Genomic DNA, 57,671 nt, shown 5'->3' with positions numbered 1-57,671 from the left:
CTTCCCCCTAGTGGTTTGGCAAACAGGAAGCGGCACACAAAGCAACATGAACGTCAATGAAGTCATCGCAGGCCGTGCAAATGAAATTGCAGGCCAAGGTATTGGTGGTAAGTCTCCCGTACACCCTAATGACCACGTTAATCGCGCCCAAAGCTCTAATGACTGCTTCCCAACTGCTATGCACATCGCTACCCTGCAAGCCATTGAGCATGATTTATTCCCTGCAGTAAAAATGCTTCGCGACGGCTTAGACAAGCAAGCTAAACGTTATGCAAACTTAGTAAAAACAGGTCGCACCCATATGATGGATGCTACACCTATCACCTTTGGCCAAGAACTCTCAGCCTTTGTTGCACAACTGGATTACGCAACCAAAGCCATTCGCGCCACTTTACCTGCCGTTGGCGAACTGGCTCAAGGGGGTACCGCGGTAGGAACAGGTCTTAATGCCAATGCTAACTTTGCGGAAAATATTGCTCACGAACTGGCATCAGCAACCAAGCTGCGCCTGACCTCTGCATCAAATAAATTTGCTGCTCTGGCCGGCCACGAGCCATTAGTAAGCCTCTCCGGCGCACTCAAAACACTCGCTGTGGCTCTAATGAAAATCGCCAACGACTTACGATTGCTAGGCTCAGGCCCGCGTGCTGGCTTAGCTGAAGTTCTATTGCCTGCAAATGAGCCTGGCAGTTCTATCATGCCTGGTAAAGTCAACCCCACTCAATGTGAAGCACTATCAATGCTAGCCTGCCAGGTAATGGGAAATGACGTGACCGTAAATATGGCAGCAAGCCATGGCCACTTGCAACTTAACGTATTTAAGCCTGTGATCATTCACAACATTCTAGAATCCATTGAACTGATGGCCGATGGATGCCGCAACTTCCAAACACACTGCGTAGAAGGTATGCAGGCTAATGAGCAACAGATGGCTGACCATTTAGAAAATGGTTTAATGCTAGTGACCGCTCTAAATCGCCACATCGGTTATGATAATGCCGCCAAAATTGCCAAAAAAGCCTACGAAGAAAACCTGACACTGCGTGCTGCTGCCATTGAGTTAGGCCTTGTAACTGATGAGCAGTTTAACGAATGGGTACGCCCTGAAGACATGCTACATCCAACTCCTAGCACGCCTAAAGCCCTCAACAAAAACTCCTTTACCCCACGCCGCAGTTGGTCTTAGCCTCTACCCCCGCCCTCGGGCGGGGGTAGTCCCACGGCAGGTAACAACCTAAAATGTGGACATGCTCCACACTATGTCCCAGTGCGCTGTGTTTAAAACATCAAACACCCCGCATATTCTTCTATATAGTAGCAAGTGTTATTTTTAGCAGACCATTCCCAAGTCTAGCTCGAGGCACTTCATTTAATTGTATGCTTATTCAAACAACTAACTTTATACAGTAGCCATCAACTTAAAGCATTAGCCTATAAACTCAGGAATCAAATTCATTTGCAGTAAAACCTGCACACTAAAAACAATTAATGCAAACAGCATCACGAAGTAGACTAACCACATTCCGCCTTGCACACGATAGCCATATGGTTCAGTAAACTTCTGTCGCGCAGCCTTGACCAACAGTGCAGGAACCAATACTGCCCAAATAGCAGCCATCAACCCCACATAACCCATCACTTTGACAAACCCTGTAGGAAAGAACAAACACGCTAACAGCGGCGGAAAATAAGTCACGCTTGCAGTTTTTAATCGACCCAGAGGTGTATCAGTAAAAGTAAAAAGGTCACGCAAATAGTCAAACAGCCCCAACGTCACCCCTAAAAAAGAGCTCGCAATAGCCATAAATGCAAAGGCATTAAGAAAACGAGCCACAGCATCTGTGGTTACATACTGACCTAATGCTGCCAATAAAGCAGTGACATCTCCCCCCTCTGCAATCACAGGGGCAAACTCACCCCTCGGCAAGTTACCCTGCACCGCAAGCTGCCAGAGCAAATACACACCTAGCGCCAGCAGCGATCCCCACAAAATACTGCGCGCAACCGGCTTAGATTCTTTATTGTAATAACTAACTAAGCTAGGAACGTTGCCATGAAACCCAAAGGAAGCCAGACATACAGGCAGAGCTGCCCAAACATAACGCCAATAATGTTGTGACTCATGCGTAGATCTGTCAAATAAAACTTCCAGTGTAACACTGTGCAATAAAGAGCCATTAGAAAGAAAAAAACTAATTAGCATACCGCTAATTAACACAGTCGAAAAATGCCCTACCAGTTTTGTTGAACTCCATATGGGTATAGCTAAAACCAATAAAAACACAACCGATGAGAACTCTCGAGAAATAGCCAATGGCCGCCCACTAACCCACTCCGTCACTGTGAGCAAACTACTCTGTGTCAGCCCACCGCCAACAAAGATATAAGCATAGGTGAGCGAATACAATACAAAAGCTACAGACAAGCCAGTTAATGCACTCCACCGAGGCCCAAGCAACCCCCGTACAACCGTATGAAAACTGGCGCCTTGAGGAAAGTGCAAAGTTGCTTCAAGCAGCATCAACCCAGATAAGTACATGCACCACCAAACATAAAACAAGGTCAGCACCGAGCCCACAAACCACACACCAGAAGTAGCCGTTGGGTTAGCTAGCATACCAGCACCAATAGCAGTACCAGCAATAATCATCATGCCGCCTAAACGGGTTGGATTCTGCTTCGTTAAAATTATGCTCATACAAGCTCTTGCTTAATATAAATAAAGAAAAACCGCTAAAACTGATAGTTCTAGCGGCTTAAGTCAGAACCTACTGCGAAGTAAACTGATGAAAAATACGCACATCGCCTACATAGGTTAAAGTCTTAGCTTTCTGTTCCAAGCGCTGTGCTTTCTCTTGTGCTTGTGCATCATTAACCAACAGCGGCCGCACAAGGTCGATATGCACCTTCCCGCTGAGATAATGCAAGGTCACTGAACTGCAATCCGCAGCATCGACATCACCATCCCATACTCGACGCAGATCGGCCAACACTTCGCGCCTAAAAGGTAAGTCAACACAGAGCACCTCGAGCGAGTCATCTTCAGGATCAATATGAATTAAAGCGTTACTGATATTTTTATCCGACTCAATTAGCTTAAGACGCACATACTCTGCAATCTTATGCCCTTCAGAAACACTTAAGCGCTCATCCACCTCGATATGTACATCAATCAAATAATTTCCACCCATACGACGGCTACGCAGCATGTGTTGGCTCTGTACCCCTTCAATATTTTCAATGATCCGCTCAATAGCTGCAGCCGTTTTCGGCTCCATACCTGTGTCAATCAATTCACGGATAGCATGCCACGTTTGATCCCAACCAATCTTACCAATCATAAAAGCCACACCTAAGGCGGCTAAAGCATCCAAATATGGCATGCCCATCAAGCTACCAGCAACGCCCACCAACACTACAATCGAAGAAATAGCGTCGGAACGATGATGCCACGCGTTGGCTTTAAGCAAATTGGACTTCACTTTATAAGCAACGCGCACGGTATATTGGTATAGCGCCTCATTGGCCAAAATTGAAATGACCGCAATCAGCAAAACGATAGGCGTAGGCTGCAATAAAGTGTCTGGGTTAATTAAGCGCTGTCCAGAATCATAGATAATACCAATAGCCGTCAGTATTAAAATGATCCCCAATCCAACAGTGAAAGCTGTTTCAATACGTGCATGCCCATAAGGGTGCTCTTTATCGGCCGGCTGATTACTGTACTTAGCAGCAAACCACACCATTAAATCGGTGCTTAAATCCGCCAAAGAATGCATCCCGTCGGCAATTAAAGCATGGGACTGACCAACCACCCCAAAAATTATTTTAACTATGGTCAACGCCAAGTTGACGATAGCACCAACTACACTCGTCTTGCGCATTGCTTGATCGCGAGCCTGTGCAAGCTGCTGAGCATCCATTAAACATTCTCCATACAAGCAAACCCTTTAACATCAGGTCTTTCATGTGATTTTGGCAATGAACCGGTTTTTGAGCAACGAGTTAATCAAAACATAAACTCTCAACTCATTACATTACGCACTTTACCACAGGCTAGCTACGGACTCGCCTCATCTCAATCATGCCTCTTTAGCGCCCATTTGTGCTATATTCGGCGCATCTTTATATAGGTATTTTCATGCAAGCCGTTAAACCCTTATACGACTACCCAAAATACTGGGCTGAGTGCTTTGGTCCAGCAACTTTCCTACCGACTTCTCGTGAAGAAATGGACCAGCTCGGCTGGGACTCGTGCGATGTCATCATTGTTACTGGTGACGCCTACGTCGACCACCCTTCATTTGGCATGGCTGTGATTGGCCGAGTATTAGAAGCCCAAGGATTTCGCGTCGGCATTATCAGCCAGCCGAATTGGCGTGACAAAGAAGATTTTATGCAGTTAGGTGAGCCTAACCTTTTCTTTGGCGTTGCTGCAGGCAATATGGACTCCATGATCAACCGCTATACAGCCGACCGTAAAATACGTTCCGATGATGCCTATACTGCAGGCGGTCAAGCAGGTAGCCGCCCCGATCGCGCCAGTTTAGTCTACAGCCAGCGTTGCAAAGAAGCCTTTAGTCATGTACCTGTAGTACTCGGCGGGATTGAAGCATCACTGCGCCGTATTGCACATTATGACTATTGGCAAGACAGTGTGCGTCGCTCCATATTAATGGACGCCACTGCAGATATTCTACTGTACGGTAATGCTGAGCGCGCTATTGTTGAAGTAGCCTTACGCCTGTCCCGCGGTGAGTCAGTTGACACTATAGATGATGTGCGCGGCACCGCCTTTATTCGGCGCAACACACCCGAAGGTTGGTTTGAGCTGGATTCCACCCGGATTGATCGTCCAGGCCGTATTGATCGCATCATTAACCCTTATGTCAACACGCAAGACACTGAAGCTTGTGCTATTGAACAACAAGCCAATGAACAAATAGCCGGCATCCAAACGCAAACAAGCGCACAAGTTATACAACTGATTGATCACCCTCACCTCACTCGTGAGCGCACTGTGATTCGCATCCCCTCGTTTGAGAAGGTGCGTAACGATCCTGTACTTTATGCGCACGCCAACCGCGTTCTGCACTTAGAAACCAATCCTGGTAACGCCCGAGCTTTAGTCCAGCGCCACGGCACTATGGATATCTGGCTGAATCCCCCACCGATCCCATTGACTACAGAAGAAATGGATTATGTGTTCGGCCTACCTTATGCACGTGTCCCTCACCCCAAGTATGGCAATGCCAAAATCCCAGCGTATGAAACTATCCGCTTCTCGGTCAATATCATGCGTGGTTGCTTTGGCGGCTGTACGTTCTGCTCAATTACCGAGCACGAGGGACGCATCATCCAAAATCGTTCCCACGAGTCAATTTTGCAAGAAATTGAACAAATGCGTGATAAAGTGCCAGGCTTTACTGGTGTGGTATCGGACCTCGGTGGTCCCACTGCAAACATGTATCGCTTAGCTTGTAAGAGTAAAGAAATCGAAGAAGTGTGTCGTAAACCTTCTTGTGTCTTCCCCGGTATTTGTCCTAACCTTAATACCGACCACTCATCTTTGATTGAACTGTACCGTAAAGCTCGCGATCTACCTGGAGTAAAAAAGGTACTCATTGCTTCGGGCTTACGTTATGACCTTGCCGTGGAATCACCCGAATATGTGCGCGAGCTTGTAACTCACCACGTGGGTGGTTACTTAAAGATCGCGCCAGAACATACCGAACAAGGCCCACTCGAACACATGATGAAGCCAGGCATTGGCAGTTATGAACGCTTTCGCAAGATGTTTGAGCAATACTCCAAGGAGGCAGGTAAAGAGCAGTACCTGATCCCCTATTTTATTGCTGCACACCCTGGAACTACTGACCAAGATATGCTGAACCTCTCGCTATGGCTGAAAAAGAACAACTTCCGCGCAGACCAAGTTCAGGCCTTCTACCCTTCACCTATGGCGACTGCAACAGCCATGTATCACTCAGGCAAAAACCCACTGCGTAAAGTCACCTATAAAAGCCCCGCTACTGAAATTGTAAAAAGCGAAGAGCAGCGCCGTCTGCATAAAGCATTCTTGCGCTACCATGACCCAAAATCTTGGCCACTGATTCGCGAAGCCCTGCTGCGCATGGGACGTGGTGATCTAATTGGCTATGGTAAAAACAAATTAGTTCCTGAACATCAGCCACAAACCGATAGTTATCGCGCAGCTCGCCGTAAAAACTCTACTCCAGCGAAGAGCAAAAAAATACAACCTATGTTGAGTCAGCATACCGGTATCCCTCCACGCGCCACTGCGGACAAACCTAGTTGGCACAAGCGTGAACAAGCAAAAGCAGCGGCGGAAGCCAAGCTGCGTGCTGAACGCCGACAAAAACCTGCAAACAAAGGCAGCAAAGGCCGCCCTCCGGCCAAGCCACGTTAGCCATCAATTGGCACAGGTTTTCTATACAGGTCTGCATAAATTGACATTCTCCCGCCCTAATGGGCGGGCTTGTCGCGCACTCTGATCACAACTAAAATACTAAAAACTCATCTAAACCCATTCCAGCATCGCTAAATTGACATCCTCCCCGACCTAAAGGACCGGAATTCCTACTGCTAGACGACCATGCCCGGCCGCGAGAATGTTACGTGCCGCGTTAATATTGCGATCGTGGGTAACACCACACCCACTGCACTTCCATTCTCTTTATTCCAAGCCCTGCGATACCTTTCGGCCTCGATTCGGAACCTATACTGCAAAGACTTTAGCAGTCTGTTAAGGGGCTGCTTACGCAGCCCTCGCTATCCATCCTCGCACTAAAAGTACGAAGTCTTACGCGATTTTGATAAAATTTTATGGACAACGTTGAAATATAGCTTGCCCTTAAAACCCCCTCTGGATACATTTAACTGGCTACGCTCGCTAAAATATCGAAAGCCCTTAAGCGGTCTGCATGCTCGTAAACATCACAGGTAAAAATCAACTCATCAGCTTGAGTACGCTGTAATAAACTTGATATCTTCTGTTGTACGGTATCAGGGCCGCCAATAACAGCCATACCTAAAAAGTCATGCACAGCTTGTTCTTCATAAGGCTGCCAGAGACCATCCATACTCTCAACCGGTGGGCGCATCAACATATTTTGGCCACGTATTAACGCTAAAATACGTTGGTAAGTCGTCGTTGCTAAAAATTCAGCCCGTGTATCACTTTCTGCGGCCACCAAAGGGATACCTAGCATGACATAAGGTTTATCTAATACTGCAGAAGGTTTAAAGTTGCGACGATAAACCTCAATAGCTTGCATCATCATGCGCGGAGCGAAATGTGAAGCGAAAGAATAAGGCAAACCTTTTTCTGCTGCTAGCTGAGCACTAAATAAGCTCGAACCCAACAACCATAAGGGTACTTGGCTATTAACGCCGGGCATGGCAATCACTTTCTGCCCCTCCCTTCGAGCTCCTAAATACCTCTCAAGCTCAGCTAGGTCTGATGGAAAATCTTCAGCGCTACCAATGCGTCCTTTGCGCAAAGCTCGCGCCGTCACAGAGTCAGTCCCGGGGGCACGCCCAAGCCCCAAATCTATTCGTCCGGGATACAGGGCTTCTAAGGTACCAAACTGCTCTGCAATCACTAAGGGTGCATGATTCGGCAGCATCACACCACCAGCACCCACACGTATCCGCTCTGTACCTGAAGCCAAATAACCAATTAACACGGCAGTAGCTGAGCTGACAATAGCATCCATATTGTGATGTTCAGCTACCCAAAAACGGGTAAAGCCTAACTGTTCTACGTGTTGCGCTAAAGCCAAGGAGCGCTTTAGTGCTGGTGCGGGCCCATTATCTACATCTTTACGTGAAGCCAAATCCAACACAGAAAAGGCCACCCCATACTGCGCACTCATACCTTCGCCTCACTTATCAAAACTAAAATCACAGTGATCTACCAGCATCACATAAAGACTGGGGGAGTGCTACTATGAGCACCTTATTTCACAATCCAATATTTACATCATGCAAAAAGCGTATCTAGCCGACCAATCTTTATCACGTGCCTTATTTAGCATGACCTGGCCAATGCTCTTTGGTGTCGTCGCCTTAATGAGTTTTCAACTTGTCGATAGTGTGTATATCAGCATGCTAGGTACTCAGCCTTTAGCCGCCCTTGGTTTCACGCTGCCATTGCAACAGCTCTTAATTGGAGTTCAGATTGGTATTGGTATCGCTGCAACAGCTCTCATTTCACGCGCCCTAGGTGCTAATAAAGCTGAAAACGCAAAGCTACTGGGCGGCTTAGTGGTGTTAGCGGGTTGCTGTCTCTCACTCATACTCTGCGTTTTAATTGGATTACTGCGCATCCCTATTCTAAACGCAATGGGTGCAAATGCTGAGTTACTACCTTTCACACAAAGCTATTGGTTACCTTGGTTAACCAGTGCTTGGCTAGCTGCTTTCTTATACTTTGCTAACAGCATTTCACGCGCCAACGGTGACACCCGTTTACCTGGATTAATGATGGTAGCTACTAGTATCATTAATATGCTGCTCGATCCCCTATTTATCTTTACCTTCAATTGGGGCTTACCTGGCGCAGCGTACGCAACAATCGTATCGTGCTCAATAGGAGCGGGAATTATGTACTCACGCATCCTCAGACGTCGCTGGCTGGCATTTAATCCAAGAAAATTACCTATCCTTCCAGCATTAAGCCAGATCGGACAAATCAGCGCCCCAGCAATGCTCAGTCAACTGATGCCTGGTACTGCGGCATTAATTGCTACACGCATTGTTGCAAGCTTTGGCGGAGCAGCTATTGCTGCTTGGACCTTGGGCAGTCGCTTAGAAATGTTCTCCCTTGTGATTGTCTTAGCTTTAACCATGGCTTTACCCCCCATGGTAGGCCGCTTATTTGGTGCGCAACAATTAAAGCAAGTACACAGTTTAGTGCGCATTGCCGTACGTTTTGTGATTGGATTACAGATTATCATTGCTTTATTCTGGATGGCTAGCCGCAGCCTGATTGCTCCAGCCCTAGCACCAGACAATACAGCTGAAACCTACTTAATAAGCTATATGCTTTGGGTGCCTATCAGTTATGCTGCTCTAGGCGTATGTATGCTGATGGTTTCTGTGTGTAACGCACTAGGAATGCCCATGCGTGCTGTCTGGATTTCAACATGCAGGTTATTCGTTTGCTACTTACCCGCATTATGGTTTGGTGCTTGGTTGGCTGATATGAATGGCTTATACATAGGAGTATTAGCCGGCAACTTAGCTGCCGGCTTAATTTCTTGGCAGTTCTACACCGTAGGCATGCAATATCTACGACGGCTCTCTACTCAATAAACGCATACAAAAAACATTATCGTGAAATTACCTTTCCAATCAAGAAGCTCGATTCGCTTATCGAAACAAAGTTCTATCTCGATGCAAAACTAATCAAATTGCAGCTAGACCACGTTGTAAATCCGCTTGTATATCTGCAACATCTTCTAAGCCTACGGCTACCCTGATTAAGCCATCATGAATCCCTGCTTGCTCTCGTTCTTCAGGCTTTAAGCGACCATGAGTCGTTGTCCCTGGATGAGTAATGGTTGTTTTGGTATCTCCAAGATTAGCAGTAATAGAAATCATTCGAGTTGCATCAATAAAGCGCCACGCCCCCTCTTGCCCACCCTCAACCTCAAAGCTTACCACTGCGCCAAAAGCACTTTGCTGCTGTTTAGCTAATTCATGTTGAGGGTGACTGACCAAACCAGCATAATAAACCTTCTTAACTTGCGGCTGCTCCTCAAGCCACTCAGCTAATTGCTGGGCACTTTCGCAGTGAGCATTCATACGCAGACGTAACGTTTCTAATCCTTTAAGGAATACCCATGCATTAAATGGACTCATCGTAGGACCTGCCGTACGCAAAAAACCCACAACCTCGCTCATCAATTCAGCGCTGCCCAATACAGCACCGCCTAGGCAACGCCCTTGACCATCAATGTATTTAGTAGCTGAATGAATCACAATATCTGCACCTAACATCAACGGCTTTTGTAAAACAGGGGTGCAAAAACAGTTATCCACCATTAACAACGCGCCAGCTGTATGGGCAATATCACTCAAAGCACGAATATCTGCTAGTTCTGCCAGCGGGTTCGATGGCGACTCAATAAAAAATAATTTAGTTTTTTCAGTACAAGCTGCTTTCCATGCCGCAAGATCATCAATCTGTACATAGGTGATTTTAATACCAAAACGCACACAATATTTATCAAACAAGCTGACAGTAGCACCAAAGATACTACGGGAAACCAGAATTTCATCGCCCATACTGCACAAGCTCATCACCGTCGCCAAAATCGCCGACATGCCTGAAGCAGTCGCTACACACTTCTCCGCCCCTTCCAGTGATGCTAAACGCTCTTCAAAGGTACGCACGGTAGGGTTAGTATAGCGCGAGTAAACATTACCTACACGCTCTCCAGCAAAACTAGCAGCCGCATCTGCCGCACTACGGAACACATAACTGGATGTGGTGTAAATCGCCTCACTGTGCTCAGACTCAAAACTACGATACTGACCTGCTCGCACAGCCAGAGTATCAAAACCTGCTTCGCTAAGTTCGCTATTGAGTCGACCTGCCTGCCAATCCGTCGTCATGACTTGCACACCTTATACACTTAAAAGAGTAGACAAGTGCAGCCCATAAAGCTGCACCCTAAGAACAGTAAAGGTGCCAGTGAGACACCTTGCTAGATGCGATTCAGCCTGCCGAGCTATTATGCAAATCAATCGTTGCATTGTTCGCTACTTGTTGCGCAGTCAGCGCCAAATCACTGCGTACCTTTTCAATATGTTGTAAGTACTTGTCATCAATATCACCTGTCACATACTTACCATCAAAGACAGCGCAATCAAATTTCTCAATCTGGATTTTACCACCACCTACACTATCAACTAAGTCTTGCAAGTCTTGGTACACCAGCCAATCTGCACCAATCAATGCTGCCACTTCTTCCGTGGTACGATTATGAGCTATCAACTCATGCACACTCGGCATATCAATGCCATAAACATTGGGATAACGTACAGCAGGTGCAGCTGAACAGAAGTACACATTCTTCGCACCAGCTTCACGAGCCATCTGGATAATTTGCTTGCAGGTGGTTCCACGGACGATAGAGTCATCCACTAGCATTACATTTTTACCACGGAACTCTAAATCAATAGCGTTCAACTTTTGACGGACAGATTTTTTCCGCGCGGCCTGTCCAGGCATAATAAAGGTACGCCCAATATAACGATTCTTAACAAAGCCTTCCCGATATTTAACACCTAAACGGTTGGCTAACTCTAAAGCTGAAGTGCGACTCGTGTCAGGAATAGGAATCACCACATCAATATCGTGGTCTGGACGCTCATTCAAGATTTTATCAGCCAGTTTTTCTCCCATGCGCAAGCGCGCCTTGTACACCGATACACCATCAATAATGGAATCTGGGCGAGCCAAGTAAACCTGTTCAAAAATGCACGGATTTAGCACTGGATCTTTTGCACATTGACGAGTATGCAACTGCCCATCTTCAGTAATATAAACTGCTTCACCTGGTGCCAGATCACGAATCAACTTAAAACCTAGTACGTCCAACGCCACGCTTTCCGAAGCGATCATATACTCAACACCCTCTTCAGTATGGCGTTGACCAAACACAATTGGGCGAATACCATGCGGATCACGAAACCCTAAAACACCGTACCCAGTAATCATGGAAACTACAGCATAACCACCACGGCAACGCTCATGGACTCGACTGACCGCAGCAAAAACATCTTCTTTAGTAGGTTGTAATTTGCCACGCCGACTCAGTTCATGTGCAAAAACATTCAACATGACTTCTGAATCTGAATTAGTATTCATGTGACGCAAATCTGACTCATAAATCTCTTTAGCCAGCTGCTCCACATTGGTCAAATTACCATTATGGGCTAACGTAATACCATATGGTGAATTGACATAAAAAGGTTGTGCCTCAGCACTGCTGGAACTTCCTGCTGTTGGATAGCGCACATGGCCAATTCCAACATTACCGATCAACTCCTTCATATGGCGCGTACGGAATACATCACGCACTAAACCATTATCTTTACGTAAGAACAAACGCCCATTCTTGGATGTCACCATCCCGGCGGCATCCTGGCCACGGTGTTGAAGTACGGTAAGCGCATCATAAAGCGCTTGATTTATGTTTGATTTGCCAACAATACCGACAATGCCACACATGTAACGCGACCCCTGTTATGTCATTCTAGTTTAAAGGCAGTTGCAGGATAGTAACTGCCTAGCTTGCTCATAAGTGACGTGCACTTTGAGCGGTCGAAATCCACTCACCAGACAAACCTAAAATCAGGTTTTTTGACCAGTCAGCGATCAAAAGAAAATGCGGAATTAAAGTAGACTGCTGCCACCAGCTGTCTTGCTGAACCGGCGCCAAACTTAACAGACCTACTAAAATCACAACGAGCAAAGTACCGCGTGCTGCACCAAATACCATACCTAACAAGCGGTCCGTTCCGGTCAGCCCTGTTGCTCGAACCATCTGCACTAACATAAAGTTAATTAAGGCACCAACCATCAAAATTGCTGCAAATAAAAGCGCACTCGCTGCCACAACTTGCAAGGACGGAGTGGCAATATAATCTGAGAAATGGTGAGCTAAGCCCCCCCCATAAACTCGAGCTACCACGCCAGCCACAACCCATGTTACTAATGACAAGGCTTCTTTAATAAAACCACGACTTAAGCTAATAAGCGCTGAGATGGCAATCATGCCAAGAATGAGGGCATCAACCCAATTAAAAGACACTGCTAATTAACCTGCTCTGTAAAACAAAGTATTTTAACAGAGCTATTCGAGAGTGATAAGCGCTTGTTACGTTTTTCGTACACCTGATACCTTTACGGTTCGTAACGTACAACAAAGCAATCTTGTTTTTCACGCGTTTTTAAGCTTTTACACAGTGCTCGTGCTTCAGCATCTTTCACCAACGGACCAATTAAAACACGATGCGTACCACCGCTACTGCGCACATAAGCGTTGTACTGCTTCTTACGAAACTTATCACGCAGCGCTTCAGCATTTGCTTTATTACCTACATTAGCAATCTGCACGGACCATGATACAGGCAGGTTGTTTTTATCAATACCCGGCGTTACCGCTTGCTGTGCCGGTTTAGTAATGACCGGCTTACGCTCAGCCTTCGGAGTAACAGGTTGAGGCGATACAACAGGCTCTGGTTGCGTCTGAACCATAACCGAACCTGAATTCGATGGAATACTCACGACTGGTGCACTTTCATGTACAACTCCTGCCTCCTCAACTAGCTCATAAGTTTCATCAACTATCGGTGTAGGCACTTCAACTTCATCTACAGGAAACTCTGGAGCAGCAGGCGCCTCAGGCATCGGCGGCGCTTGTACAATTACTTGCTGAATTGCCTCTTCTTTCTTAAACAACATCGGTACAAAGATCACCGCTAAAGCAATTAAAACCAAGGCACCAACTATACGTTGTTTGAGTTTACTTTCTGCAGCCGCCATAAATTGTGCTCCATTTTTTATTAATAAACCAAATGTTTTTACTGATACACTAAAACACAGGTTCGACTACATAACAATCCTTGCGTGCATTAATTCAAGCTAGCTTTGCTTTGTGTTTTTATCAAGCCATTTGAGCGCTTCAGCTACGGTAAAAAACGAACCAAAAATAACAACTTGATCCCCATCCAGTGCATCGGCGCACTGCGCCTCAATCGCTTGAGCTATAGTGTCATAAACACTCACAGTAGCCCCACGCTCTAGCAACATCTGCTGCAACTGACTCGCCTTACAACTGCGCGGACTTGGCAGGGTCGCCACTGCCCAACTACTGACCTGTCCCTGCATAGCATCTAAGACACCTGATAAATCTTTATCTTCTAGAACACCGAGCACAGCCAATCGACGCCCATTCCGCGGACTTGCTTCAATTCGCCCAGCAAGATAGCTAGCCGCATGCGGGTTATGTGCCACATCCAACAATAAAGACAGCGACCGCCCCTGCCAAGACAAACTCATTTCATGCAACCGTCCAGCAATACGCGTCTGTGTTAAGGCAGCTATAATACCCTCTGAGCACCAGTTCAAATCAAGCAGGGCATACACTTGCAAAGCCAGTGCTGCATTTTCAATCGGCAATGCTAAAAGCGGGATATCATGTAACTCAAGCCGCTCCCCCTGAGCACTCGCACCACGCCAATGCCAACTTTTCTCTGCAACAGCCAAATCAAAATCACGACCACGTAACAGTAAGGGCGTATTAATCAAGGATGCTTGAGTTAAGATGGGCTCTGGCGGATCAAGATCACCACAGACTGCAGGTAAGCCTGTGCGAAAAATACCTGCCTTCTCATAGGCTACAGAATCACGAGTATCACCGAGCCAATCCTTGTGATCCAACCCAATATTGGTCACCACAGCAATGTCCGCATCCACAATATTAACCGCATCTAAGCGGCCACCTAGACCTACTTCCAAAATCACCACGTCTAACTGAGCTTGAGCAAACAGCCAAAGCGCGGCCAATGTTCCCATTTCAAAGTAAGTTAAACTGGTGTCACCTCGAGCTTCCTCAACGGCAGCAAACGCATAGCACAACGACTGATCGGTAGCATTTTCACCATTGATATATACGCGCTCGTTATAATTTAATAAATGCGGCGAACTATAAACACCCACCCGCAAGCCTTCTTGGGCCACTAAATTGGCTATAAAAGCACAAGTCGATCCTTTACCATTCGTACCTGTTACTGTAACGACCTTATTTGCGATACGCGGTAACCTTAAGCGCTGTGCTACTGCTTTTACGCGCGCCAAACCCATATCAATTTCACTTGGGTGTAACTGCTCTAAATAACTGAGCCACTGCTCAAGATTCCGCGTTATCATTTTTATTTAAGCCTTTGCTTTTTCACCATCTTTAGCATCACCTGCCACAGTCTCGACAGGCTCTTCATCATGTTGCTTGCCATTATTAGCATCCACAACGCCCGAAACCTCTACTTTATCTTCCTCTGGCGCGACAGGCATATTCATTAACTGACGCAATATACTTGCCAAACGAGAACGCAACTCAACACGAGGAATAATTAAGTCGATCGCTCCGTGCTCAAGCAGAAACTCACTGCGCTGGAAGCCTTCAGGTAACTTTTCACGGACTGTCTGCTCAATCACACGAGGACCAGCAAAACCCACTAAAGCTTTTGGCTCACCTACAATCACATCACCTAGCATCGCCAAACTAGCAGATACACCACCATAAACAGGGTCAGTCAATACAGAAATAAACGGGATACCTTCTTCACGCAAGCGTGCAATCACCGCTGATGTTTTCGCCATTTGCATTAAAGAAATTAAAGCTTCTTGCATTCGCGCACCACCAGATGCCGAAAAGCAAATCATTGGACAACGCTGCTCAAGAGCAACATTAGCCGCTTGCACAAACTTTTCCCCAACAATGGCCCCCATAGAGCCACCCATAAAAGAAAACTCAAAGGCTGCAGCAACAACAGGCATCCCTTCTAAAGTACCACTCATAGCAACCAAAGCATCTTTTTCACCGGTTTGCTTTTGCGCAGCACTAAGACGATCTTTATAGCGTTTGCTATCACGAAATTTAATGCGGTCAACTGGCTCTAGTTCTGCTGCTATTTCACTGCGCTCGTCTTTATCTAAGAAAATATCTAAACGAGTACGCGCATTGATGCGCATGTGGTGATCACATTTCGGACAGACATTTAAGGTTTTTTCTAACTCTGGTTTATATAGAGCGGCTTCACAAGAAGGACATTTATGCCAAATACCTTCGGGCACCGATCCTCTTTTTGACCGTGAATCAGAGCGCATAATAGAAGGAATTAGTTTATCTACTAACCAGTTGTTCATCAGCTGACTACTCCGCCTAGGACAAGTAACAAGGTCACCTGCCTTATAGTATTTATTGAATGATTAGGTTACTGACGGTGCTTTATTTCATCCCGTCACATCGCTGTGCGTTTTCTAACTGCACAGCATATAAGAATTTACGTATTTTATCTGCGTCTTTTATACCACGACTGGACTCTACACCACCGCTTACATCCAAAGCCCAAGGCTGAACCTGCCGCATAGCTTGTACCGCATTATCCACATTTAAGCCTCCAGCGAGAATGAGCGGTTTGGCTAAGTCAGTAGGTATCTGCTGCCAATCAAAGCGCTCGCCAGTGCCGCCTGGCACACCCGGCACCCAAGCATCAAGTAAAACTGCCTGCGCACAAGTATACTGCGCTGCTTTTTGAGCAATATCTACACCTGGCTGCATACGTAATGCACGAATATACGGCCGACTGAAGCCCTCACATTGCTCTGGCGTTTCATCACCGTGAAACTGTAAAATGTCCAACGGTACCTCTGCCAACACAGTATTAATCACTTCACGCGTAGCATTAACAAACAAACCCACTGTACTTACAAAAGGCGGTAAGGCTGCAACAATTGCTTGCGCTTGCACGATATTGACCGCACGCGGGCTTTTTTCATAAAACACTAAGCCAATGGCGTCAACACCAGATTGTGCAGCACTTAATGCATCTTCGATACGGGTAATACCACAAATTTTTGTTCGTATTCGCACAACTACTCCAATCACAGATCAGTAAAAGTGTCCGGCAAACCCGATAAAAAGTGCGGGCCCAAAAAACGTTCTGGCAAAATAAATTGCTCAGGATATTCAACTTTAACCATATAAAGGCCGTAAGGTGCTGCAGTAACCCCCCCCATACTGCGATCCCGGCTTTCCAGTACCTCTTTAGCCCACTTAATAGGACGATCACCCGCACCAATCATCATTAATACGCCAGCGATATTACGAACCATATGGTGTAAAAAAGCATTGGCACGTACATCAATGACAATCAGCTTACCAAATTCTATGATGCGCAGATGGTGAATTGTACGAACAGGTGAACGAGCTTGGCAGCCTGCAGCCCGTAAAGCACTGAAATCATGAGTCCCAACCAAGCACTGCGCTGCATTTTGCATACGCTCAACATCAAGCTGGCGATGAGTCCAAGTGACTTCCTGCCCTAGATGCGCAGGGCGTATTTCATCACTATAAATCACATAACGATAACGCCGAGCAACAGCACTAAAACGAGAATGAAAATCAGCAGGCATTTCCTTTGCCCAAGTAACACTGATATCTGAAGGCAAATAGCGATTCGCCCCCATCACCCAAGCACGCATCGGGCGCACATGAGGCGTATCAAAATGCACCACCTGTCCACATGCATGCACCATAGCATCGGTACGCCCTGCACAACTTAAGCGTACTGACAGTCCTGCATTGACTTGTTGCAGGGCCTGCTCTACTGCTCCCTGCACACTTGGTACACCATCAGGCTGCAACTGAAACCCTCGATAATTAGAACCCTTGTAATCAATGCCTAAGGCAATTCTAGTAAAACCTGGTGCGGCGACCTCGTCTACAGCCGGAGTCATCGTAACTGACATGAACGCTCCTATTGACTATGCAATAAATAATCTGGCTAGCGCGCCCCGTAATAACTGATCATCTCGTACAAGATAACGATCAATACCGAACACCTAAAGCACAACTAAAAACCGCTAAGTCTAACGGACTCAAAGATTGTTCGATAGTTTTCCGTTTCAGCTAGGAAGGCACAGTACTAAGGCCTTAAAGCCCAACACCCTACTTAATTTTAACCTTATCAATAAAAAACCCGCACAACATTAGCTTTAATGCCAATAGTATGCGGGTTTCCACCTGACTCTAAGGCCAAGTAAACTCTAAGCGCAGCCTTACACTTAACGCTCCAACAAAATGCGTAACATTCTACGCAACGGCTCTGCCGCACCCCATAGTAGCTGATCACCAACGGTGAATGCCCCAATATAATGCGACCCCATATTCAGCTTACGCACACGACCAACAGGAACATTCATAGTCCCTGTTACCGCTGTTGGCGTGAGTTCACGCATAGTCATATCACGATCATTAGGTACTAAACGCACCCATGGGTTGTGCTGACTAATCAAGCTTTCAATATCAGCTAAGGGTACATCTTTGTTGAGTTTAATCGTCAACGCCTGACTGTGGCAGCGCATCGCACCAACACGTACACACAACCCATCAATAGGCACTGGATTTTTAAAATGCCCCAAAATCTTGTTGGTTTCAGCTTGAGCCTTCCACTCTTCACGACTTTGACCATTAGGCAATGCACTATCAATCCATGGAATTAAACTGCCCGCCAACGGCACTCCAAAATGATCTACTGGGCAATCTTCACTGCGCTGAAACTCAGCAACCTGACGATCGATATCTAAAATAGCACTGGCTGGATCTTGCAACTCAGTTGCTACTGAATCACGGATGCCACCCATTTGTCGAATCAGTTCTCGCATGTTTTGCGCACCTGCACCGCTAGCAGCCTGATACGTCATTGCGCTCATCCACTCAACCAGACCAGCTTCAAATAAACCGCCTAAGCCCATTAACATCAGACTCACGGTACAGTTACCACCAACAAAATCTTTGACACCAGAATCAATACCGTGATCAATACCTTTACGGTTGACCGGATCAAGTACAATCATTGCGTGATCTTTCATACGCAAGGCAGATGCAGCATCAATCCAGTATCCATCCCAACCTGCCTCACGTAATTTTGGATACACTTCATTGGTGTAGTCACCACCTTGACAGGTCAAGATTATATCCAGTTTTTTGAGCTCATTAATATCATAAGCATCTTGCAAAGCTGGAATATCTTTACCAATGGCAGGTCCTTGTCCACCGACATTAGAGGTAGTAAAGAATACTGGATCAATTAATTCAAAATCCTGTTCTTCCAGCATGCGCTGCATAAGGACAGAGCCCACCATGCCACGCCAACCAATTAGACCTACACGTTTCATTACGACTACACCTATTGTTAGTTAACGACCGCCACACTACTTAGCAAGCAATTGTGGCGGGCTAAATTGAATTGAATGAGCTTACAGTTTTGCTAACGCTGCGACTACCGCATCACCCATTTCAACAGTACCCACTTTACGCATACCTTCAGAGAAGATATCACCGGTACGTAAACCTTGATCCAACACATCACTCACAGCCTGCTCAATAGCATCTGCTGCTGCAAGTTGGTTAAAGGTGTAACGCAACATCATGGATACAGACAAAATCGTCGCCAGTGGATTGGCAAGGTTTTGCCCAGCAATATCAGGTGCGGAACCATGAGATGGCTCATACATACCCTTATTGTTGGAATCTAAGGACGCTGATGGCAGCATACCAATGGAACCCGTCAACATAGAAGCCTGATCCGATAGAATATCACCAAACATATTCTCAGTCACAATCACATCAAACTGTTTCGGCGCCATCACCAACTGCATCGCTGCATTATCCACATACATATGGCTTAGTTCTACATCAGGGTAATCTTTAGCTACTTCGTTCACTACTTCACGCCACAAGCGACTGGATGCCAAAACGTTCGCCTTATCCACAGAACACACTTTCTTGTTACGTAAACGTGCCATGTCAAAGCCAACTTTAGCAATCCGGCGAATTTCACTTTCTTTATAAGGTAAAGTGTCATATGCCATACGCTCACCGTTATCTAAAATAACAGTATCACGCGGCGTACCAAAATAAATACCACCCGTCAGTTCACGTACAATCAAAATATCTAAACCCGACACTACTTCGGGCTTCAGACTTGATGCTTCAGCCAACTGTGGGTACAAAAGCGCCGGACGTAAGTTACCAAACAAACCTAATTCTGATCGCAATTTCAATAAGCCACGTTCTGGACGAATGGCAGGATCCAATGTATCCCACTTAGGACCGCCCACCGCACCAAGCAAAATAGCATCTACCTCACGTGCTAACGCTAAAGTTGTATCTGCCAAAGGTACGCCATGCTTATCAATGGCTGCCCCGCCTAACTCACCATCAACCAGTTCAAAATCTAGGCTAAACTTTTGTGCAGCCTGCTCTAAAACCTTAACTGCTTCACGGGTGATCTCTGGACCAATTCCATCACCTGGCATTACTAAAATTTTCTTTTTCATATCAAGCTCTCAACGCCATTGCAGTTTCTACAATGGCGTTACAGGTTAAATTAAAGTGCGTTAAACAACCATGGATTGGCTTTTTTGTAGCCAGCCTCAAATTCACGAATCAACTCAGCATCTTGCAAGGTCAAGCCGATATCATCTAGACCGTTGAGCAAACAGTGCTTACGGAATGCATCTACCTCAAATGCATACTGCACTCCATCAGGACGGGTCACCGTTTGCGCTTCTAAATCGATAGTCAACGCATAACCTTCATTGGCTTCCGTTTGCACAAACAGCTCATTAACCTCATCAGCACTTAGCACAATAGGCAACAAACCATTTTTAAAACTGTTGTTATAAAAAATATCAGCAAAGCTCGGTGCGATAATGGCACGGAAGCCGTACTCATCTAGCGCCCATGGCGCGTGCTCACGGCTGGATCCGCAACCAAAATTTTCTTGCGCAAGCAAAACACTTGCACCTTGGTAGCGTGGCTGATTCAGTACAAACTCAGTATTGAGCGGGCGCTTACTGTTATCCTGATCTGGCTGCCCCTCATCAAGATAACGCCACTCATCAAATAAATTAGCACCAAAACCGGTACGTTTAATGGACTTTAAAAATTGCTTTGGAATAATCTGGTCTGTATCAACGTTGGCGCGATCCAACGGAGCAACTAAACCTTGATGTTGAGTAAAGGCTTTCATGTTTATGCTCCTTCATTCATTAATTCACGCACATCGACAAAATGGCCTTTAACCGCTGCTGCGGCAGCCATCGCTGGGCTCACTAGATGTGTCCGTCCACCATTGCCCTGACGCCCTTCAAAGTTACGGTTAGAGGTTGAAGCACAATGTTCGCCACTGCCTAACTTATCAGGATTCATTGCTAAACACATGGAACATCCAGGCTCTCGCCACTCAAAACCTGCGTCAATAAAAATCTTATCTAAACCTTCTTCTTCCGCCTGTGCTTTCACTAAGCCTGAACCTGGCACTACTAAGGCTTGAATGACATTGTCAGCAACTTTACGACCTTTAGCCACTGCAGCTGCTGCTCGCAAATCTTCAATACGCGAGTTAGTGCACGAACCAATAAAAATACGATCCAACTTAATATCAGTAATAGCTTGGTTTGCTTGCAGCCCCATATATTTCAATGCGCGGGTAATGGAGTCACGCTTAACAGGATCAGACTCTTTAGCTGGATCTGGAACATTAGCATTCACCGGCAACACCATTTCCGGTGAAGTGCCCCAACTGACTTGAGGGATAATATCTTCTGCGCGCATTTCTACAACAGTGTCAAAATGTGCGTCCTCATCAGAAACCAAATCTTTCCAAGCAGCAACGGCTGCCTCCCAATCGGCACCCTTTGGCGCATACGGACGACCTTGCACATAATCAATAGTTTTTTGGTCAACGGCCACCATGCCTACACGCGCACCTGCTTCGATTGACATATTGCACAAGGTCATACGACCTTCCATAGACAATTCACGAATAGCGCTGCCAGCAAACTCAACTGCATGACCATTACCACCCGCGGTACCAATCTTCCCAATAATAGCTAACACGATATCTTTCGCGGTCACGCCTTCAGGAATTTGACCTTCCACACGCACCTGCATGTTTTTCATCTTCTTAGCCACCAAACATTGGGTCGCTAAAACATGCTCAACTTCTGACGTACCTATACCATGGGCCAAAGCACCAAATGCACCATGGGTTGATGTGTGTGAGTCACCGCAAACAACGGTCATACCTGGCAAAGTGGCACCCTGCTCAGGACCAATAACATGAACAATTCCTTGACGCACATCGTTCATTTTAAACTGCAAAATACCGTACTCTTCACAGTTATCATCTAAGGTTTGCACCTGAATACGAGATACATCATCAGCAATAGCTTCAATACCACCGTCACGCTCTTTCTTGGTGGTCGGTACGTTATGATCAGGGGTTGCGATATTGGCATCAACACGCCACGGCTGACGCCCAGCTAAACGCAAACCTTCAAAGGCTTGCGGCGAAGTCACCTCATGCAGAATATGCCGATCAATATAAATCAACGAAGAGCCATCATCTCGGCGTTTAACTTCGTGCATCTCCCAAAGCTTGTCATACAGCGTTTTTCCAGCCATTAGACCGTCCTCATCAATGTTAAACGCAGTAGCCATTCACGTACTGCTTATGTAGCCATACTAAGTTCTTCACTTGAATAACTCAAATTGATATTTATTATCCATTGGATTCCATTTGGTTATAGTGGTAAACTAAAAAACTTCTACCATCACACACAGCCCCCCATGGATCTAGCCAACTTACAGACTTTCATTACCATTGCTGAACAGCAAAGCTTTTCCCTTGCAGGCGAGCGATTACATGTAACTCAACCGGCGATCAGTAAGCGTATTGCCAGCCTGGAAGATCAATTGGGAGTGCGGCTATTTGATCGTATTGGTCGAGAAATCCGTCTGACTGAGGCAGGCCAAGCCTTGCTGCCACGCGCCTACCGCATTGTCAATGAACTCGAGGATGCACGGCGCGCCTTAAATAACTTACATGGTACAGTGAGCGGAAACTTGAGTTTAGCCACGAGTCACCATATTGGTTTACGCCGTTTACCACCGCTATTACGAGCTTTTACCAAGCAATACCCTGAAGTCATGTTAGATATCCGCTTCTTAGATTCAGAAGTAGCTTATACCGATATTCTTCACGGTCGCTGTGAGCTCGCTATTATCACACTTTCACCACACTGCGAAGCTCCGCTCAAAGCAGTAAAAGTTTGGCAAGATGATTTAGATTTTGTTGTGGCACTGGACCACCCCTTAGCTCAACGCAAGCACATCAGATTGGTCGATCTCTGTGCTTACCCCGCTGTCTTTCCTGGCAGCCATACCTTCACTCGTAAGATTGCTTTGCAATTATTTGATCAGGCAGGACTTACTCCCGAAATCAGCATGAGTACCAACTATATGGAAACCATAAAAATGATGGTGTCGATTGGCTTAGCTTGGAGCGTACTACCACACAGCATGTTGGACGAATCAGTTGTCCGCCTCCCGATCAGTGACGCTAGCCTCAGTCGTGATCTCGGTTATATCGTACACACCGAACGCACCCTATCTAATGCAGCACAAGCCTTTATGCAAATGCTCAATCACGCAGAGTAAATGGATTACAGCAGGTGACCTCAGGCTACAATCAACAGTTAACAGTCTCTAAGTGTTCAGAGGAAAAACCAAATAACTGATCAATTACCGAGCAATCTGTCATCTTACGCACCTTCAGAAACAATTGTTGCGCTTCTGGGTAGTTACGAGTTAAAAGGGCCAACCACTGCTTGAGCCGCCCAGGAGCAAAGCGAGCCGGAATATATAAACGAGCCTGACGCCAAAACTCACGCAGCAATGGTTGCAACTCTTGCCAAGTTTTCAATTGATACTCAATCCCATCACGAGCTGCAGCAATTTGTTTAGCCAGATCGGGGCATGACACCAGCCCACGTCCAAGCATGACGTGATCTACCCCGCTGATTTCACGGCAACGATACCAATCTTCTAGTGTCCAAATATCCCCATTAGCAAATACTGGCACATCAACTACATCTTGAACTTTAGCAACCCATTCCCAGTGTGCCGGAGGCTTATAACCATCAACTTTGGTGCGCGCATGTACCACGATCTGCGCTGAACCACCCGCGGCTAAAGCACGTGCAGAATCCATCGCACCTTCAGGACTATCGTACCCCAGACGCATTTTCGTCGTTAATGCAATATCTTTGGGCATACCCGCGCGCACCGTCTCAACAATTTTAAATAAGCGTTCCGGTTCACGCAGCAAAATGGCACCACCGTTAGAGTTGTTCACAGTTTTAGCTGGGCAACCAAAATTTAAATCAATGACCGGCGCACCTAGCTCACAAGCTTTTGCAGCATTCTCAGCCAAAGCCACAGGGTCTGAACCCAACAATTGAACACGCACAGGTGTTCCAACACAGGTCTGTGCACCCTGCTCTAACTCAGGCGCTAAGCGGTAAAAACTACGCGATGGTAACAACTGATCCGTCACACGAATAAACTCGGTAACACACCAATCTATCCCCCCTTGCTCAGTTAGGAGGCCGCGTAAAATATGGTCTACCAACCCCTCCATCGGCGCTAAAGCAATTTGCACAATATATAACTCACATAAATCAGCACGTAACACACGTACTAAAGGCTTAAATATTCAACTCGATAGAGCCAGCCCGCTCTAGCTGCTGAGACATTACACTGAACCTGGTTTTGATAGAAACAGAAGACTTGCATTCAAACTGTTGTTGGGCGCGCATGCTCCGGCAACATAGCAGCGCCATAACCTTGCACAAACGCCGGCGGCATACGTTTGGGCCGACCACTGGATAACTCTATACAAACAAAAGTAGTTTTCGCTCGCAGTAACGTCTGGCCATCCGCCACACGTCGTAACTGAAAATAACGATCCATTTTCAAACGTTGATCGGAGTAAGCGACCCAAGTTGCCATTTCCATTTGCTCCCCTTCGTACGCACTGGCTAAGTAATCAATCTCATGGCGCAAAATCGCCATACCCCGATCTAACGCTTGATACTCTGCAAAACCGAGTCCTAGCTCAATGGAGTGCTGCCAAGCACACTCCTCCATCCATTGAACATAAACGGCATTATTCACATGGTCAAATTCATCAATTTCTGCAGCACTAGCGCAAATTGGCAAGATAAAAGGATTGGGATAATCCCACCTCATGTAAACACCTCCAAATGCCCTGCCATCGCGCAAGCTTCTCGAGCCAACTGGGTAATCTGATCCCAAGCTTGGGCCTGTACTAAGCTCGCCGGTGCTACCCAAGTCCCACCACAACAGGCAACATTAGGTAAACTTAAATAGCTTAATAAATTATCACGCGTAATCCCACCTGTTGGACAGAAACTGATACCAGTAAACGGCCCCTTAAAACTATTAAGCAAACGTACGCTAGATCCCGCGTTTGCAGGAAATAACTTTAAAGAACGATAGCCGTACTCTAATGCTTGCAACACTTCTGAAGGAGTCATAACCGCTGGCAAGTATGGCAATTCAGTTTCTTGGGCAGCTTGTGTCAAGCGCTCAGTAAAGCCAGGGCTGACTGCAAACTGCGCTCCTGCATCAATGGCTTGAGCAAATTGTTCTGCACGAATTACAGTACCCACTCCAACGATTAAGTCTGGCACTTCTTGGCGAATAACCTGAATCGCTTCTAAAGCTTGAGGAGTGCGTAAAGTCACCTCAATGACATTTAAGCCACCATCATGCAGCGCCTGCGCTAACCCTACTGCACGCTCAACGTCATCAATCACTAAAACCGGCAAGACCGGATAAGCACGACGCAAAATATGTTCCATCGTTAGCATGAATTCAGTCCTCTATTAAAAAGCTGGCACCTTGATCAGCAGGGCCAACCGATCGACGTTGTGCAGCAAATAACTGCAAACCATACCCTGCAGTTGCATTCCTTGGCGCCTGTACTGTAGGGCGTTGGGCGAACTCTTGCTCTGCAAGATGCAACTGTAAACAGTCATGTTTAGCATCAATCTCAAGTATATCTCCATCTTGCACTCGACTCAGAGGCCCACCTTTCGCTGCTTCTGGAGTCAAATGGATTGCAGCCAACACTTTACCCGAAGCTCCTGATAAACGGCCATCAGTGACCAAGGCAACTTTCTGCCCCTTAGCTTGTAAATTCGCTAAGATAGGCATCAATTTATGCAGCTCCGGCATACCATTGGCTGCTGGCCCTTGAAAACGAACCACCATAATTAAATCACCGTTTAAGCGCCCTTTATCATAAGCCTCAAGCGCATCAGCTTCGCAGTCAAACACCCGTGCAGGTGCTTTTATAGACCAATATCGCTCTTGCACTGCCGAGGTTTTTATCACTGCGCGACCGAGATTACCTGTAACCATATGCAAACCGCTGTGAGTGGCAAAAGGTGCTATAACAGGTCGCAAAATATCTTTTTCCAACGGACTTATAGCAATATTTCGCCAACACAAACGACCAGTTTGCAGATAAGGTTCACGGGTGTACCTGTCTAAACCTCTGCCTGCAATGGTATACACATCAGAATGCATAAGCCCTGCGTCTAACAGCTGTGCAAACAACCACCCCACACCTCCCGCTGCGTGAAACTGGTTTACATCAGCGACACCACTGGGATACACATGAGCTAATAAAGGCACTACTTTCGATAAGGCTGCCAAATCTTCCCACAGCAATTCATAGCCCGCAGCACGAGCAATAGCCGGCAAGTGCAAAGTATGATTCGTAGAGCCGCCACTCGATAATATCGCCACAGCACCATTAATAAGTGCCTTAGCATTGATCTGTTCACCTAAGGGTAAATAATGCCCACCTTGCGTGGTGTTCTCTATTAGTAAGCGCGCTGCTTCATCAGTTAAGGCATGACGCAATTTCGATCCTGGTGAAACAAAAGCACTGCCTGGCACATGCAATCCTAATGCTTCCATTAACAGTTGATTGGTATTGGCTGTGCCATAGAAAGTACATGTTCCTGGCTCATGATAAGCGGCTAACTCTGCTTCCAGTAGCTCATCACGCGTGGCGTTGCCTGCGGCATAACGTTCGCGAACAGCAGCTTTTTCTGGATTTGACAACCCTGAACGCATCGGTCCTGCGGGCACAAAAACAGCAGGCAAATGACCAAAATGCAATGCGCCAATCAACAACCCCGGTACGATCTTGTCACAAACGCCTAAATACAATGCGCCATCAAACACAGCATGACTCAACCCAACAGCAGTGGCTTGAGCAATTAAATCTCGAGAAAATAACGAGAGCTGCATCCCCGCAGTGCCCTGGGTCACACCATCGCACATTGCTGGTACACCGCTCGCAAACTGTGCGCTGGCACCGTAACGGTAAAGCGCCGCCTTAAGCTGATCAGGGTAGTCTTTTAAGGGCGCATGAGCAGACAACATATCATTATAACTAGAAATAATGGCAATATGCGCAGCTCCACCCTGCCGCATAATAAGACGTTGTTCATCACTTTGAGCGGCCATCACATGAGCCAAATTAGAGCAACCATGCGCAGTGTTACGCCCCTGCTCTGCAGCTTGCATAAGCGTACTTAAATAAGCGTCACGGCGCTGCTTCGAACGCTCCTCAAGCGCCTGAGTTATACGCTCAACAACTGGGTTTAACATGGCATTTTCCTTTTTTCGTATACTGCATAAAACAGTGCTCAAGGCTCAAGCTTTTAAGGCGCCCAATAAATATGTATAGGCTGTGGTGCATGCCAAAGGAGCTGATAAATGGGTAATGCTTGAGTGGTTGGATCATGGGCCAGTACTCGTTCGAGCATTTGCCATTTCTCTTCGCCAAAAACTAATAAGCCTAGCCACTGTGTTGCACATAACATCGAAAGGTTTAATGACAAACGCACTTCAGGTTCATCCGGTGCAAGCCCTACCAAAGCCGATGGCTCTTCACACAGCTGCAAAGCAGTTGCTAACCCTGGCATACCAGGAAACAATGAAGCGATATGGCCATCCCCACCCATTCCAAGCAAAGTTGCAGCGACAGGAAGATGCTTCTGCATGACTGCTGCCCAAGCTACGCTGGAGGCCTCTGCACTATCTGCTAAACGTGGATCAAGTAGCTGCGCCTGCGGCAAAGCTTGCGCTAACATTTTCGAGTTACTGTACTCGCTATCTGCCGCTACCCAGCGCTCATCAGTTGGACTGACCTGCAAATCCGACCACCGCATATCCTCTTGACTGAGCAACTGCAACAGACCTCCAGGAGTACTGCCACCTGGGAGTATGACACTTACCTTGGCTTGCGTCGTAAAAGCCTGCATTATGCAAGATGCCAACTCTTGTGTCAGCGCCTCATTACAGGCTTGCTGATTAATAAACTTATGCACTTGAGCTTGTGACATTGACACCCCCAAAAGCTATCATTGAAGCAACATCATTATTTTTTGCGAAGCGGAGCATGACCATCACTACTCACTACAAAAGCACCTTCTGGCTGCTGACGTTTTGCCGGCCTCTTAGCTGGCTTCTTACTCCCTTTTACAGCACCTTTTTTCAGAGCTGATTTCTTCTTTTTCACTCCTACAGCCTTACCAGAAGCTTTAACATTTTTCGGCCCCTGGTAAGTACCTTTTAGCGCTTTAATCACACGACGCTCGAAGGTCTGCTTTAAATAACGTTCAACACTGGACATCAAATTCCAGTCATTGTGACAAATTAAACTGATAGCCAAACCTTCTTCACCTGCACGTCCTGTACGACCAATACGGTGTAAGTACTCATCACCGGAGCGTGGCATATCAAAGTTAATCACTAGATCAAGACCTTCAATATCTAGACCGCGCGCAGCCACATCAGTAGCAACCAGCACTCGTGAACTGCCTTGACTAAACAATTCCAAAGCACGCTTACGGTCTTTTTGATCCTTATCACCATGCAATACAAAGGCATTAATCTCTTGCGCAACAAGACGTCCATATAAACGATCCGCTTGCGCTCGTGTATTAGTAAACACTAAAGCTTTACGGAAAGGCTCATGAGTCAGCAACCAGTGTGTTAAACGCTCCTTATGAGCGATATCATCAGCGGTAATAATTTGTTGACGCGTACTTTCATTCATTTCCGCAACTTGGTTAATCATTAAGTGCAAGGGATTATCCAGCACCGTATTCACTATTTCCCGTAATGCATTACCACCGGTTGTAGCCGAGAACAATAAGGTTTGCTGACGTGCGGAGCATTCAGCAACCAGTCGTTCCATGTCTTCAGCAAACCCCATATCCAACATACGATCCGCTTCATCCAGCACCAACACCTCTACTTGATCTAGCTTTAAATGTCCCGCATTTAAATGCTCAATTAGACGGCCTGGGGTGGCGATTAAAATATCTGGATCCTTACGCAATAAAGCACCCTGTTCTTTAAAATCCTCACCTCCAGTAATCATGCCAGACTGTATAAAAGTATAACGCGAGAAGCGTTCAACCTCTGCTAAAGTTTGACGTGCTAGTTCACGCGTTGGCAGTAAGATCAACGAACGGATGGCCACCCTAGGTTGCGCTTCACCAATAAAACGATGCAATAAAGGCAAAACAAAGGCAGCTGTTTTACCGCTGCCTGTACGTGCAATCACACGCAAGTCTCGTCCTTCCAGCGCCGCTGGAATAGCCTCCACTTGAACCGGGGTTGGCTCAGTAAAGTTAAGTTCAGCCAAGGCTCTTAATAGACGTTCATGCAAGGCAAGTTTAGAAAACACGGTATACCTCAAGATCTTTGATCATATAAATAATGCCCCTTGCACACGCTCAAGGCCAATTGACAACTATTGTACGTCAGTTTACATGACGTGATTGCTTAAGCAGTACTCGCACACTATCAAACACCACTAAAAGTACTGCAAACCAAATCGGGATATAAGTCAGCCACTCCCCTGATTCAACAATTTCTCCCGCCCAAAACACACTCATGAAAAATAACAAAACAGGCTCTATATAACTTAAGATACCCATCAATCCTAAAGGCAAGGCATGACTCGCACCTAGCATAGCAGCAAACGCCAAAGCACTGAGCACACCTAAACCTGGCAGCAAATACCATAAATGCGGCGCAGTCAAAAATGACCCTAATGGTGCATAGTTGATAATCAAGTAAATTGCGACTGGCGCTAATAAAAGCATTTCTAAAAACAAACCACTGAAAGAATCAAAAGCCATCCAGCGGCGCAACATAAAATAAGGGGGATACCCGACCGCACAGAGCAACGTCACCCAAGAAAAACTGCCCACTCGCCACAACTCATGAGCAATACCCACAGCAGCAAATAAAACTGCAATACGTTGTAGCTTACGTAAATGTTCACTGTAAAATATGCGCCCGACTAAAACTAAAGACAAAGGCATTAAAAAATAACCTAAGGTTAAATCCAACATTTGCTCATTAATCGGTGCCCAGACAAAAATAAGCCATTGCACACCGAGCAGTGCTGCAGTGGTAAAGATAGCCAATATAAGTATTGGCTCACGCATTAAACGCAACATTGCTTCTTTCAATGCAGCCATTCGACCTGCCACAATCAACAATATAAAAATTGCAGGCAATGACCATAAAACACGCTGCGCAAATACCTGCACACCATCTAAAGGTGCTAAATACAGAGCATAAGCTGGAATAATTGCAAATATGAGCGAGGCGAAAACAGACATCGCCACTCCGCGACCTGATATATGCATATAAAATGCCTCTTAAATAAAGGATCAAAAAAGCAAAGCAATACAATCACAACCAACAAACGTATTGTTAGCTAGATTATATTGCTTAAAGAATAATGCACTTAAAAGTACACTTGATGATGTGGGGCCGAACAGCCCTAAATACCATTTAATTAATCTTTGCGATTAAAGGTTTTAACTTGTTGCTGAACTGCGGCCTTGGCCATCATATAGGCTGAGACAGGCGCACTTAACATAAGAAACAAAGTAATCAACAGTTCGTGAACATGCAAGCCCTCATCACGACTACTGAAATATACAATGGAAGCAATCAGTACACAGCCTACACCTAGGGTTGTTGCTTTTGCCGGCCCATGTAAACGCATATAGAAATCAGGAAAGCGGTATAACCCTATTGAACCAACCAGAGCAAAAGCACTACCAACCAGAAGGAAAAACGCCACTGTATATTCAACCCAAACAACCATTTATTCACCTTTGCCTATTCAATAATATCGCCGCGCAATAAGTATTTGCATAACACTACAGTACTGAAAAAACCAAACAAGGCAATCAACAAGGCTGCTTCAAAAAACAAACGGCTGCTTAATAAAACTCCAAAAATCACCAGTAACGCAAGGCTATTAATATACAACGTATCTAACGCTAAAATACGGTCTACGGCACCAGGCCCACGCAATAAACGAGCAAAATTAAGCAACAAACTGATGCCAAACATCAGCATGCTTAAATACAAAACTATTTTGAGCATGCAAACACCTCTTTAAGTGGCTGCTCATACCGCTGCTTAATTTCAGCAATAAGCGCCTCTTCATCTTCATTATGTAATGCGTGCACCGTGAGTATTCGTGCCTCACGGTCAACTCCAGTTGTCACCGTACCTGGCGCTAAAGAAATCGCACTGGCCATTAAATAAATGGCTAGATCATCCTCTAGCTCATAAGGTACTTGGACCCACCGTGGTTGCAAGTTTTTCACTCGACTCACCGCCAAACGTGCCACTTGAAAGTTAGCCACAACAATATCAACCAACATATGCTGAGTAAAAACAAACACATGCTTCCAACTATTAATATGCGGTAAACGTGGCCACCAGGTCACAGTTAAACGCGGAATTAAAACCCCTAGAAATCCTCCTAAAACCCAGTGACCTACTGAACTGAAGTCATCCACTAACAATAACCAAACTAGCAACAAGCCTACACTACCTACAGGATGCGCGAGCCATTTAGAACGTGTCATAGTGCCTCCTTAAGTTGCATGGCATTTAAATAGCTGGGCACATCCATAATCTGCTGCGCTGTAGCCTCGGTAAAAGCAATTACGGGCTGCGCAAACACCACAAGTAAAGGGCTAGTCAAGAGCAATAAAACTGTGAAAAAATATGCTGTCTTATCCAAAGGTGCGGCACCACTTAGGGTATTATTCGAGCGCCAAAAGATCATGCTACCCGCTCGACTTAAGCCAACAACTCCAACTAAACCGGAAATCAGAATCACAGGCCACAGCTGCCATGCGGCGCTACCGGATACAGACTGAAGCAACAGCACTTTGCCGAAGAAACCAGAGAATGGCGGCAAGCCTGCTACGGCAATTGCAGCCACAAAAAACGTTCCTCCTAACAGGTGCGGGTTTAATAATTGCGGCCCCACTTTTAAACCAGTAGCTAAATCCCCACGCTGCTTGGCAATGATATCTGCCAATAAAAACAACCCAGCAATGATCCAAGTACTATGTAACAAGTAATACAATATAGCGGTAATCGCTTCTTCTGTGCCGATTGCTATTCCCGCCAGCAAGGTACCCACAGACACAAGCACTAAATAAGCCAACAGGCTTGTTAACGTATTGGCCGCAAAAGCACCTAGAATCGATAACACTACAGTTACTAAAGCTAGCACCCAGAGCACCCCAGTACCTAAACCGCTCGCACCACCGGCTGAAACACCAAACACCAAGGTGCTAAAACGCAAAATCGCATATAGACCGATTTTAGTCATAATGGCAAACAATGCTGCCACAGGTGCAGTTGCATGGGCATACGCTCTAGGCAACCAAAAATACAATGGAAAAAATGCAGCTTTAAGGCCAAACACCATCATCAGCAAAGCGCCAGCAGCTTCCAACAAGAACAACTGATCACCTTCTGCTTGAGCAATAAAGCGCGCCAAGTCAACTAGATTAAGCGTGCCAGCGATACCATAAAACAAGCCAGCAGAAATTAAGAATAAACTTGATCCGATCAAGTTAAGAATCACATAATGCAAAGCTGCACGCAGACGCGCAGCGCCTAATCCGTGCAGCAATAAAGCGTAGGATGCTATTAACAAAATCTCAAAAAAAACAAAGAGATTGAATAAATCACCTGTTAAAAATGCACCATTAATTCCAGCCAATTGAAACTGCAATAAAGCGTGAAAGTAACCACCACGTAGGTCATCCCCTCGCATAGCGTAAAGCGTAACAAACACCCCAAGCACTGCTGTCACCATTAGCATCAGCGCACTCAAACGATCCAATACTAAAACGATACCAAACGGTGCCGGCCAATCACCTAAACCATACACTTGAATCTGACCGCTTCCAGCTTGAGTCAGTAAATACAGTGCAGCAAGAAAGAGAAGAAGAACACTACCGCAACTGATTAAGCGTACTTGATTGATGGGACTGCGTGACGTCGTCATTAACAGCGCACCACAAATAAGCGGCAACAGTACCGGAACCAATAACAAGTGATTCATCGCTTAGCTCCTGTACGCTTTTTTTTATTTTGTTTGTTTCGCCCAAGTCCGGTTATTTTTTTCGTTTTTTCAACACCGTCCACATGATCACTACCTAGTTCAGTATAGGCACGCAAAGCTAAAATCAGCACAAAAGACGTCATTGCAAAACCAATTACAATCGCCGTCAAAACCAAGGCTTGAGGTACCGGATCTGTATAACTAGAGGCATCATTCAGTACTGCCGGCTGACCTGTATGCAGCCGTCCCATCACAAACAAAAACAAGTTCACCGCATAAGAAAACAGAGTCAAACCCAATGCCACGCTAAAAGTGCGTGCACGCAAAATTAAATAGATGCCGCTGAAGGTCAACACACCAATAGTGATGGCTACCAATAACTCCATTACAACTCCTCCGGTAGTTTCACGGTATGCCCTATACGGCCTAAACCACTCAAAATCAACAAAGTGCCACCTACAACAGTGAAGTACACCCCTAAATCAAAGAGCATGGCTGAAGCCACCTCAATCTCACCTATAAAGGGCACATTAATATGGGCAAAAGTTGAAGTTAAAAATGGATAACCCAGTGGTAAACTTGCCAACCCTGTAGCCGTTGCGATTAATACACCAGCCGCAGCTAAATCAGGAAAGCGTAACCCCATCCGAGTTTGCACCCAGCGCTGCCCATAGGCTACTTGCAAGAGAATCAATGCCACAGCAGTAATGAGTCCTGCAATAAATCCACCACCAGGTTCATTATGTCCACGTAAGAAAATAAAGACCGATACCAACAGAGCCAAAGGCAAGATTAAACGCGCCAACATACCTAACACCATAGGATAGGTTTCTGTTGACCAAGGACGCCCACGGTTATCCACACGTGCTCTTGGCAAACTTAAGCCTTGCAATAAAGCTACTGTTGCAATAGCTGTAATCCCTAACACACTGATTTCACCTAAAGTATCAAAACCGCGGAAATCGACCAGAATAACATTCACCACATTAGTGCCACCACCACCCGTCAAGCTGTTAGCCAAGAAGAAATCAGCAATACTTTCATAAGGACGGGTCAATACAGCAAAGGTTAAGACTGACATTAAACCACCGCAGCACGCTGCAATGATAAAGTCACGTAAACGCAATAAACTACTCGACTCAATAGGTGCTTGCGCAGGCAAAAAGTACACCACTAAAAGCATCAGCAAAATGGTAACTACTTCCACCACCAACTGAGTTAAAGCCAAGTCTGGTGCTGAGAAACGTGCAAACACCATCGCCACCACCAAGCCAACCACGCTCAGCATCAGTAATGCAGTAAGACGCTGACGATGAAAGCCCATGGTCAACAAGGCACTCAACGCCATCACTCCCAACCCCAAAGCGGTCAATGGATCAACGGGAGTTAAAGCAACTTCGCCTGTGACTCTTGAAAGCGGCGTCAACCACACAATCAACATCACCACTACGGCAATCAGCAAGAGACTGATATAGCGCTGTAAAGAGCCATTCTCAATATAAGACAAAGTGCGAGATACCGAGCCAAACAGTAAACGCACAATACCTTCAAAGATCACTCGTCCATTGATATCAGGTAAACCCTCATACCAGCGCACTAAAGGTGCTCGCTGGGCATAAATAGCAATACCACCAATAAGCGCAATAAAGCTCATCAATAACGGCATATTAAAACCATGCCAAATAGCTAGATCATACTCAGGTAAAACATGACCTAGGCTCGCCTGCGCAGCCACAGCCAGTAAAGAACTGATGGTCCAAGCCGGTAAAACACCCACTAACAAGCAACAGAACACCAAAACCTCCACCGGAATTTTCATATAACGTGGCGGTTCATGAGGCGGAAACTTAGGTAAATTAATGGGTGTACCATTAAAAAACACATCATGAATAAAGCGCAACGAATACGCTACAGAAAACGCTCCAGCCAATGTTGCCATTGCTGGCAATAACCAACTAAAACTACCCAATAAATGTTGGTGTAAAGTTTCAGAAAAGAACATTTCTTTACTTAAAAAACCATTCAGGAGCGGTACGCCAGCCATTGCTGACGAGGCCACCATCGCTAAAACTGCTGTATGCGGCATGTATTTCCACAGCCCATTAATGCGCCGCATATCACGACTTCCAGTTTCATGATCAATAATACCGGCAGCCATAAATAAGGACGCTTTAAAGGTTGCATGGTTAATAATATGGAAGATCGCTGCTACAGGTGCCAGATCAGAGTCCAGCCCAAACAATAAGGTAATCAAACCTAAGTGACTGATAGTTGAATATGCCAACAGCCCTTTAAGGTCATTTTGAAACAGAGCAGTAACCGCCCCAACCAACAAGGTGGTCAGCCCAGTAAAAGTCACTAAGTAAAACCACCACTCCGTACCGGACAGCAAAGGGTATAAACGCGCCAGTAAAAAAACACCAGCTTTAACCATAGTTGCCGAATGCAGATATGCAGATACCGGTGTTGGCGCCGACATAGCGTGCGGCAACCAAAAATGGAAGGGAAACTGTGCAGATTTAGTAAATACACCCAACAATACCAAAACCAAGGCAACAGGATATAAAGTATGTGCTTTAAGCAATTCTCCAGCGGCCAACACATCGACCAACTCATAACTACCTACGACATGACCAATCACCAAAATACCGGCCAATAACGCTAATCCCCCCCCACCTGTAACCGCTAAAGCCATGCGCGCACCTTGCCGCGCTGCACTTTGCTGACTCCAAAAGCCAATCAACAAGAAGGAGGAAAGACTGGTTAATTCCCAGAAAATCAGCATTAACAATAAGTTGCCGGCCAATACTAAACCTAGCATTGACCCCATAAACAATAATAAACAGGTAAAGAAACGTGCTACCCGCTCTTGTTCCGACAAGTAATAACGGGCATAGAGAATGACTAGAAGACCAATCCCTAAAATTAATAAGGAAAACAAATAACTTAGGCCATCAAGCCTAAAGCTCAAATTAAGTCCGAGCTGACTGATCCAAACCTGTTTAAAGCTGATGACGTCACCCTCTAAAACCTGAGAGGTTTGACTCAGCAATAAACTTAAAGCTATTAAAGGTGCTATTGCAGTAGCAACCGCGATCCATGTTCGTCCACGCTGCGCCACCAAAAAAGGCAAAACGACAGCAAAGAAAGGCGCAAAAACTAATGCTAATAAAATCAAAACAGCCTCCATATTGTTCTGCCGGACGAACAGGAGACACCCAGCGTTATAAAAAAGTAGATTATGGCATTACAGATTCTGCAACGTCTGCATGCATTATGTTACCAAATAAAAATAACACACTAAGCAAGCTAAAACGCCCCAAGCAAAACTATTCGCTCAGGGCGTATTTAACAATCACTCAATAGTATTAAGGCGCTACGCGACTTTTACCGTTAACGTTAGTAATTCGCACACGCTGCCCCACTCGGAATACTTGATTCGGCTCCACAGCTTGCACATAAGCACGCAACGCACCATCATCTTCACGAACAGTAATTTCTACTCCTTGGGTGCGAGTAATGCCTTCTTCCATAGCAGCACCCGCCAAACCACCAGCAACTGCACCAATCACAGCTGCTACCGCACTACCGCGACCACCACCAATGCTACTACCAGCAATACCGCCCACCGCAGCACCGGCACCAGCACCGATCGGAGTTTTAGTCCCTTCAATACGTACTGGACGCAGAGACTCAATGGTACCCATGCGAATCGTCTGCACTTGGCGTGCATCACTGCGTGAGTAGGTGTCGCCCGTTAGGCTTGAAGCACAACCGGTTAACAGCATACTTAGCGCTGTGAAACTCGCTGCTAAAACAATAGACTTACGCATATAAAAATACCTCTTTAAAATAATAAAACTGATATAACACCACAATTTTTTTTGTATATTACCACTAACCTTGAGGAATCTATGGATTATTTCATCGTTGCTATTGTCACTTTATCAGGCCTGTACTTTCACTGGTGGATTTATGTACGGATTAAGCGTTGGATAAATCGTGACTTTGCTTTATCTTTAGCGCCAAACGATCCTGACAAACAGGCATACATGCTAAACAAATTAAACGAAGCAGAAGCACTCAAGATCAAAAAAGGCGAATTACAAGGTTGGCTACAAACAGCAGCTGATCAATACCACTCTGCACGCTCAACACCACCTCAGTAAAGATACTTATGGCGCCAAACGCTCTCGGCGCCATTGTTGACTTTCTTCTAGCGAATACCTCAACCGGTCATGTAAACGACATGTACGCCCTTGCCAAAACTCAATCATTTTTGGCATCAAGCGAAAACCGCCCCAATGCGCTGGCCGCGGTGGCTGCGGATTATTTGCATAGCGCTGCTCCACCTCCTGCAACGCGGCCTCTAACTCCTCACGCCCAGTCAAAGGACGACTCTGCTCTGAAGCCCAAGCGCCTAAACGACTGCCTAATGGACGCACATTGTAATAAGCATCAGATTCTGCGTCAGACACCCGCTCAACCGAGCCTTCTATACGCACTTGACGCTCCAGTGCAGGCCAAAAAAAAGTCATGGCAGCGACAGGCTGCTCCGCCAACTGACGCCCCTTAGCACTTTCATAGTTACTGTAAAAAACAAAACCACGCGCATCAAGCCCTTTAAGCAACAACATACGACAATGCGGATGCCCCGCACTATCAACAGTTGCCAACATCATTGAGTTAGGCTCAACTGGTGGCTGCTCCGTTGCTACAGCATCAGCGAACCACTGCTTAAAAAGAGCAAATGGCTCCGTTGGAGCATGCTTCTCCAATAAGCCATCTCGAGTGTAGTTGCGACGCATACTTGCCAGCTGTTCAGTACTCATCAATGCGACCTTAAGTTAAAAGAAAATTGTACCTTATCTAGGCCCACTCAAGGCAAGCTGTCGTGCATGTGCTGGCTGATAAACAGAAGCAATATACGGCAAATGCGTATGCTCCATAATTACAATTTCAACACGATTGTTTTGCGGGCCATTTGCTTGCTGACCGTACAAGCCATGTGCATCCCCTACACCAAGATAGTTCATTTGTCGATTTCCCAACCCACCTAAACGAAAAATAGAACCTACAGCACGTGCTCGCTGAGTACTCAACCCATAATTACGTTTATTGGTGTTCACATCAGTATGCCCAATAACCAAAGCTGCCGTGTCTGGATTGGCTTGCAACATTTTTGCCATTCGTGTAATCGGCCCTAAAGCAGAAGGTAACAACAAATCTGGGCGATCAGCATTAAATGCCAAATGCGCAGGCGCTGTAACAATCCATGTATCCCCTTCCTGTCGTAAAGTAAAAGGTGTTCCTTGGATTGTTTGCTGCAACTGCACCCCCCTATCACTGAGCCACTCCTCGGTCACAGGCTGCTTTCCTTGCAAAGCAACCGACTGACTTTTTCCAGTTGTGAAGCATGCAGTCAATAGCAATGAGCACACTGATAGCACAGCTAACTGATAAATTTTACGTTTCATAGTTGTCAAAACTCACTCATGCATAGAATAGATAACTGCCGAAGACCTTCAGCGCAACGAAAGTATCACTTTACTGAATTCCTCAATAAAGTTGTACTGAGTTCTTCTTACTATACTCAATCATCAGTTAAAAAGTAGCTTTTTACTACCCATAACCGTGCTGATTTGTAACATTCTCAACGGACCGTTCAATCCCAACCGTCAAAATAAAATACTGACACATTTTATACGCAATCCATGCCCAGTCTAACTCTGTCTAACCCTAATTGCTTATCTATTGATTAATAGCAATACTTTAGCCTAGTAAGTAATTTAATTAAGCCACTCTCTACGCTTTGACAAAAATTCATGCTACTTTGCAAAGCTCAACCTAATGTGGAGCGTTATTAATGGCCCTTAGTAAAGATCAACTGATCAATGAACTTGCAGAATCAACCAACTCAACCAAAACTCATATCCGTGACGTCCTTGATCAACTAAGTCAAGTTGTCAATGATGCACTCGACAATGATGGTGAAATTACTTTACCTGGTGTTGGCAAACTGAAGGTTAGCGAACGTGCCGCCCGCACAGGCCGCAACCCTCAAACTGGTGACACTATTCAAATCCCTGCCAAAAAAGTCATTAAGTTGGTTCCAGCCAAAGCCCTTGTTGACAGCATCAACAGTTAATTCATTTCTGCATAAAAAAGGGAAGCACGAACGAGCTTCCCTTTTTTATAAAATTAAACCTTTTTTTATGCCAGATTCACTGAGTTCTCTGGATACCAGACATCTAACAAAGGACTGACCTCAAATGCGCTGAGCTCTTTGCGACCTTTTAGCCATTCTTCAAGTTCCGCGCGTTGTTCTTCAGTTACAGAGCCACGCTTACCTGAACATACAATAGCAAACTCCTCACCACCAATCAGTGCCATACCTTTAGCTTCTACAGCCTCTACAACTAGGTCAGCAAAGAAAGCTTCAACCACTGCATCATCAGTTCCCTCAGGGTAACTCATCTGCAATTCCACACCCAACTCTTGGAACTCATCAACACATAACTTTTTACGTAAACGACGTGAACGATTCTTAGCCATAACTTTTTCTCCATCAGTAAGCAGTGAATCTTATCAGCTTTGCACAACAAACACGCTCTAGAAAAATAAAAAACTGCTAAACCTGACGTCAATTGTTCCTATAGCGCATAATGCTAGACTGATGATTTATATTTTGCAGTTTATAAAAGGTAATTTATTGTGTTGATGTCATTTTTACGTGGTTTGCATAAGCACTGCCGACCAACCTTACTCAGTGTTTTAACACGTCCTGCATTGCCACTCGTAATTGGCATTATATCTCTCAGCGTGCTAATCAATGCACCTACAGCACTTGCAATCACTCTGCCATCTAACGCTGTTCATAAGTCACTACAAACCCATAAGATCGACATCTCAGCGCTTTCTATTGCCGCTATCCCGTTAAACGGTCAAGGGCGCAGCGCTTATCTAAATGCCGATGTATTAATTAACCCTGCTTCAACTATGAAGTTGGTTACTACCTATGCAGCGCTCGAGTTGCTTGGTCCTGCTTACCAGTGGAAAACTGAATTTTTGACCGATGGCACTGTCGCTGATGGAGTATTAAATGGCAACCTATACCTTAAAGGTGGCGGCGACCCTAAACTCAACATGGAACGTCTATGGATGATGTTACGTGATTTACGTGCAAATGGTGTGCGTCACGTCTCAGGTGATCTAATCCTTGACCGCAATCACTTCATTGCGCCACCGTTAAACAGTTTTCACGATGATAGCAATCAACACAACAAACCTTATCTAGTGGAACCAGACTCACTGCTAGTAAATTTTAAAGCTCAGCGCTTTATTGTTCGCGGTGAAGCAAGCGGCCCTAAAGTTGTGATGGAGCCTCCTGTTGGCAGTATTGAAATCATTAACAATATCAAGTTGCAAAACACTAAGAGCTGCAGCAAAGAATCCATTAAGTTTGCCGATCACGATGATGGACAAACACTCACCCTCACCCTTAATGGCAGCATCGCACCTGGTTGCCGCACACAAAGCTACTTGGCTTACCTTGATCACCCTCGCTACGCATCAGGTATTGTGCGCAGCATTTGGCAAGAACTCGGCGGCACTATTTTAGGTAATGATATGCTAGGACAAACCCCAAAGAACGCCACCTTGTTAGTGCGTGCTTTCTCTCCTGATGTCGCAGAAGTAATTCGTGATATTAATAAGTACAGTAACAACACTATGGCTAAGCAACTATTTTTAAGCATTGGCGCTCATTATCGGACCACTGCCGACGCCAATGATGCCGTTGCTGCACGCCGTGTAATTAATGGCTTGCTCAACAGAAAAAACATTTCAACCCAAGGTATTTTTATTGAAAACGGTTCAGGCTTGTCACGCAAGGAACGCATCACTTCACGCCAACTAGGCTTAATGTTACAAGCCGCTTGGAAAAGTCCTTACGCTGCTGAATTCATTGCTTCTATGCCCTTGGTCGGTATGGACGGCACCATGCGTCGTCGCTTAAAAAACACCCCAGCTTTTGGTCAGGCGCATATTAAAACAGGAACTTTACGCAATGTTCGAGCTACTGCAGGCTACAGTCGGGATACCAATGGTAATAACTGGGCAGTGGTCGCCATTATCAATCATGACCAACCTTGGGGAGCATCGAAAGTTTTAGACCAGGTGTTACTGGACATTTATAATCAACCGAACAAAAACTCTCGCAACTGATCTTCCCTTTTGACATCCTCCCCGACCTAAAGGACGGGGATTCCTACTGCTAGACGACCATGCCCGGCCGCGAGAATGTTACGTGCCGCGTTGATATCGCGATCATGGGTGACACCACACCCACTGCACGTCCATTCTCTTATTCCAAGCCCTGCGATACCTTTCGGCCTCGATTCAGGCAAGCTGCCGCAACTCGAACAGGTTTGGGTGGTGTATGCCTCGTTAACTTCCTTAAAAACAATGCCTGCGTGAGCGCATTTATAGTCCAGCATTGTTTTTAATTGACCCCAGCCAGCATCTAACACTGACTTGGCCATCGTGGTTTTAACGAGTTTTAAACTACTGACATTACCGACATAGATTTCACCGCAGCGGTTGACCAGCGTGCGGCTGAACTTGTGCAGGGCATCTTTTCTACGGTTAGCGATTTTCGCATGAATGGTTTTGACTTGGGTTTTATTTCTGGATCGTTGCGCTATGGCTAATTTTTCCTCAAGGCCACGATAGAAGCGGCCCGCTTCTAGCTTGGTGCCGTCCGAGCAGGTGGCTGTATCAGTTAAGCCAAGATCAATACCGATGCGGTCTTGGCCTTTGCTTGGCTCGACCTCCACATCAACCACTACATTGAAGTACCAGCGGCCACGGGCATCTTCATTGAAACTGGCCGAACGAAACTTGTATTGGTTCAAGCCGTAGCTGTCCCAGACCTTAAAATAGTGGCCGTTGTGGTAGACCTGCCCGTTTTTCCATTGAGCTGCACCGGTATTGACGGGTATCCAGCCCAGTGAGCGGCGTACACCGCCTGATTTGCGCCAGTTCAGCCGCACGCTGGTCAACCGCTGCGGTGAAATCTATGTGAGCAACATCAGTGTTTAAAGCGCGTTAAAATCAATCCAAAGAGCTACTTCACTGTGCTTTTATTGAGTTTTGTACTCACAATGAAAGTCTTTCATCAGCCACCCACACAACTCACTTGTACATTCTCATGTAGAAAGGGCTATGCTGTAGACCAATGAGTCACATATTAAAAAGAGGACTACGCTATGCAAACGCCCGCTTTTGACCCGCGCCAACTACACCATGCTTTCACTTTAAGCAACGGTAAAACCCTTAAATACAGCTCTCTACCTGCACTTAAAAATCTTGGTCTAAATTCAATTACCCGTCTACCTATTTCAATTCGGATTATTTTAGAATCTTTAATCCGTAATGCAGACAACCAACGCATCACTTTTGAGCACATTCAACAGTTAGCCAATTGGGAACCCAATGCTGCACGCAATGAAGAAGTCCCTTTTACTGTGGCCCGAGTTGTGCTGCAAGACTTTACCGGCGTACCTCTACTCTGTGACCTTGCTGCCATGCGCAATACCGCAGAAAAAATGGGTAAACCAGCCAGCGCTATTGAACCCTTAGTCCCAGTCGATCTAGTCGTCGATCACTCAGTCATGGTGGATTTCTACAACAGTCCTGATGCTTTAGAAAAAAATATGGCTATGGAATTTAAGCGTAATGGAGAGCGCTATCAATTCCTCAAGTGGGGCATGCAAGCCTTTAACACCTTTAAAGTAGTTCCCCCAGGTTTTGGGATTGTTCACCAAGTCAACCTTGAATACCTCTTTCCTGGAATTCAAGAAAAAGATGGCATGGCCTACCCCGATACTTTAGTTGGAACCGACTCTCACACCACAATGATTAACGCGCTTGGTGTCGTTGGATGGGGCGTTGGTGGCATTGAGGCAGAAGCAGCAATGCTCGGCCAACCCCTCTATATACTCACTCCTGATGTCGTGGGAGTAAATCTCAAAGGTAAGTTACGCGAAGGCATGACCGCCACAGACTTAGTCTTAACCGTCACACAAATTTTACGTGAAGCTAAGGTCGTGGGTAAATTCGTCGAATTTTTTGGAGAAGGTGCGAAACATTTAAGCCTGCCTGACCGTGCCACCCTATCCAATATGGCACCCGAGTATGGCGCCACCATGGGCTTCTTCCCCGTGGATGAAACTACTTTAGAATATATGCGTGGCACCGGTCGTGAAGAAATCGATATCGAGGCTTGTGAAGCTTACTTCCGAGCTCAAGAGATGTTTGGCATTCCTGCTGTAGGTGAAATCGATTACAGCCAAGTGATAGAAATTGACTTAGACAGTGTACGTCCATCCTTAGCCGGCCCTAAACGCCCTCAAGATCGTATAGCTTTGCCAGACATGCACAAAAGCTTCACTTCACTCTTTAGCCAAAGCATTGCTGAAGGCGGCTTTAATAAAGATGCTTCAGAACTGAATAAGCGTTACGGTACTAGCTGCCCGTTAATCCCTGTGGTCAACCAAGATTCACCACAACCGCAACGACCGATGGCACGCCACGAAGTGGAAATGATTGATAATCGCTTAGATACGCCTACAGATCATTGCCTTACCGATGAAACCGTGGATCTTGGCCATGGTGATGTGTTAATTGCTGCAATTACATCCTGTACCAACACCTCTAACCCTAGCGTGCTTTTAGCCGCAGGTTTACTGGCGAAAAAAGCTGTAGAGTTAGGCCTGAGCGTACACCCACGAGTCAAAACCTCGTTAGCTCCTGGCTCACGTGTGGTACCCGAATATCTTGAAGCAGCAGGTTTAATGGACAGCTTAGAGGCTTTAGGCTTTGGTGTTACCGCATTCGGTTGCACCACTTGTATTGGTAATGCAGGAGACTTAATTCCTGAATACAATCAAGCCATTGTAGAAAACGATATCGTTGCAGCTGCCGTGCTCTCTGGTAACCGGAACTTTGAAGCCCGTATTCACCCGAATATTCGCGCCAACTTCTTAGCCTCACCACCACTGGTGGTAGCTTTTGCGCTAGCGGGCACCGTGAATATAAACTTAGATAAAGACCCATTGGGTACAGGAAAAGATGGCCAACCCGTTTACTTAAAAGACCTGTGGCCGAGCAACAGCGAGATTCAAGCACTACTGAGTAAAGCAATGGACCCTTCAGTCTTCCGCGAAAAATACAGCGATGTCAGCAGTGATAATAAATTATGGAATGACATTGAAAGTGCCAAAGGCCTAGTATACGACTGGCCAAAGTCCACTTACATTGCCAAACCACCATTTTTCTCTGACTTCACTATGGAGCCTAAGGCAATCAAACCTGTGACCAACGCCAAGGCACTGATGCTACTAGGCGATTCAGTCACCACTGACCATATATCACCGGCGGGCTCCTTCCGCAGTGATACCCCGGCAGGACAATACTTAGTCAGCCATGATGTACAACAATCAGACTTCAATACCTACGGTTCACGCCGAGGCAACCACGACGTCATGATTCGCGGTACCTTTGCCAATGTGCGAGTAAAAAACCTCATGCTACCGCCGACCGAAGATGGCTCACGTATTGAAGGGGGCTTTACTCTGCTCGATGGTAAGCAAGTACCTGTGTACGATGCTGCCATGGAATACATGCAACGAGATATACCTACAGTGGTCTTTGCAGGTGAAGAATACGGCACCGGTTCCAGCCGTGATTGGGCTGCAAAAGGTACGTTATTACTGGGCATTAAAGCAGTTATTGCTCAGTCTTATGAACGCATTCACCGCTCCAACCTCGTCGGTATGGGGGTTTTACCATTGCAGTTTATGAACGGCACATCTTATAGCTCTCTAAATATTACAGGTGAAGAAACCTTCAGTATTCTAGGAGTCGATAATGACATGCAACCTCGTCAAGAGCTGACTTTAGAAATCACACGCAATGACGGCAGTGTGGAGCAAGTGCCGGTACTATCACGTATTGACACACCCGTTGAAGTGGATTACTACCGCCACGGTGGAATTCTTCCCTACGTACTACGAGACATCTTAGCGCAAGTTTAATCTCGCTCTACTCCAATAAAAAAGGCCAGTTCCCCACCCTAAGAACTGGCCTTTTTAAGATTACATCAATTTAAACACGAAAAATTATTTATCATGCAAGCTACCACCGCGACAGTGAGGTGAAGCAGGCACAGTCTGTTCTGCTTGCCACTCTTCAGGACTGAAAGTATGTAACGCAATTGCATGAAATTGCTGCATCAATTCACCTAGAGCAGCATACACTTTTTGGTGGCGCTGCACTTGACGTAAACCATTAAACGCTTCACTGACTAGCACCACCTTAAAATGACTTTCGGCACCACGACTGTGCATATGGCTTTCATCTTCAATCTGAAACTCCACGGGTTTTAAAGCTGTAAGGGCTGCTTCAATCTTTTGCATCATCATTTTATTCTTCCTCTTAAATCTTAGGCCTCTTGCGTCATTTTTCTGGCATCATCCTTATAAGTACTGATAGCGACCAGTAAAAATAAACCCGTCAACCCCATCGCTGCCGGCACTAAATACATGGCACTGTGCAGACCTATGGCACGGAAGGCTTCAGTCATTTCTAACGCACCGGCAGCTAACATCGCTTGCTCAGCAAAATGATCCGATAAACCACCAACAATGACTGGCCCTAAACCGCCACCTAACAGGTATAAACCGGCAAAAAACAAGGCCATCGCTGTAGCTCGCAAACGTGGTTCAACTACATCTTGCACCGCAGTATACACACAGGTATAAAAGTTATAGGCAAACACCCACCCTACTGCAAACAAACCGACAAAAATAACCACATCAATTTTACCGCCCAGCAGAGCAATTCCTGTACACAAACTGGTAATCAGTAAACTGATACCTCCAAAGAGTAAACGGCCATTTGGCAAACGCAAATGCAATCGATCGGCGATCCAACCACCTAAAGGGAGTGCAAACAAACCCGTAACTCCCACTATCACTCCCACAGACATTGCAGCCTGATTGAGCTCCAAACCAAAATAACGCTGTAACATTGGCACCATAAAAGATGTATTGGAGTAAGTTGCAAAGTTGTAACACAGCCCAGATAATGTGAGCCACCACATCGTCGGTGTGGCTAGAATACGTAAAATCGGATGCCTCACAGGCTCAGAGTGATACACCACGGCTTCCGCCGCACCTCGCGCCGGTTCACGGATCATAAAAACAAACAAAGCCAAAATAATGCCCGGAACCGCAGCAATAAAAAACGGTGCGCGCCAGCTCGCAAAAGTTTCAACAATGACTCCTGTAGTAAAGAAAGCCAATAGCAAACCCAAAGGCAAGCCCATCATAAACACACCCATAGCACGAGCACGACGATGTGCAGGGAACAAATCACCAATTAAAGAGTTAGCTGCAGGCCCATAACTGGCCTCACCAATACCCACCCCCATACGTGCCAATAAAAAGCCCCAAAAACCTTGCACCACACCATTGGCTGCGGTTAAAACACTCCAGGCCATCAACCCCCAGCCCATAATCTTTTTGCGCGCCCCTATATCAGCCATACGCGCCACGGGAACCCCTGCCACCCCATACACAATGGTAAACACCGTACCCAATACACCAATTTGAAAATCACTTAAATTCCACTCCAGACGGATAGGCTCCATCACAATACTAGGTACAACACGGTCAAAGTAATTCAATACATTCGCTAAAAATAACAAAAACAAAACGCGCCAAGCATTATCAGCCTGTTTAGATTGGTGTGCTATGGGCTGCATAGATATCACTCTTTAGTAGATTAGGCGGCAATAAGTACCACTAAGATTTCGGCTCAAATACTGGGTTCACAACACCCTTTGTTATTTCTTCAGACTTACCCAACGTTACACAAACGGTGCACTATACATCCAAGCTAAACTATCCTCGGTTGCGCCAGTAGGCTTATATTCCGCAGCTATAGCCCCTTGATAGTTGAACTGTTCAAGTACCGCGTGCACACCTCTAAAGTCCAATGTGCCACTACCCGGCTCACCACGACCAGGATGGTCCGCAAACTGCACATGAGCAACACTTTTTCCCAGCACAGCCATTGCTTGCTCTATGCTAATATTTTGCCGAGCCATATGGTACACATCCAGTTGTGCAAAACAGTTACTGTGCCCTACTTCCACTAATAACTCTTGCAGTTGTTCTGGGGTGTTAATTAAAAACCTTGGCATATCAATAGGGTTAATTGCTTCGCAAAGTACTTGTATACCTAAGCGATCAAATACTTGCGCAGCTTCGCGTACATTGGCCGCTAGTATAGTCAACGCACTTTTACGCGACACCCCTGCAGGTAAGCGTCCTGCTAAAATATTGACCTGCCGTGGACGCACCATCAATGCATAAGCCAAGGCCTCATCCAAAGCATTATTAAACTGCACCCCTCGCTTAGGGTGACAAGCTAAACCATCCCCACCCGACATTAGGTCACCAGCAGGCACATTCATTAAGACCAACTCAAGCCCACAGCGCTCAAGTTCTTCTTTAAGTTGAACCGCCGGTACTTCATAGGGAAACTGAATTTCTACTGCAGTAAAACCAGCTGCTGCTGCAGCACGCAAACGCTGTAACAATGGCAATTCAGTAAACAACATGGATAGATTAGCAACCAACAGCATCAGTCATCTCCGCAATAAAGCTTAATTAAAGTTGCTGGATCATCTGCCAAATGACCTTGAGCTGCGTGACTGCGCATCAACTGCGCTGCCAATCCACTCATAGGTGTTGATGACGTATGACTCTGCGATAATTTAACCGCAATATCTAAATCTTTTAATAAGGTACGCACATGCCATTTAACAGGTTCAAAGGTTCGTGTAGCCATTTGCGGTGCCAAAATTTGTAAAGGTTTACTGTCTGCAAAACCACCGGCCAAAGCAGATGCCAAAAGTGCTGCATCAACCCCGGCTTTTTCTGCTAGCCCTACTACCTCAGCAATTACCATGGTATTACAGGCCACAAGCATTTGATTGCAGACTTTTGTCACCTGCCCAGCGCCTACACCACCCACATGTGTAATGCTTTGCCCCAATTGCTCTAAAACAGAAGTGACTTGTGCCAAAGCTTCAGCATTACCTCCGGCCATCATTGCTAAAGTGCCAGCTTCTGCCCCCCCAACACCACCAGATACAGGCACATCTAACCACTGTGCACCGCACTCATCTAACAACTTCTGTGCCATTGCTCGAGTGGCTTCCGGCTCAATACTTGAAAAGTCCACAAGAATCTGTCGGGCTTGCATTACTGTTGCTAACCCATGCTCGCCATACATTACATCTTGCACTGCTGCTGTATCAGCTAAACATAGAAAAATAATATCGGTCTGTGCAGCTAAATCAGCGCACTTATGTACCTGTTGAGCACCAAGTGCAACCAATGGCGCACACTTGTCTGGATTACGATTCCAAACCACTAATGGATAACCTGCCGCCAATAAGCGTTTACACATCGGCAGACCCATCAAGCCAATTCCAGCGAAGGCTAAACGTGGTAAAGATGTCTTCATAACATACTCCAATTAACTGACTTATGAAGCATTGCCCCTTGGGATGACAGTGCAACTCAAGCTATCATGCCTACTTTTGCCGAGAGAAAAAACATGTCGAACGAAATCAGCGACTTATACGCAAAACTTCTAGGTGAAACCGCCCGTATCAGCTGGGCAGAAATTATGCCGTTATTTGCTAAAGGAATGGTACTCTGGGTCGCTAGCGAGCAAGATTTAGTGGCCGTTGCTGAGTACATCATCAACGATGATAAAAAAAAGGTTAGCGCCTTAATGCAGCAAAAAGCATTATGCAACTTAAGTGATGAGCATGCTCTAGATTACACACAGCGTGATCCCGAGCTTTGGGCCGTAGTGGTGGCACCTTGGGTCTTAGTGCAAGAGCGCAAAACAGAAACCAAGCACTAAGCTAAAATCAAAACCAGCGCACTGATGCGACGAAGATTTTTAAACAATAACGATCAGAATCCTTCTTATGACAGCAGATCTGCACGCAATATTCACTATAAATCATGGCTAAGTGCACAGCTCAGCCCCCTTAGTGCGAAATAACTTCTATTGCTTTTAGCAAAAAAACCTCTCAACCCACACTTCACTTTTTCAACCAATAAGCCCAAACCATGACACAAGATAACTGGTGGCTCAATGCGGCCACAGCTCCTTCAGAGCAAGTACGCCAACAAGCACAAGCACATCAAGATCAGTTAACTAAACCACAAGGCTCACTAGGTCTCTTAGAGCAAGTCGCTATTGAGTTAGCCGCAATGCAAAATCGCTGTAAGCCACAAATTCATCAACCCCATATGCTTATTTTCGCAGGCGATCATGGTATTGTTGCCCAAGGTGTTTCTGCCTATCCGCAATCAGTTACCGTTGCTATGTTATCCAACTTTGTTAAGGGTGGTGCAGCAGTTGCCACCTTATGCCGCCAACAAGGCATCGAGTTAGCAGTCATTAACTGCGGTACTGCACACTCCTGTGAAGACCTAGCCAATATTATCCATCGGCCTATTATGCCTGGCACAGCAGACTTTTCTGTACAAGCAGCAATGAGCCCTGCACAAGCGCTCCAGGCGCTGAACTTAGGCAAAGAGCAAGTAGAGCGGATACACCTCAGTGGTTGTGATTTTTTAATGCTAGGCGAAATGGGCATCGGTAACACCTCCGCTGCTAGTTGTTTAAGTGCTCTGCTATTGAAGCGGGATGTTGATACTTTAACAGGTCCCGGCACAGGCTTAGAAGGCTCGGCATTGGCTCACAAAAAAGCAATACTGAATACCTGCGTACAGCGAGCCCAACCTTTAACTCGTACTCCACTACAAGCTTTAGAACAAGTAGGTGGTCTAGAAATTGCAGCCATTAGTGGTGCTTATATACGTGCCAGCCAACTGGGCATCCCTTGCTTAGTTGATGGCTTTATAACCACTGCTGCGGCTTTGCTAGCTGTTCAGCTAAACCCCTCTGTGCGTCCTTGGTTACTTTTTGCTCATCATTCAGCAGAGTACGGACATGGCATTTTATTAGCGGCCCTTAAAGCACAGCCCCTCTTAAATTTAGCGATGCGCCTTGGTGAAGGCTCCGGTGCTGCTGTGGCTTTCGCAACAGTTCAACAAGCACTAGCCATACATAACAATATGGCTACCTTTGCCGAGGCGGCCGTCGAAGGAAAAGCATCATGATCACCACTTACATTGATTTGATACGCCATGGTGAGCCTGAAGGTGGACGTGTGTTTCGCGGACAAACCGATCACCCTCTTACTGAGCGTGGCATCGAACAGTTCAAGCAACGCATCCAAGGTTTAGACCTGCATTGGCAACACATCATCACCTCCCCACTGCTGCGCTGTAGAACCTCTGCAGAACTATTGGCTACGGAACGCAATATCCCATTACAAATCGAGCCAAACCTAACTGAAATTCATTTTGGGCAATGGGAAAATCAACACGTAGATAAAATCATGGCCGAACAAAGCATCAGCGCCATGTGGCAAGATCCAATGCATTTCTGTGCTCCGCAAGGGGAACCAACGCAAGCTCTACAACAACGCACGCTGCTTGCTTGGCAACAGGCACTTATTAACTATCAAGGTCAACGCATACTTATGGTCACCCATGGTGGTGTCATGCGTATGCTGGCACAACACCTACTCGAGCTCACCCCTAGTGCCATAAACAAATTAAGTTTGCCTTATGCTGCCGTAATGAGTTTTAAAGTAATCGATGTGGAGTATGAAGGCCAGCCACAGCAGTGGCTCAGCCTTGAAAGTATGGATGGCACTGAACTGTGAGTACTTATTATTGGGCTTTTTGGTTTGCTCTGACTTTTTTAAGCCGTATACCCGGTCCCTATTTAAAACGCATAGACAGCGAAGTACAGCGAGCCGCCTTATGGTTTTATCCAGTAGTTGGCGCCATTCTTGGTGTGTTTTTAGTGGGGCTTATCAAGCTATGCTTCTATTACAACCCACAAGCTTCAGTTTTTTTGGTTGGTGCACTCGTACTGGCACTTTGGGTGTATTTTACCGGCGCTATGCATTTAGACGGTCTCGCTGATATGGCTGATGCTTGGGTGGGGGGGCTCGGTGATCATGAACGCACTCTAGAAATCATGAAAGATCCACGGGTCGGTGCTATGGCAGTAGCAGCCATGATCGTAGTGTTACTGGTTAAATTCGCTGCAATTACTGCGCTGCTAAGCCAAACTCAAGACAACCTCAGCTTTTTATTTGCAAGTTTATTATTGATCCCAATGCTCGCACGATCTGGCATTATTGGTTTAATGGCCTGCACACCTTATGTACGAAAACAAGGCATGGTTACGCAAACCCAAAGTGCTGCTAGCCTCAGTAAGTTTGCACTGATGAGTTTCATACTTGCAGTGCTGACCGTTCCTCTGCTACAAGCCAAGGCCTTATTCCTATTTAGCATCTGGTTTGCAGTGTTGTTTGCATATCGAGCCATATTAAAAAAACGTCTAGGCGGTTATACCGGCGACACTTTAGGAGCAGCGGTAGAACTTCAAGAAACCCTATTACTAGTAGCACTCGCCTTATAAAAAGCAGGCCCTTCAGAGGCCTGCCTTTTTATAAACATAGCAACTAATTATGCAAGGTTTTTTTATTCCAAGGCATTTTCATCAAAATACGTGCCAAACCACAGAAACCAGTCACACCAGCCATAATCAGCCCTACACCTACAAAACCTGATAAAACATACCAAGCAGGCGAGATGAAACTTCCTAAAATCACTCCAAGAAGAACTAGGGAGCCTGCACCAATTTGTACTTGCCGCTGTAATTCCAATGGTTGTGAAGCATCTTTTACCACTGGCAGCCCTGCTTTTTTCCAACCAGTTATACCGCCTTCTAAAATATAAACCTCACAACTGGCGCAGCTTTCTAAAACCTTTGAATTCATGAGCGTGCGATTACCTGAGTTACAGTGAAAAATCACAGCAGTGGCATCATGAGTTAACAGACCTTGGCTGTTTAACACATCCATCGGCCTGTTGTGCGCCTCTGCAATATGCTCTCGAGCATATTCATCAGCACCACGAATATCGACCAAGATAGCCCCCTTAGCCAATAACGCTTGTGCTGCTTGTGGTGTTAAAACCTTCTGAGACATTGCCACCTCTTTTAAGTCAGTCAATTCTTGTTTAAACAAACATGCAAGTCGATGCAAACTAAGCACTTCTCAACACGAAACAGATTAAATTATAATATATTATTAAATGTCAGTATAGAATATCCGGTGCGATTTATGGCTAAACAAAAATATATACAGAGGCAATATTCTTAAGTCCGAATGGATAGCGAGAATTGCTTCTGCAACCCTACAGGGATTTTGTCTGCCGCTCAATGTATTGCCGGATCACTGCAATAGGCGCTCCGCCTACGCTGCCAGCATAGTAACTCGGACTCCATAATGCATTTGTTTAAGTCGGCGGCTTGGTACGCCTTTCAAGCTATTTACTAAGCGTGATACAGAAACCTTGGGAGGAAAGTTTACCAGAAGGTGCACGTGGTCAGCTTCGCCATTAAATTCAACCAATTCTGACTCAAAACTCACGCCCACACCGCTAAAAATACTTTCAAGCGATTTTAGGTGTTGACTGTTGAACACAGCACCTCGGTACTTAGTAACAAAGACCAAGTGAGCATGGGATGGCCAAGTCAGTGTTGGATGCTGGCTGGGGTCAATTAAAAACAATGTTGGACTATAAATGCGCTCACGCAGGCATTGTTTTTAAGGAAGTTGACGAGGCATACACCACCCAAACCTGTTCGAGTTGCGGCAGTTTGCCCGAGTCGAGGCCGAAAGGTATCGCAGGACTTGGAATAAGAGAATGGACGTGCAGTGGGTGTGGTGTCACCCACGATCGCGATATCAACGCGGCACGTCACATTCTCGCGGCCGAGCATGGCCGTCTAGCAGTAGGAATCCCCCTCCTTTAGATCGGGGAGGATGTCAACGTCACAGCTCTTTGTTCGAGTGCATAAACTGTACGAAGAGTTGGAGCATAAGAACGTTCGAGCAGTCCCAGAACCAAAGGGGCGCGAGCTCACAGCAAATCGGACTTAACACTGATCTACTGCGGAAACGCCTATTTTGGTCATTTCTTGTACTTTTCTCGTTAAATAGAACTACTATTAACCTTAAATGAATCCAGAAACCACCTCAAAACGACCACTCCCTCGCTGCGTCCGGTCAAGCCCAACAAACTGCCGACGTAGAAACCAAAAACAGCCTGGAATTTTTACAATGGCTTTGCTGACCAAAAGGAACACTATGACAATCAATTTCCAAGACTTCCAAATATCGCCTAGAGAAGGGTTCAAACTCAGCAAACGCCGAACAAAGATGAAAGTATTGCTCCAAGTCGAAGCAACACTTTTACAAACGGTTCGATGAGTGCTGGCCAGTGAAAAAATGATGTGGAAATTATTGCTCAAAATTAAGCAATCCACCGCGTGGCGAGTTATCTGCCGCACTTGCGCACGCTGGGTGGAAGCAGATGGCAACGAGGCTGCCGCCGCCTTTGCTTATCACCTGCTGTTATCAGTCCTGCCTCTGGTCACCCTACTGGTGACCGCCGGTTCGCTGTTCGTCGAGCGCGAGGTGGCGACGCAGGCGGTCGTGCAGTGGGTCAATCATTACATACCCCTGACCGATGAACAGGAATACTCTGCGGTGACGGCCATTGGCGGCATGCTGGCGGCCCGCGGCCAGATCAGTCTGGCGGCGGTTCCATTTTTGCTATGGAGTGCGCTGCAATTACTGGGTATGTTGATCCGGACCACGAACCGTCTCTGGTATTCGCCAACTTATAATTGGTGGAAGTTGCCATTGAAAAGCCTTGCCCTACTCGGCATCACGTTGAGCGCTGTGTTGATCGGCATCTTGCTGCCAGGGATAGCACGGATGTTCCAAGAATGGCTCACCACTCGATTCGGATTTCCCGACTGGATGTTTACCATGATTTTCCAACTCATTCCGTGGCTGGTTTTGTTCTACGGTTTGCTCATGATTTACCGGCTAGCCCCAAGCCGGGCCACCCGATTTTCCGAAGTCTGGCTTGGCGCGCTGGCCGCGACGCTTTTGATCTCGATTGGCGAGTGGCTGTTTCTGCTATACGGGATCCACTTCTCGAGTTTCAATGCTCTCTACGGAGCCTTAGGCGGTATCATGGCGTTTCTACTGTGGATTTATCTCTCAAGCTGCGTCTGCGTATTCAGTGTCTGTTTTTGCGCAGCGCTAGCGGAGGTCCGGGCAAAAGCTGATGTTTCGTTGCAACCAACCGGTAGGTGAGAAACGTCTCACTTTAATTAGCCTACAAAAGGTGAATGTTAATTTATGAACACACTCAAACAACTCTAAAACAACCTACGGGGCAGTTTTTGATTTTTGCCCTCGCTGATTGTAACGGGGAGTCTTGCGGTCGCGGTGGCCTTGCTTCAAGTCGACGCCACCTGTAGACAGCAGTGGATGTCTCACTGGCCGCGTCTGTTTGGTGTTGGCGCGGTGGGTGCACGCGGGGTGTTGTCCACCACCGTCGGCTCGATGATGAGCGTGATGGGCGTCACATTTTTGATGGTGCTAGTGACGCTAGCCTCCAGCCAATACACCTCCTGCATCCTGCGAAACTTCATGTGCGACCGCGTCACGCAGGTTGTGCTCGGCATTTCCGCCGATGTATTCACTTATTTTCTGGTCGTACTACGCATCATTCGCGGCGCAGCGGAATCCACTCCGAGCCTGACGGTGGCTTTTGGCGTCGTGCTAACGAACGGTGGTATCGGCGCGCTCATTTACTTTATTCATCACATCACCGCTCGATCACTGTACACTTGTCTTAGACGATTTGCTGGTTGCGGCCCTGGTCAAGAACCATGTGCCTGCCGACGTCGTTGCAAACATTGCCGGTGTGCTTCCGGTTTAACCAGCCCACGCGAAGTCAAACCAGTCCCCGCGCGCTAGGGCAAAGGCATCACAAGAGGAAGCAACATGAAGACCACACACGCCCCTCTACACTCAATCTAGCTAGCCTAGCCGGCCAGAGCGACGCTTTGAGCGAGCGCATCGATCCGACCAAGCGCATACCATCTCGTACCGGCGTGGCGGCGAGTTTTCGTCACTGACACCGCGTGCGTTCCAAGAGTCCATAGGAGAAACCCATGAAAATCCAACTCAACACCGACGCCCACATCAACGGCACCGAGGCGCTTGCTGCGCAGGTGGCCGACATGGTCGAGCAAGCCCTGGAGCGTTTCAGCGAACATATCACTCGGGTGGAAGTTCATCTGAGTGACGAGAACGGCAACAAGAACGGTCAGCACGACCAGCGCTGTATGATGGAGGCGCGTCTCGAAGGTCTGCAGCCGGTAGCTGTGACGGAACACGCCGCGACGTTGGAGCAGGCAGTCCATGGCGCAGCGCAAAAGCTAACCCACCTATTGGACAGCACGCTCGGGCGGTTGCACGACCACCGCTAGCAGACGTCCGACTACGCTGACCCTATTTGCGCGGCAATGATTTATTGTCTGCGCTTTCTTTAATCTGAAGAATAAATACATCATGTTGCATACACTGAAAGATTTAGAAGGCTTTGCCATTCATGCTTCTGATGTCGATTTTGCAGCAAGCAAAGCATTTTATTTTAACGACAAACAGTCAGTGGATGATTCGTTATTTGGTGGTTGAAACGGGCCAACAGCGCCCCCAATGGCTGATGCCAGCGGCGGTGACAGGGATTCAGAGCATCTCAGCCCAGAAAGTTGCCCCCATCACTCCAAATGCAAGTAGATTGATCGCTAGCATCTAGCCGACGCCCACACACCGTGAGGCGTATAGAGTTTTCTCTCGAGATAGCCGAAGCCCCCTTACTATGTGGCCAGACGTGCAGTCGTATCCATAAACCCTCGATACCGTCAAGACGGTATAGGGTCGCCCTACTCGGTCGAGCGAACCGCTTTTTCGACCTCGAGGACTTTCGTATCGTCCGGTTCACCTTCGACGCGCGCAATGACAGCACCCTTTGCGTCGAGCACGAACACAAATGCCTTGGCGCTATTGCGCGGGATGTTCAAAGCGTCCTCAAGGCTCGACTCGTTCAAGACCCAAGTCTGGTCTTGGTAGCGCGCTGGGATCTTCTCCTTGGCCCGACCAATTGCGTCTTCCTCACTCATGAAGAACGGCAGGTCGATAGCTAGCACATCCCTGATCCGCACCTGTGTCTGGTCGATATTCTTGCGAAGTGCTTCAACCCATAGACGGGTGCTATTCGCGGCATCGGTGCTTGGGGTGACGATCAGGATCGTTGGCTGGCCGATCAACTGAGCAGCGCTGACTTTTTCCCCTGTGAGCACAGTTGCCGTGAAATCAGGGATCGGACTGTTCGAGAGCTGTGACCAAGCGTTGACAGGCGACAGCAGCGCAAGTATGAGTGCGATGGATGTTCTCATAGAGCTTTTTCCTTTTTATGCAAGTCGGAAAACGTAGCTCCCGATAAAAATCGCAGCCTAAATCAAACGTGCGAGTGTTCTCGGTTTGGCAACGCACACAGTGTATTACGTGGCAGATTGTATAGTGGTCAAGTAAAACTGGCTACTATCAATAAGTGTACTTTAGAGAGGGTTTGCGCTGGCTCGACCGGCCATCCCTTCGACCCGATCAGCAGCGGGAAGCCTTCAAAAAATCGACCGGCCAGCTCTAGATCTTTTGTTGCAAATGCCTATTTCATACCGCTGCCCACTTCTACTGCGATTAAATTTCCTTTTGAAGGTTTAAAACGTCTGCTCCAGAACAGCCGAGAAGGTGGCAGGAACTCTACAGAGTTGACTAACGGTTTCCCCCTCAGATCGTGATTGGACAAAACCACTATCGAGACACTCTTTCAATCTGGGCTAAATAGCTTTTCGCAGCTGGCATAAAATTATTGTAGTCGACAAGTGCAAACACACTATTCATAGCTTCACTGATAATTCACGATGCATATTGCACACCACGCTGATGAAAACGCCAAAGATATCTAGCTCGCCCCCTCTAGCACATCAATGGGTTGATAGGCTTTATTACGCGGTATCAGGCGCGTAACCGGCTTCAGCTCTAGCTCCTTGACAGTCAGCTCACCATGAAAGCCAGCAATAACAATATCGCCATGCCCTACCCTCACAGACCGATCAGGCATCAGAATGCCATTTGGGTAAATGCCTGAATACGAGATTTGCGCGATATTTTAGAAATAATCGGGCTGTCATTTGGACTTCCCACAGTTTCATAGACACTCAGCTGCCTCGTTGAGACGTTCTCTTTCTTCATAATCCGCCGGTGATAACTGGCCTAAATGACTATGTCTGCGACGGCGATTATAAAACACCTCGATGTA

General features: G+C 46.4%; 58 protein-coding genes and 2 pseudogenes (1 of these 60 running past the window's edge). 17 read left to right on the top strand and 43 right to left on the bottom strand.

Going from position 1 to position 57,671, the window contains the following annotated elements:
• Nucleotides 1-1,186, top strand: partial view of a class II fumarate hydratase gene (locus TOI97_RS04625; RefSeq protein WP_321552950.1) — the 3' portion only. It extends 257 nt beyond the left edge of the window; the window shows 1,186 of its 1,443 coding nt (coding positions 258-1,443); its start codon lies off the left edge, out of view; the stop codon is at nucleotides 1,184-1,186.
• 240 nt (nucleotides 1,187-1,426) lie between these two features.
• Here TOI97_RS04625 and TOI97_RS04620 read toward each other — a convergent pair whose 3' ends face one another.
• A complete protein-coding gene (locus TOI97_RS04620) occupies nucleotides 1,427-2,698 on the bottom strand; it encodes an amino acid permease (RefSeq protein ID WP_321552949.1) in 1,272 nt (423 codons plus the stop codon).
• A gap of 70 nt (nucleotides 2,699-2,768) precedes the next feature.
• Nucleotides 2,769-3,923 (bottom strand): cation diffusion facilitator family transporter, encoded by a 1,155-nt coding sequence (locus TOI97_RS04615; RefSeq protein ID WP_321552948.1) that lies wholly within the window; start codon nucleotides 3,921-3,923, stop codon nucleotides 2,769-2,771.
• Nucleotides 3,924-4,141: 218 nt separating this feature from the next.
• On the opposite strand from TOI97_RS04615, the gene TOI97_RS04610 reads away from it, so the two are divergent.
• On the top strand, nucleotides 4,142-6,430 hold the full coding sequence (locus TOI97_RS04610) for a YgiQ family radical SAM protein (protein ID WP_321552947.1): 2,289 nt from the start codon (nucleotides 4,142-4,144) through the stop codon (nucleotides 6,428-6,430).
• 153 nt (nucleotides 6,431-6,583) lie between these two features.
• Here the strand turns inward: TOI97_RS04610 and TOI97_RS04605 are convergent.
• Both TOI97_RS04605 and TOI97_RS04600 read right to left on the bottom strand, forming a co-directional pair.
• Nucleotides 6,584-6,667, bottom strand: a pseudogene (locus TOI97_RS04605) (hypothetical protein); the annotation flags it as partial.
• 229 nt (nucleotides 6,668-6,896) lie between these two features.
• Nucleotides 6,897-7,898: an LLM class flavin-dependent oxidoreductase gene (locus tag TOI97_RS04600; RefSeq protein WP_321552946.1), complete on the bottom strand. Its 1,002-nt coding sequence runs from the start codon at nucleotides 7,896-7,898 to the stop codon at nucleotides 6,897-6,899.
• A 109-nt stretch (nucleotides 7,899-8,007) separates the two neighbouring features.
• On the opposite strand from TOI97_RS04600, the gene TOI97_RS04595 reads away from it, so the two are divergent.
• Entirely contained in the window at nucleotides 8,008-9,339 is a 1,332-nt protein-coding gene (locus TOI97_RS04595; RefSeq protein ID WP_321552945.1) for an MATE family efflux transporter, read from the top strand.
• Nucleotides 9,340-9,432: 93 nt separating this feature from the next.
• On the opposite strand, the gene TOI97_RS04590 is transcribed toward TOI97_RS04595, so the two are convergent.
• The 12 genes from TOI97_RS04590 to leuC all read right to left on the bottom strand — a co-directional run bounded on the left by TOI97_RS04590 (nucleotide 9,433) and on the right by leuC (nucleotide 22,292).
• Complete coding sequence (locus tag TOI97_RS04590; RefSeq protein ID WP_321552944.1) at nucleotides 9,433-10,644, bottom strand: O-succinylhomoserine sulfhydrylase; 1,212 nt, start codon at nucleotides 10,642-10,644, stop codon at nucleotides 9,433-9,435.
• A 103-nt stretch (nucleotides 10,645-10,747) separates the two neighbouring features.
• Nucleotides 10,748-12,265, bottom strand: a complete 1,518-nt coding sequence (gene purF / locus TOI97_RS04585; protein ID WP_321552943.1) for an amidophosphoribosyltransferase — start codon at nucleotides 12,263-12,265, stop codon at nucleotides 10,748-10,750.
• 67 nt (nucleotides 12,266-12,332) lie between these two features.
• Nucleotides 12,333-12,848 (bottom strand): CvpA family protein, encoded by a 516-nt coding sequence (locus tag TOI97_RS04580; RefSeq protein WP_321552942.1) that lies wholly within the window; start codon nucleotides 12,846-12,848, stop codon nucleotides 12,333-12,335.
• Nucleotides 12,849-12,940: 92 nt separating this feature from the next.
• Entirely contained in the window at nucleotides 12,941-13,582 is a 642-nt protein-coding gene (locus TOI97_RS04575; RefSeq protein ID WP_321552941.1) for an SPOR domain-containing protein, read from the bottom strand.
• A gap of 99 nt (nucleotides 13,583-13,681) precedes the next feature.
• Nucleotides 13,682-14,968 carry a bifunctional tetrahydrofolate synthase/dihydrofolate synthase gene (gene folC, locus TOI97_RS04570; protein ID WP_321552940.1) on the bottom strand — a complete coding sequence of 429 codons (1,287 nt, stop codon included), beginning with the start codon at nucleotides 14,966-14,968 and terminating at the stop codon, nucleotides 13,682-13,684.
• A 6-nt stretch (nucleotides 14,969-14,974) separates the two neighbouring features.
• Nucleotides 14,975-15,964, bottom strand: coding sequence for an acetyl-CoA carboxylase, carboxyltransferase subunit beta (gene accD, locus TOI97_RS04565; protein ID WP_321552939.1), 990 nt, complete (start codon nucleotides 15,962-15,964; stop codon nucleotides 14,975-14,977).
• An 82-nt stretch (nucleotides 15,965-16,046) separates the two neighbouring features.
• Nucleotides 16,047-16,691, bottom strand: a complete 645-nt coding sequence (locus TOI97_RS04560) for a phosphoribosylanthranilate isomerase (protein WP_407651312.1) — start codon at nucleotides 16,689-16,691, stop codon at nucleotides 16,047-16,049.
• An 11-nt stretch (nucleotides 16,692-16,702) separates the two neighbouring features.
• Entirely contained in the window at nucleotides 16,703-17,569 is an 867-nt protein-coding gene (truA, locus tag TOI97_RS04555; RefSeq protein WP_321552938.1) for a tRNA pseudouridine(38-40) synthase TruA, read from the bottom strand.
• Between the two features lie 315 nt (nucleotides 17,570-17,884).
• The gene (gene asd / locus TOI97_RS04550) at nucleotides 17,885-18,997 is read right to left on the bottom strand and encodes an aspartate-semialdehyde dehydrogenase (protein ID WP_321552937.1); all 1,113 of its coding nucleotides are present in this window, start codon (nucleotides 18,995-18,997) and stop codon (nucleotides 17,885-17,887) included.
• A gap of 81 nt (nucleotides 18,998-19,078) precedes the next feature.
• The gene (leuB, locus tag TOI97_RS04545; RefSeq protein ID WP_321552936.1) at nucleotides 19,079-20,161 is read right to left on the bottom strand and encodes a 3-isopropylmalate dehydrogenase; all 1,083 of its coding nucleotides are present in this window, start codon (nucleotides 20,159-20,161) and stop codon (nucleotides 19,079-19,081) included.
• 50 nt (nucleotides 20,162-20,211) lie between these two features.
• A complete protein-coding gene (leuD, locus tag TOI97_RS04540; protein ID WP_321552935.1) occupies nucleotides 20,212-20,856 on the bottom strand; it encodes a 3-isopropylmalate dehydratase small subunit in 645 nt (214 codons plus the stop codon).
• Between the two features lie 2 nt (nucleotides 20,857-20,858).
• A complete protein-coding gene (gene leuC / locus TOI97_RS04535) occupies nucleotides 20,859-22,292 on the bottom strand; it encodes a 3-isopropylmalate dehydratase large subunit (protein WP_321553064.1) in 1,434 nt (477 codons plus the stop codon).
• Between the two features lie 165 nt (nucleotides 22,293-22,457).
• On the opposite strand from leuC, the gene TOI97_RS04530 reads away from it, so the two are divergent.
• On the top strand, nucleotides 22,458-23,327 hold the full coding sequence (locus tag TOI97_RS04530; RefSeq protein ID WP_321552934.1) for a LysR family transcriptional regulator: 870 nt from the start codon (nucleotides 22,458-22,460) through the stop codon (nucleotides 23,325-23,327).
• Nucleotides 23,328-23,358: 31 nt separating this feature from the next.
• Here TOI97_RS04530 and TOI97_RS04525 read toward each other — a convergent pair whose 3' ends face one another.
• From TOI97_RS04525 to TOI97_RS04460, 14 genes are all read right to left on the bottom strand, one after another.
• Nucleotides 23,359-24,330, bottom strand: coding sequence for a tRNA dihydrouridine synthase (locus TOI97_RS04525; protein WP_321552933.1), 972 nt, complete (start codon nucleotides 24,328-24,330; stop codon nucleotides 23,359-23,361).
• 134 nt (nucleotides 24,331-24,464) lie between these two features.
• On the bottom strand, nucleotides 24,465-24,920 hold the full coding sequence (locus tag TOI97_RS04520) for an acyl-CoA thioesterase (RefSeq protein ID WP_321552932.1): 456 nt from the start codon (nucleotides 24,918-24,920) through the stop codon (nucleotides 24,465-24,467).
• Entirely contained in the window at nucleotides 24,917-25,564 is a 648-nt protein-coding gene (locus tag TOI97_RS04515; RefSeq protein WP_321552931.1) for a bifunctional 4-hydroxy-2-oxoglutarate aldolase/2-dehydro-3-deoxy-phosphogluconate aldolase, read from the bottom strand. The genes TOI97_RS04520 and TOI97_RS04515 overlap by 4 nt, the downstream gene beginning before the upstream one ends.
• A 4-nt stretch (nucleotides 25,565-25,568) precedes the next feature.
• Nucleotides 25,569-27,380 carry a phosphogluconate dehydratase gene (gene edd, locus TOI97_RS04510; RefSeq protein ID WP_321552930.1) on the bottom strand — a complete coding sequence of 604 codons (1,812 nt, stop codon included), beginning with the start codon at nucleotides 27,378-27,380 and terminating at the stop codon, nucleotides 25,569-25,571.
• A 53-nt stretch (nucleotides 27,381-27,433) separates the two neighbouring features.
• On the bottom strand, nucleotides 27,434-28,117 hold the full coding sequence (locus TOI97_RS04505) for a 6-phosphogluconolactonase (protein ID WP_321552929.1): 684 nt from the start codon (nucleotides 28,115-28,117) through the stop codon (nucleotides 27,434-27,436).
• Nucleotides 28,118-28,152: 35 nt separating this feature from the next.
• Complete coding sequence (locus TOI97_RS04500) at nucleotides 28,153-29,469, bottom strand: DEAD/DEAH box helicase (protein WP_321552928.1); 1,317 nt, start codon at nucleotides 29,467-29,469, stop codon at nucleotides 28,153-28,155.
• A 76-nt stretch (nucleotides 29,470-29,545) separates the two neighbouring features.
• Entirely contained in the window at nucleotides 29,546-30,442 is an 897-nt protein-coding gene (rarD, locus tag TOI97_RS04495) for an EamA family transporter RarD (protein WP_321552927.1), read from the bottom strand.
• Nucleotides 30,443-30,594: 152 nt separating this feature from the next.
• A complete protein-coding gene (locus TOI97_RS04490) occupies nucleotides 30,595-30,909 on the bottom strand; it encodes a Na+/H+ antiporter subunit G (protein WP_321552926.1) in 315 nt (104 codons plus the stop codon).
• Nucleotides 30,910-30,923: 14 nt separating this feature from the next.
• Nucleotides 30,924-31,193 (bottom strand): K+/H+ antiporter subunit F, encoded by a 270-nt coding sequence (locus tag TOI97_RS04485; RefSeq protein WP_321552925.1) that lies wholly within the window; start codon nucleotides 31,191-31,193, stop codon nucleotides 30,924-30,926.
• A complete protein-coding gene (locus tag TOI97_RS04480) occupies nucleotides 31,181-31,684 on the bottom strand; it encodes a Na+/H+ antiporter subunit E (RefSeq protein ID WP_321552924.1) in 504 nt (167 codons plus the stop codon). Before TOI97_RS04480 ends, TOI97_RS04485 begins: the two co-directional genes overlap by 13 nt.
• Nucleotides 31,681-33,183: a monovalent cation/H+ antiporter subunit D gene (locus tag TOI97_RS04475; protein ID WP_321552923.1), complete on the bottom strand. Its 1,503-nt coding sequence runs from the start codon at nucleotides 33,181-33,183 to the stop codon at nucleotides 31,681-31,683. Before TOI97_RS04475 ends, TOI97_RS04480 begins: the two co-directional genes overlap by 4 nt.
• Nucleotides 33,180-33,569, bottom strand: coding sequence for a Na+/H+ antiporter subunit C (locus TOI97_RS04470; RefSeq protein WP_321552922.1), 390 nt, complete (start codon nucleotides 33,567-33,569; stop codon nucleotides 33,180-33,182). Before TOI97_RS04470 ends, TOI97_RS04475 begins: the two co-directional genes overlap by 4 nt.
• Nucleotides 33,569-36,358 carry a monovalent cation/H+ antiporter subunit A gene (locus TOI97_RS04465; RefSeq protein ID WP_321553063.1) on the bottom strand — a complete coding sequence of 930 codons (2,790 nt, stop codon included), beginning with the start codon at nucleotides 36,356-36,358 and terminating at the stop codon, nucleotides 33,569-33,571. Before TOI97_RS04465 ends, TOI97_RS04470 begins: the two co-directional genes overlap by 1 nt.
• Before the next feature lie 193 nt (nucleotides 36,359-36,551).
• The gene (locus TOI97_RS04460; RefSeq protein ID WP_321552921.1) at nucleotides 36,552-37,016 is read right to left on the bottom strand and encodes an outer membrane lipoprotein; all 465 of its coding nucleotides are present in this window, start codon (nucleotides 37,014-37,016) and stop codon (nucleotides 36,552-36,554) included.
• 81 nt (nucleotides 37,017-37,097) lie between these two features.
• Here TOI97_RS04460 and TOI97_RS04455 point away from each other — a divergent pair, with 81 nt between their 5' ends.
• Entirely contained in the window at nucleotides 37,098-37,352 is a 255-nt protein-coding gene (locus tag TOI97_RS04455) for a hypothetical protein (protein WP_321552920.1), read from the top strand.
• 6 nt (nucleotides 37,353-37,358) lie between these two features.
• On the opposite strand, the gene pdxH is transcribed toward TOI97_RS04455, so the two are convergent.
• Entirely contained in the window at nucleotides 37,359-38,015 is a 657-nt protein-coding gene (gene pdxH / locus TOI97_RS04450) for a pyridoxamine 5'-phosphate oxidase (RefSeq protein ID WP_321552919.1), read from the bottom strand.
• A gap of 33 nt (nucleotides 38,016-38,048) precedes the next feature.
• Nucleotides 38,049-38,660: an OmpA family protein gene (locus tag TOI97_RS04445; protein ID WP_321552918.1), complete on the bottom strand. Its 612-nt coding sequence runs from the start codon at nucleotides 38,658-38,660 to the stop codon at nucleotides 38,049-38,051.
• 389 nt (nucleotides 38,661-39,049) lie between these two features.
• Here TOI97_RS04445 and TOI97_RS04440 point away from each other — a divergent pair, with 389 nt between their 5' ends.
• On the top strand, nucleotides 39,050-39,331 hold the full coding sequence (locus TOI97_RS04440) for an HU family DNA-binding protein (RefSeq protein WP_321552917.1): 282 nt from the start codon (nucleotides 39,050-39,052) through the stop codon (nucleotides 39,329-39,331).
• Between the two features lie 65 nt (nucleotides 39,332-39,396).
• Here TOI97_RS04440 and TOI97_RS04435 read toward each other — a convergent pair whose 3' ends face one another.
• Nucleotides 39,397-39,738 (bottom strand): YggL 50S ribosome-binding family protein, encoded by a 342-nt coding sequence (locus TOI97_RS04435; protein WP_321552916.1) that lies wholly within the window; start codon nucleotides 39,736-39,738, stop codon nucleotides 39,397-39,399.
• Nucleotides 39,739-39,903: 165 nt separating this feature from the next.
• Here TOI97_RS04435 and dacB point away from each other — a divergent pair, with 165 nt between their 5' ends.
• Nucleotides 39,904-41,409, top strand: coding sequence for a D-alanyl-D-alanine carboxypeptidase/D-alanyl-D-alanine endopeptidase (gene dacB, locus TOI97_RS04430; protein WP_321553062.1), 1,506 nt, complete (start codon nucleotides 39,904-39,906; stop codon nucleotides 41,407-41,409).
• A gap of 26 nt (nucleotides 41,410-41,435) precedes the next feature.
• Here the strand turns inward: dacB and TOI97_RS04425 are convergent, their stop codons facing one another.
• Nucleotides 41,436-42,236 carry an RNA-guided endonuclease InsQ/TnpB family protein gene (locus TOI97_RS04425; RefSeq protein WP_321552915.1) on the bottom strand — a complete coding sequence of 267 codons (801 nt, stop codon included), beginning with the start codon at nucleotides 42,234-42,236 and terminating at the stop codon, nucleotides 41,436-41,438.
• Nucleotides 42,237-42,452: 216 nt separating this feature from the next.
• Here TOI97_RS04425 and TOI97_RS04420 point away from each other — a divergent pair, with 216 nt between their 5' ends.
• A complete protein-coding gene (locus tag TOI97_RS04420; protein ID WP_321552914.1) occupies nucleotides 42,453-45,281 on the top strand; it encodes an aconitate hydratase in 2,829 nt (942 codons plus the stop codon).
• Between the two features lie 84 nt (nucleotides 45,282-45,365).
• Here the strand turns inward: TOI97_RS04420 and TOI97_RS04415 are convergent, their stop codons facing one another.
• From TOI97_RS04415 to TOI97_RS04400, 4 genes are all read right to left on the bottom strand, one after another.
• Nucleotides 45,366-45,668 carry a BolA family protein gene (locus TOI97_RS04415; RefSeq protein WP_321552913.1) on the bottom strand — a complete coding sequence of 101 codons (303 nt, stop codon included), beginning with the start codon at nucleotides 45,666-45,668 and terminating at the stop codon, nucleotides 45,366-45,368.
• A 20-nt stretch (nucleotides 45,669-45,688) separates the two neighbouring features.
• Complete coding sequence (locus TOI97_RS04410) at nucleotides 45,689-47,011, bottom strand: spinster family MFS transporter (protein ID WP_321552912.1); 1,323 nt, start codon at nucleotides 47,009-47,011, stop codon at nucleotides 45,689-45,691.
• 105 nt (nucleotides 47,012-47,116) lie between these two features.
• The gene (locus TOI97_RS04405; protein ID WP_321552911.1) at nucleotides 47,117-47,896 is read right to left on the bottom strand and encodes a hydroxypyruvate isomerase family protein; all 780 of its coding nucleotides are present in this window, start codon (nucleotides 47,894-47,896) and stop codon (nucleotides 47,117-47,119) included.
• Nucleotides 47,896-48,783, bottom strand: coding sequence for an NAD(P)-dependent oxidoreductase (locus TOI97_RS04400; RefSeq protein ID WP_321552910.1), 888 nt, complete (start codon nucleotides 48,781-48,783; stop codon nucleotides 47,896-47,898). Before TOI97_RS04400 ends, TOI97_RS04405 begins: the two co-directional genes overlap by 1 nt.
• A 93-nt stretch (nucleotides 48,784-48,876) precedes the next feature.
• On the opposite strand from TOI97_RS04400, the gene TOI97_RS04395 reads away from it, so the two are divergent.
• The 4 genes from TOI97_RS04395 to cobS all read left to right on the top strand — a co-directional run bounded on the left by TOI97_RS04395 (nucleotide 48,877) and on the right by cobS (nucleotide 51,840).
• Nucleotides 48,877-49,191, top strand: coding sequence for a DUF2288 domain-containing protein (locus TOI97_RS04395; RefSeq protein ID WP_321552909.1), 315 nt, complete (start codon nucleotides 48,877-48,879; stop codon nucleotides 49,189-49,191).
• 212 nt (nucleotides 49,192-49,403) lie between these two features.
• Nucleotides 49,404-50,462 carry a nicotinate-nucleotide--dimethylbenzimidazole phosphoribosyltransferase gene (gene cobT, locus TOI97_RS04390; RefSeq protein ID WP_321552908.1) on the top strand — a complete coding sequence of 353 codons (1,059 nt, stop codon included), beginning with the start codon at nucleotides 49,404-49,406 and terminating at the stop codon, nucleotides 50,460-50,462.
• Entirely contained in the window at nucleotides 50,459-51,073 is a 615-nt protein-coding gene (locus TOI97_RS04385; protein ID WP_321552907.1) for a histidine phosphatase family protein, read from the top strand. The genes cobT and TOI97_RS04385 overlap by 4 nt, the downstream gene beginning before the upstream one ends.
• A complete protein-coding gene (gene cobS, locus TOI97_RS04380) occupies nucleotides 51,070-51,840 on the top strand; it encodes an adenosylcobinamide-GDP ribazoletransferase (protein WP_321552906.1) in 771 nt (256 codons plus the stop codon). The genes TOI97_RS04385 and cobS overlap by 4 nt, the downstream gene beginning before the upstream one ends.
• Before the next feature lie 43 nt (nucleotides 51,841-51,883).
• Here the strand turns inward: cobS and TOI97_RS04375 are convergent, their stop codons facing one another.
• Both TOI97_RS04375 and tnpA read right to left on the bottom strand, forming a co-directional pair.
• Entirely contained in the window at nucleotides 51,884-52,411 is a 528-nt protein-coding gene (locus tag TOI97_RS04375; protein WP_321552905.1) for a rhodanese family protein, read from the bottom strand.
• Between the two features lie 208 nt (nucleotides 52,412-52,619).
• Nucleotides 52,620-52,987: pseudogene (tnpA, locus tag TOI97_RS04370) on the bottom strand (IS200/IS605 family transposase).
• On the opposite strand from tnpA, the gene TOI97_RS04365 reads away from it, so the two are divergent.
• From TOI97_RS04365 to TOI97_RS04345, 5 genes are all read left to right on the top strand, one after another.
• Nucleotides 52,951-53,241, top strand: coding sequence for an RNA-guided endonuclease InsQ/TnpB family protein (locus tag TOI97_RS04365; RefSeq protein ID WP_321552904.1), 291 nt, complete (start codon nucleotides 52,951-52,953; stop codon nucleotides 53,239-53,241). The pseudogene tnpA and the gene TOI97_RS04365 overlap by 37 nt on opposite strands.
• A gap of 457 nt (nucleotides 53,242-53,698) precedes the next feature.
• On the top strand, nucleotides 53,699-54,595 hold the full coding sequence (locus TOI97_RS04360) for a YihY/virulence factor BrkB family protein (protein ID WP_321552903.1): 897 nt from the start codon (nucleotides 53,699-53,701) through the stop codon (nucleotides 54,593-54,595).
• Between the two features lie 96 nt (nucleotides 54,596-54,691).
• On the top strand, nucleotides 54,692-55,264 hold the full coding sequence (locus TOI97_RS04355; RefSeq protein ID WP_321552902.1) for a DUF2254 family protein: 573 nt from the start codon (nucleotides 54,692-54,694) through the stop codon (nucleotides 55,262-55,264).
• 197 nt (nucleotides 55,265-55,461) lie between these two features.
• The gene (locus tag TOI97_RS04350; RefSeq protein WP_321552901.1) at nucleotides 55,462-55,779 is read left to right on the top strand and encodes an HPF/RaiA family ribosome-associated protein; all 318 of its coding nucleotides are present in this window, start codon (nucleotides 55,462-55,464) and stop codon (nucleotides 55,777-55,779) included.
• An 82-nt stretch (nucleotides 55,780-55,861) separates the two neighbouring features.
• Nucleotides 55,862-55,987 (top strand): hypothetical protein, encoded by a 126-nt coding sequence (locus TOI97_RS04345; RefSeq protein WP_321552900.1) that lies wholly within the window; start codon nucleotides 55,862-55,864, stop codon nucleotides 55,985-55,987.
• Between the two features lie 248 nt (nucleotides 55,988-56,235).
• On the opposite strand, the gene TOI97_RS04340 is transcribed toward TOI97_RS04345, so the two are convergent.
• From TOI97_RS04340 to TOI97_RS13300, 3 genes are all read right to left on the bottom strand, one after another.
• Entirely contained in the window at nucleotides 56,236-56,748 is a 513-nt protein-coding gene (locus TOI97_RS04340) for a thioredoxin domain-containing protein (protein WP_321552899.1), read from the bottom strand.
• 566 nt (nucleotides 56,749-57,314) lie between these two features.
• A complete protein-coding gene (locus tag TOI97_RS04335; RefSeq protein ID WP_456077545.1) occupies nucleotides 57,315-57,494 on the bottom strand; it encodes a S24 family peptidase in 180 nt (59 codons plus the stop codon).
• Between the two features lie 66 nt (nucleotides 57,495-57,560).
• A complete protein-coding gene (locus TOI97_RS13300) occupies nucleotides 57,561-57,662 on the bottom strand; it encodes a hypothetical protein (RefSeq protein ID WP_407651316.1) in 102 nt (33 codons plus the stop codon).
• Between the last annotated feature and the right edge of the window lie 9 nt (nucleotides 57,663-57,671).

It is taken from the genome of Denitrificimonas halotolerans (assembly GCF_034259425.1).
GTDB lineage: Bacteria > Pseudomonadota > Gammaproteobacteria > Pseudomonadales > Pseudomonadaceae > Denitrificimonas > Denitrificimonas halotolerans.
The sequence above is the reverse complement of the archived record's forward strand: the minus strand, read 5'-3'. Positions and strand labels throughout refer to the sequence as shown.

Bases quoted from the DNA above. Each gene is read 5' to 3' on its own strand.
- TOI97_RS04530 (WP_321552934.1), top strand. From the start codon at position 22,458: ATGGATCTAGCCAACTTACAGACTTTCATTACCATTGCTGAACAGCAA.
- TOI97_RS04365 (WP_321552904.1), top strand. From the start codon at position 52,951: ATGGCCAAGTCAGTGTTGGATGCTGGCTGGGGTCAATTAAAAACAATG.
- TOI97_RS04615 (WP_321552948.1), bottom strand. From the start codon at position 3,923: ATGGATGCTCAGCAGCTTGCACAGGCTCGCGATCAAGCAATGCGCAAG.
- TOI97_RS04460 (WP_321552921.1), bottom strand. From the start codon at position 37,016: ATGCGTAAGTCTATTGTTTTAGCAGCGAGTTTCACAGCGCTAAGTATG.
- TOI97_RS04435 (WP_321552916.1), bottom strand. From the start codon at position 39,738: ATGGCTAAGAATCGTTCACGTCGTTTACGTAAAAAGTTATGTGTTGAT.
- TOI97_RS04595 (WP_321552945.1), top strand. From the start codon at position 8,008: ATGCAAAAAGCGTATCTAGCCGACCAATCTTTATCACGTGCCTTATTT.
- TOI97_RS04620 (WP_321552949.1), bottom strand. From the start codon at position 2,698: ATGAGCATAATTTTAACGAAGCAGAATCCAACCCGTTTAGGCGGCATG.
- TOI97_RS04440 (WP_321552917.1), top strand. From the start codon at position 39,050: ATGGCCCTTAGTAAAGATCAACTGATCAATGAACTTGCAGAATCAACC.
- asd (WP_321552937.1), bottom strand. From the start codon at position 18,997: ATGAAACGTGTAGGTCTAATTGGTTGGCGTGGCATGGTGGGCTCTGTC.
- TOI97_RS04515 (WP_321552931.1), bottom strand. From the start codon at position 25,564: ATGCTAACGATGGAACATATTTTGCGTCGTGCTTATCCGGTCTTGCCG.
- TOI97_RS04490 (WP_321552926.1), bottom strand. From the start codon at position 30,909: ATGGTTGTTTGGGTTGAATATACAGTGGCGTTTTTCCTTCTGGTTGGT.
- TOI97_RS04455 (WP_321552920.1), top strand. From the start codon at position 37,098: ATGGATTATTTCATCGTTGCTATTGTCACTTTATCAGGCCTGTACTTT.
- TOI97_RS04505 (WP_321552929.1), bottom strand. From the start codon at position 28,117: ATGTCACAAGCTCAAGTGCATAAGTTTATTAATCAGCAAGCCTGTAAT.
- TOI97_RS04420 (WP_321552914.1), top strand. From the start codon at position 42,453: ATGCAAACGCCCGCTTTTGACCCGCGCCAACTACACCATGCTTTCACT.
- TOI97_RS04340 (WP_321552899.1), bottom strand. From the start codon at position 56,748: ATGAGAACATCCATCGCACTCATACTTGCGCTGCTGTCGCCTGTCAAC.
- TOI97_RS04590 (WP_321552944.1), bottom strand. From the start codon at position 10,644: ATGACGACGGATTGGCAGGCAGGTCGACTCAATAGCGAACTTAGCGAA.
- TOI97_RS04445 (WP_321552918.1), bottom strand. From the start codon at position 38,660: ATGAAACGTAAAATTTATCAGTTAGCTGTGCTATCAGTGTGCTCATTG.
- TOI97_RS04410 (WP_321552912.1), bottom strand. From the start codon at position 47,011: ATGCAGCCCATAGCACACCAATCTAAACAGGCTGATAATGCTTGGCGC.
- TOI97_RS04475 (WP_321552923.1), bottom strand. From the start codon at position 33,183: ATGAATCACTTGTTATTGGTTCCGGTACTGTTGCCGCTTATTTGTGGT.
- TOI97_RS04520 (WP_321552932.1), bottom strand. From the start codon at position 24,920: ATGAGGTGGGATTATCCCAATCCTTTTATCTTGCCAATTTGCGCTAGT.
- TOI97_RS04575 (WP_321552941.1), bottom strand. From the start codon at position 13,582: ATGGCGGCTGCAGAAAGTAAACTCAAACAACGTATAGTTGGTGCCTTG.
- TOI97_RS04375 (WP_321552905.1), bottom strand. From the start codon at position 52,411: ATGTCTCAGAAGGTTTTAACACCACAAGCAGCACAAGCGTTATTGGCT.
- TOI97_RS04350 (WP_321552901.1), top strand. From the start codon at position 55,462: ATGAAAATCCAACTCAACACCGACGCCCACATCAACGGCACCGAGGCG.
- TOI97_RS04385 (WP_321552907.1), top strand. From the start codon at position 50,459: ATGATCACCACTTACATTGATTTGATACGCCATGGTGAGCCTGAAGGT.
- cobT (WP_321552908.1), top strand. From the start codon at position 49,404: ATGACACAAGATAACTGGTGGCTCAATGCGGCCACAGCTCCTTCAGAG.
- TOI97_RS04345 (WP_321552900.1), top strand. From the start codon at position 55,862: ATGTTGCATACACTGAAAGATTTAGAAGGCTTTGCCATTCATGCTTCT.
- truA (WP_321552938.1), bottom strand. From the start codon at position 17,569: ATGTCAGTTACGATGACTCCGGCTGTAGACGAGGTCGCCGCACCAGGT.
- folC (WP_321552940.1), bottom strand. From the start codon at position 14,968: ATGATAACGCGGAATCTTGAGCAGTGGCTCAGTTATTTAGAGCAGTTA.
- dacB (WP_321553062.1), top strand. From the start codon at position 39,904: ATGTCATTTTTACGTGGTTTGCATAAGCACTGCCGACCAACCTTACTC.
- TOI97_RS04600 (WP_321552946.1), bottom strand. From the start codon at position 7,898: ATGAGTGCGCAGTATGGGGTGGCCTTTTCTGTGTTGGATTTGGCTTCA.
- rarD (WP_321552927.1), bottom strand. From the start codon at position 30,442: ATGCATATATCAGGTCGCGGAGTGGCGATGTCTGTTTTCGCCTCGCTC.
- accD (WP_321552939.1), bottom strand. From the start codon at position 15,964: ATGAACAACTGGTTAGTAGATAAACTAATTCCTTCTATTATGCGCTCT.
- TOI97_RS04415 (WP_321552913.1), bottom strand. From the start codon at position 45,668: ATGATGATGCAAAAGATTGAAGCAGCCCTTACAGCTTTAAAACCCGTG.
- edd (WP_321552930.1), bottom strand. From the start codon at position 27,380: ATGTTAAACCCAGTTGTTGAGCGTATAACTCAGGCGCTTGAGGAGCGT.
- pdxH (WP_321552919.1), bottom strand. From the start codon at position 38,015: ATGAGTACTGAACAGCTGGCAAGTATGCGTCGCAACTACACTCGAGAT.
- purF (WP_321552943.1), bottom strand. From the start codon at position 12,265: ATGTGTGGCATTGTCGGTATTGTTGGCAAATCAAACATAAATCAAGCG.
- TOI97_RS04405 (WP_321552911.1), bottom strand. From the start codon at position 47,896: ATGCTGTTGGTTGCTAATCTATCCATGTTGTTTACTGAATTGCCATTG.
- TOI97_RS04400 (WP_321552910.1), bottom strand. From the start codon at position 48,783: ATGAAGACATCTTTACCACGTTTAGCCTTCGCTGGAATTGGCTTGATG.
- TOI97_RS04395 (WP_321552909.1), top strand. From the start codon at position 48,877: ATGTCGAACGAAATCAGCGACTTATACGCAAAACTTCTAGGTGAAACC.
- leuC (WP_321553064.1), bottom strand. From the start codon at position 22,292: ATGGCTGGAAAAACGCTGTATGACAAGCTTTGGGAGATGCACGAAGTT.
- TOI97_RS04480 (WP_321552924.1), bottom strand. From the start codon at position 31,684: ATGACACGTTCTAAATGGCTCGCGCATCCTGTAGGTAGTGTAGGCTTG.
- TOI97_RS04485 (WP_321552925.1), bottom strand. From the start codon at position 31,193: ATGCTCAAAATAGTTTTGTATTTAAGCATGCTGATGTTTGGCATCAGT.
- leuB (WP_321552936.1), bottom strand. From the start codon at position 20,161: ATGAAAAAGAAAATTTTAGTAATGCCAGGTGATGGAATTGGTCCAGAG.
- TOI97_RS04610 (WP_321552947.1), top strand. From the start codon at position 4,142: ATGCAAGCCGTTAAACCCTTATACGACTACCCAAAATACTGGGCTGAG.
- TOI97_RS04470 (WP_321552922.1), bottom strand. From the start codon at position 33,569: ATGGAGTTATTGGTAGCCATCACTATTGGTGTGTTGACCTTCAGCGGC.
- leuD (WP_321552935.1), bottom strand. From the start codon at position 20,856: ATGAAAGCCTTTACTCAACATCAAGGTTTAGTTGCTCCGTTGGATCGC.